The sequence below is a fragment of the Nocardia sp. NPDC102475 genome (assembly GCF_055584605.1).
In genome coordinates, this window is sequence record NZ_JBVJLS010000006.1 from 55,022 (window position 1) to 112,692 (window position 57,671).

Consider the following 57,671-nt stretch of genomic DNA (forward strand, 5'->3'; position numbering starts at 1 on the left):
CATGAGCGTCACGGACAAGAGTGCAGTTTGCCATCGGAATGGGAGTCGTCCCCTTGCAGTTGGGCCTGTCGTAGGTTCGCGCCCCGGGCGGGGCACGCAAAACATGGGCAACAGAAAAACGCCTGGTCATCGTGGGTACGTATCTTGTCTGAGGCATCGCGATGCCCTGCGGGCGTTGGTCAATCGGCCCCAACTTTATGGGCGCACCGGGGCGAGGCATGTCGAACATGAGAACGGGGACGACCTGCGGTTTTCGGGTGGGCGGCTGGTTATCGAAGCGATACCAGCTGTAGTGACGGGTGGCGCCTATTGTGTCGTCGGAATGCCGGAATTGGGGAGATGACCCGGGCGGTGTCCGCGCCTACATGGGAGCCGCCTGCGCGGACCATTGCTGTGCATGCGGGTTCGACTACGAGTCGAACCCAAACCCTCCGCGACGCCGGACCATTCCGTGCGTACGGGCCCGACCTGGAAGGGTCACGCATTGTTGCTTCGAGCACGCCGGTCAGAATTTCGATTCCCTGAACCGAGGCCCCCAGGCGACCCACCCTGTTGAAGTACCGATGTTGTTGGAGGACAAGGGAGTTGAAGCGTGAGCCGGAGGAGGTTGCCGATGTCGAGCATGAGCGGGTGCTCGAGCGGGTCTGTGCTGTCGATGTCGCCAAGGCATCGGGCAAGGTATGCGTGCGCAGCGAGAGCCGCGCGGGCCGGCGGGTCAGCAAGGTGTGGGATGTTGCTGCCAGGACCGGCGATGTCGCCGAGTTGGCTGATTACCTCGTAGCCGAGAGGGTCGAGAAGGTCACTGTGGAGTCGACCTCGGATTACTGGCGGATCTGGTTTTATGTGCTGGAGGCGGCGGGTCTGTCGGTGCAGTTGGTCAATGCCCGGGATGTGAAGAACGTGCCGGGGCGGCCCAAGACCGACAAGCTGGATGCGGTGTGGCTGGCCAAGCTCACCGAGAAGGGTTTGCTGCGGCCCAGTTTCGTGCCACCGGCCCCGATCCGTCAGTTGCGTGATTACACACGGTTGCGGGTCGATCTGACCCGGGAGCGATCCCGTTACTGGCAGCGGCTGGAGAAACTGCTCGAGGACGCCTCGATCAAGGTGTCCTCGGTGGCCTCGACGATGGACACGCGATCGGTTCGTGACATGCTCGAGGCGTTGACCGCCGGTGAGCGCGATCCGCGTCGGCTCGCCGGTTTGGCCCGGGCCAGGATGAAACACAAACACGCCGATCTCACCGAAGCGCTCGACGGCCGGTTCGACGATCATCACGCCGAGTTGACCCGGATGCTGCTCGATCAGATCGACACCCGTCACCACACAGATCGCCACCCTCACCACGCGTATCGAGGAGTTGCTCTCGGCGATGGAGCCCGAACCCAGCAGTGGCGGCGGGGGCGACGGGGGCACCGCGAACCCGTCTCGCGACGCGGCCGGTGGCCTGAGTACGGTCGAACGACTCGACGAGATCCCGGGCATCAGCCCGGGATTCGCCCAAGCCATCATCGCCGAAATCGGCCTCGACATAAGCCGGTTCCCGACCGCCGCTCATCTGGTGTCGTGGGCGAAACTGTGCCCACGCACCATCCAGTCCGGACCCGTAGCGCGTGCGGGCAAAACCGGTAAGGGCAACCCCTATCTCAAAGGAGCGCTCGGCCAAGCCGCGACGGCCGCAGCCAAAACCAGCACCTTCCTCGGTGAACGCTACCGCCGCATCGTCAAACGCCGTGGCAAACTCAAAGCCCTTGTCGCGGTGGCCCGCTCGATCCTGGTCATCATCTGGAACCTGCTCAACAGCCCCGCCGCCCGCTTCCACGACCTCGGTGCCGACTACCACACCACCCGCATCAACACCGAACGCAGAACCCGCAACCACGTCGCACAACTTATGGCGATGGGCTACCGCGTCACCCTCGAACCCGCCGCCTGACCCACCACAATTCCTCCTACGCCGCAAAGACAACCCGGCTGCGCCGGGTGGCTTCGCCGCGCTGGATCACAGCGGTTATTTTCCGGTCAGGGGAGACCGAGCATCGCACGGCGACGATATTGCGCTGAATTTCGGATGCTTCGCCCGCGATCGTCCCGAGTTCAGACCCCTAATCGCTACCTATGAACGTCGCGGCGGATCTGCCTCGTGAGCGTGGCACGACACTAACTCACTGGATCCCGGTGGCTCAAAAGGCGATATCGGGTCGGTCGGCTGGAGTTCGGACCACGGATATTCGAATGGCCCGGGGCAACGTGCCGGGAGGACTTCTCCAGACATCGCGCCCCGGGCCTACTCAGGGGTTCGTCGGCAGGCTACCCGCAGGTCGATCGAATCTTGTTCAGGGAGCTGATGATCTGCGGGGCCGCAGACGGCGAACTAGCCGCCTGGACTGCGCTGATATAGGAGTCGAGTGCAGCCTGCCCCTCTGCGGTGACGAGGCTGGAACGTTGCCCCTGCAACTGACCGACGTACGAGTCCCGGGCATTAGTCGCTTCGTCTACTGGCAGACTCTGCAGCGGGGTCAAGGTCCCGATGGCGTTCGCGGCAATGGGGCCGAGGATGGCGCAGTCCGCTGCGAGATCGCCGGTTGGTTCGGCTTGAGCGGTCGATGACACGGCGCCGGTAAGCGCGATAGCCGTGGCCATTGCCGCGACGAGTCCCACGATGTTTTGATTTTTCATGACAATCTCCATTGATGGCGTCGTTCGCCTGCCACACGCAGGGGAGCGTAAGAAACAGTTTTGTCGACTATCTTGCCAGCACATAGTTCGGGTTGAACCTAATATCGGGTCTAATTAACGGCCGGGTTATCCTTCTCTTCGAACCTCCCTTCTGACGGATTATCCGACCGCCACCCTAGAGCTTATGAATCGTATCGGTCCCGGTTCGGGGTCGTCTACTTATATCGGTTGTCATCACACACAGGTTGCTGCCGATGTTTTGCTATTCTTCTACATCCACCGTCCGGCGCTACGGGCGATCGTTGGAATCGGTTCACCCTGCGGTCAATGGAAGTACATTGCCGATATCGCACCCCGCAGCGCAACGAGCCAGATGTCGGTGAAATATCTAGGCCACTGCGGCGGGGAGCGTACTTCTATGAACTGCCGAACGACGAGACGAGCCTCGACCAGACAAAACGACGGCACACCGATCGTGAGGGCTGACGACTTCTTCGGTGGTTGGTTGGCACACTCACCACAAGCTAACAGGCGCCGAAGATCGGTACCATCCAAAAACTGATTCGCTGCGCATCCATATTCCAAGGGCCTGATATCTGATCCTTCACCGGGTCCACCGCCATCGGCGCCGAATTAGTCGGTGCCCGCCACAGCGGCTCGGCCCGAGCGCGGTCCAGCACAGAGCTGGCCCACTCACGACTGGCCGGCCGATGTCGGGCGGGCCGGTCGACGAACCCGTTCGGCGTGCCTGCAGTAAGTGCGGGCGATGAGCGCCGAATACAAATACCACTGACCATCCGACGATAGTGGGTCCAAACCAGTTAGCGCGGTGATGCGCTCTAGCCGGTTCCCAATGGTGTTGATGTGGACGTTCAGATCGCGGGCTATGCGTCGACGACTGAGGCCGTCGGTGAAACACAGGCGCAGAGTATCCATCAGCTCCGGGAACGGCTCCAGCGGATCCAGCAACGCGACGAGATAATCTGTGCCCGGTCCAGGGCGGGTGAGTTGGAGTTCGAGGGCAAGATCACCGATCCGGTGCATAGCGCCGGTGCGGCCGAGGGCGGTCGCTAGGTCCAGGAGCTCGTGGGTTTGGCGTGCTGCTGCGGGAACTTCCGCCGGTGCCGCTGGCACGGTGGCCGCGGTGAGCGACATACGGGCCGCCGCGGACAGGTTGACAAACAGATCATCGAGAGCATCGTCGGAATCCGGCTCTGGGACCAGGATCGTGCCGCCGAAGGCGGATATGCGTGTCAGTGGGACGCCGTCACCGTGCTGGGTGAGCTCGGCACAGAGACGATTGACCACGAGCCCTGCCGCAGCCGGGTCGGGGCCGATGTCGGCTGGAATCGCCACGGCGATCACCGAATACGATTCCGCGATGTCGATGCCGCACTCACAGGCCAGGGCCGTCGCGTTAGTCGCGCCGCCCAACAGTGCCGCAGCGAGGGCGCGGGCCGCAGTGTCTGGCCGGCTGTTCAGGTGCCCGACATAGGCCGCCGATACCACCGCGGCAGCACCAGCGGCGGCGTCGATCAACGACTCGACCCGGCCTGCAGCCGAATCTCGACAAGAGATGCCTTGCGGTAGTGCGTGTTTGATACTTTCGCGAAGTTCATCGTGCACGGTATCGAGCGGTACACCGGCACGCGCCCAGCGCGTGGCAGCGATCTCCAGACGCCGGGTCGCGTCCGATTGCCGATTGCCATCGAGTGCCGCCGCTAGCAGCTCGCGACAGGGGTCCGCGGCAGTCTGGTCGAGACCGGCGTAGCGGGACGAAACGCTCATCGACATGGGAAACGCCTGTGGTGGAAGGAATTCGAGGTACGGCTGGTTCGTGGTCTATCGAGCTGTGCGCGACCTGGCCGGTCGCGGAGCGAGCCGGCCAGGTCCGCTATCGACGGCTAGTGGCCGACGGTCATTGCTTCGATGCCACCGGTAGCCGGTTTGCGGCCGTGGCGCATGAACACCGCGATCAGCAAGGCGATGAAGCTGAAGCCGCTCATCACCAGGAAGCCCAGCGAGTAGCCGCGATCGGCGAAGACCTGGGGAATAACTTCGGTGAACTTATTGCCCATAACGTTGATCTGTGCCTTGACGGGACTGTTGTTCAACGATGCGGTGACGATCGCCAGGCCGATAGAGGTGCCCATGCTCAACGTGACCCCGAGCATGCTGACGCTGATGCCGTGTTGTTCCGGCGGAACGGCCTCGGTAACGAGTATGGGAACCGACGAATAGAGGAAGCCGAATCCGATTCCGAACACCGCTGCCAGGATGGCGTAGGTGGTCCAACTGTAAGGCAGTACCGCGTATGCGATGCCTGTCCCGGTCATGACCGTGAGAGCCACGATCGCGACAATCCGGCCGCCGACTCGGGTCGCCAGGTATCCGCCGAGGGGACCGAAGATCATGCCGACCAACCCCGAGATGATCCCGATGTGCAGGGCGTACTGCATCAGGCTGAACCCGTCGCCGTAGGTGTAGCCGGGATCGAAGTGAAGTTGGACAGTGGAAAGGGGCAAATTGACACCCGCCATTTCATGCGCCTTATCGATCACGCCCTTGCTGACTATGCCATGCAGCTGGTCCTGGCTGGGAGTTTGCGTCATATACCCCAGCGCGTAGGACTGCACCGCGAGAATTCCGACACCGAGCAGCCCCATCAGCAATACCAGGCTGACCTTGGGCTGACTGAGCAGTTTGACATCCACCAGCGGCCTGCTGATCCGAGCTTCGACAACGTAGAAAGCCACCAGCAGTGCCAGACCGGCGAACAGCCAAGCGACTGTGGTGGGACGACCCCAGCCCCAGTCCTGACCCTTGTCCAGATAGATCAGTGTCAGTGCCACACCGACCGAAAGCAGTACCGCGCCGACAGGATCGATGCGATCCTTCACCCGCAACTTGGACTCCGGAACTACGATCATAACGATCGGCACCATGATCAGCGTGAAGACGCCGAGAACCCAGAACATCATGCGCCAGTCGTAATGGTCGACCAGATAGCCCGCGACGATCGGCGCCAGCACCCCGGAGAATCCCAATCCGGTAGCTGTCACGCCGAGCCCGATGGGAACCCATTTGCGTGGCAGCAGGTCCCGGACCAACGCCCACGAAATGGCCTGCGTGGCGATGGCGAACGCCTGCAACCCACGCCCTATCAGAAACCAAGTCCAGCTATGGGTGAGCGCATCGATCAAACATCCGACGATGAAGAACAAGCCGCAAATAATGAAAATCCGCTTCTTACCCCAGATATCGCCCATTTTCGCCAGCAACGGGGTTGCCGACGCGCCCACCAGGCCCAGGATGATGATGGTCCAATTGATGTTGGCGCCGACATTCGGGAAAGATGATGTCATCTTCTGTAACGCTACGGACACCATGAAGTATTGCAGCGGGACCACTTCGGTAAACAGCACGATCGCAGCTAGCACAGCGATTATCCGTGCCGTTGACGCGCCGGCCAGTTGTCCGGAATCGACGGATTTCTCGGTGTCGTCCGGCGTCGGATCAGTAACGGTGGACATGGATGCTCCTAGAGAACAAGCAACATTGATTGGATAAATCGCTACAGATGTTCGGCCGAAAGCGATCTTGTCTTTCACCAGGCTTTCCAGGGTTGCGTCGAGCCTGGTGCAAACGTGGGCGGGTTGTGGGCGTACCGACGGTGACGGCCGCTGGGGACGAAAGGGTTCGGGCCTGCTCGTGCGGGCTTCGCTCGCTTTGATCGGCGAGTGCGGCCTGGGCGATATCGAGTTGTCGCTGCTCGCGCACATGTTGCGAGCCGGTCCTGCACATACGGCAAAGAGCAGCAGATATCGACCGAAGCTAGCCGATCGGCTATCTCGGTAGAGGCTAGCCCATCGGCTAGCCGAGGCGCAAGGTCCACTAGTCGATCGGCTATTGTCGAGGGGTGAATCCCGCAGATAGCGCCATCACCGCTGCACGCGGTAAATACAGTGCCGCACAGAACCGCACCATCACGACTGCGCACGAACTGTTCGGCATTCACGGCGTCACTGGTACGTCGCTGCAAATGATCGCCAATGCCCTCGGCGTCACGAAAGCGGCTGTGTACCATCAGTTCAAGAGCAAGGACGACATCATTCTCGCGGTGGTCGAGACTGATGTGGCGGGATTGGCGGACGCGATCGTTGCCGCGGAGGCCGAGGACAACAGTCTGCGGGCGCGCGAAGTACTGCTCAGCCGGGTGATCGACCTCGCCGTCGAGCGTCGACGACTGGTTGGTGTACTGCAGAACGATCCGGTCATGATCCGATTCTTGGCTGAACACGAGCCGTTCCAGCTGCTGATCGAACGCCTCTATACCGTGCTGTCCGGCGATGACGCCGAAGCGGATATGCGGGTCCCGGCCGCAATGCTCTCGGCCGCCATCGCGGGGGCCGCTGTCCATCCTCTCGTGGTGGACATCGACGATGAGACACTGCGAAAACATCTCATGCACCTGACACGGCGGATTTTTCAGCTGCCGGAATGAGCCGCACGTGAGCTGTCGACGAACGCGCGCCGAGAATCGCGGCGGCTGCGGCCCAGCCGTCCGGGAGGTAGACGCGTCGGCAGACGTCGGGCGCACCCTCCAGGCCGACGACGAGTTCGTCTCGGACCGTCACTCCCATGAGCGCGCCGTGCGGTTTAGCTCAGGAGGAGGCTGGTGGCTTCGTTTTCGACCAGGACGAAGGTTGAAAAGAGTGTGCACGGAATTATGGCGATGCTGTCGGGTCGGACAGGTATGTGCGTACGGTGAGCGCGGCGTGTAAGTACCATTGGCCGGTACCTGTGGATGGGTCCAGGCCGGTGAGTGTGGCGATTTGTTTGAGTCGGTAGTCGAGGGTGTTCTCGTGGATGCGGAGGGTGCGGGCTATGGTGCGGCGCGTGAGGTCGTCGCGTAGGCGCAGGCGCAGAGCATCTAGCAGATGTGGGTGCGGTTGCAGTGGATCCAGCACTGCGGCTAGGCGTTCACGTCCCGGACCCGGCCGGGTGAGGTGGTATTCCAGTGCGAGGTCGGCGAGGGTGTGCAGATGCCCGGTGCGACCGAAGATGCGTGCGATATCGAGTAATTCGTGGGCATGCTGGGCGGCATCAGGGATGTCTGCGCGTGGTGCGCGCGCACAGGCCGCGGTAAGTGGAATCTGTGCCGCCGCTGCGAGTTGCTGTACGAGTGCTGTTGGGGTGTCGTCGGTGTCGGTGGTCGCGACGAGAATTGTGCCGCCAGTGGCTGATAACCGGGGCAGGACCTGATCGCCGTACCGGGCCGTGAGTTCGGGACCGATGCGATGCAGTGCGGGCTGGTGTTGCGGTGGGTTGTCAGGGGCGCCGGATGACACGGATACGGCCACTACCCAGTATGTGCTGGCGAGGGCGATTCCGTACTCGCGTGGGAGTCCGGCGGGGCTTGTCCCGGCAAGCAGCATGGCAGCGAGTGACTGAATCCGGGCCTGCCGATTGCCGAGTAGTACCTGCTGGTAGGTCTCCGAGACCACGGCGGTGGCGGTGATGAGCGCCTCCGCCATCGAGTCGGTGTTGCTGATGGTCCGACCAGCGGAGGTGCGGGTTTGCAGTGCTTGTTTCAGATTCTTGCGCAATTCAGTGTGGAATGCGTGCAGCGACACTCCGCTAGTGGCGGAGTGCTCGGCGGAGAGTTGGAGGTGGCGGAGGGCGTTGGGCGTGCCGTGGCCGCGCAGCAGTGAATCGACCAGTTCGTGGCATGCGCCCGATAGGGTGGGTTCCGGGCTGCTTCCAGTGGAGACGACAGTAATCGACATGTAATTACCTGCCTGGGGTGCCACGGTCGCGTGAATTGGCCAGTGACATGATTTGGTGACCGGCGGCACGTCGGGGGTTGGGTTATTTCGGCCTGGATGGCCGGCTGTGTCGGCGCGCGGTCTCGGCGCGCGGTGTCGGTGAGGTGGCGGCACGGGGGCGCGGTGATGTCGTCCTGGCACCGTCGTCGGTGGGGATCGAGCTCGATCGGTTATTCTCGCACTCGTGACCTGGGCAGATAATGAAACTGGTGGGGTGCCGAGGCATCGTGGCTACACCGCCGTGCAGCAGCGCACCGTCGACACGGCACTGGCGTTGTTCGCCGAGCGCGGTGTCGGCGGCACCTCGTTGCAGATGATCGGATGCCCTCGGTGTGACGAAAGCCGCTGTCTACTATCAGTTCAAGTCCAAGAACGACATCATCCTCGTAGTGGCCGACACCGAACTGGCGAGGCTGCAGGCGGCGATCGGCGCCGCCGAAACCGAGGAAGGCGATCTGCGAGCTCGGGAGGTCCTGCTTACCCACGTGATCGCTCTCACCGTACAACGTCGGCGACTGGTCGGTGTGCTGCAATCCGATCCGCTCATGGTGCGATTCCTGGCCGACCACGAGCCGTATGCCCAAGTGATGGAGCGATTGTTCACGGTTTTGGGCGGGGCGGACCCGACATCGACATGCGGGTAGAGGCGGCGATGATGTCGGCGGCCATCGGCGGCGCCGCCCTTCACCCGCTGGTGATCGATCTCGATAATGAGACGCTGCGGTTTCATCTGATGCGTTTGGCGCGGCGACTTTTCCGGCTTCCCGAGTAACCCGGTTGTCTGCGTGGTGGTCAGCAGCCGGGAACCGGTCCGCCTTGTAGTTCGACCAGCGCGCAGAACGTCGTCGCCGCGACCTTCCACTGACCGTTTTCCTGCACCGCCTGCCCGGACTGATCCGGCAGCACCGGGTTGCCGCCCATCAGAAGCGTGTACGTGACGGCGGCATGCGTAGCGTCGCTCGCCTGCACCGCGGACACGGTCGCGGTGGTCTGTACGGCCGGGTTGGCGGCCTGGGCCTGCAGTACCGGTGCGAAGGTCGCACCGTTCTCGACCAGAGCGACCCGCTGATCCACCGGCGTTTTGGTGTCGAAGAATGCCACGAAGGCGTGAGTGACGGCGTTGGTCGTCGCCGAATCGGCTTGTGCTGCAGCCGATGATGTCGGCGCTGAGGTGGCGGTCGTTGTCGTTGTGCTGCTCGGCTCTTTGTCGGAGCCGCACGCGGTTGCGGTGGCGACAGTGATCGCGGCGATGCCGCACCAGGTCGCGATGGTGCGAATGGTGGTGTTGTGCATGATGAATCCTTTCGTGGGCGGTGGTTCAGTTGCTGTGAGCGAGGTGGTGAGCGGGACCGGCCTGGCCGGTCCCTACACCAGGGCACGCGCGGTCGCGTTGGTCGTGCCCCGGGCGCGGTGGTCGCCAGGTGGTTCATTACCCGACCGCCAGGCCCGTGTAGTAGCTGCCGAGCAGGGCCACGGCGATGAGCAGGACCCACAGGTCGGTGAGGCGGCGCAGCAGTACCGGGGCGTTGCGCACTTCCATAAATTCGCGAAAGATGATGCGCACCTTGATCACTGCCATCACGATCGCCGCGGAGGCGATCACGGTGCTCGGGCGCAGCGCGCCGCCGTGATCGCCGGAATCCACCCCCAGGTAGACGAGGGTGATTGTTGACAGGACCAGCCAGGCGAGGAGCAGTCTGTTATTGCGGACGATGATCACCGGTCACCTCACTACGTAGAGCAATGCGAAGATGAGCACCCACAGGAAGTCGACGGTGTGCCAGTACGTGGCAGCGGTTTCGACCAGTTGCTGGGAGCGTCGCGCGGGGTTGCGGAGCTGGTAGACGATGACGCCCACGGCGATGAAGCCGATCAGCAGGTGCAGCGCGTGGATGGCGGTCAGGAAGAAGTAGTAGGAGAAGAATTCGTCGTTGGTGAACCCGTACCCCTGCCGGGTCGCCTCGATCCACTCGAGCACTTTCGACCCGAGGAAAACGACCCCCAACAGCGCCGTGAGCAGAGCATCCCGCATCGCGGACGAGTAGGCGCCGGCGCGTGATGCCTGCACACAGCGTGCAACCGACCACGAACTCGCCAGCAGGACAAGGGTATTGAAAATCCCGGCGGGCAGGCTCAGGTGTGCTTGGGACCGCAAGAACGCCTCGGCGTGCTGGGTGCGGTTGAACAGGTAGACGGCCAGGTAGCTGGTGAAAACCAGGGTCTCGAAAAGCACGAACGCCCACATGTCCGGCTGCCCCGGCACGAACCTGGCAGGCGGCGCGCTCTCCGTGGCATCTGCTACCACGGTTATCTCGTCGTTTCCGTGCGGGCCGGAGCCGGCGGTTGCCACACTCGTCACAGTGCCGCCCCTGCCGCAGGCACGGGGTCTTCGTTCGAACGCAGCGCCGGAAGCGGCCCGGTACCGAAGTCCTCACGTTCGATCATTTTCCGCAGCAGCATGATGAACGCGCCGGTGTAGATGCCGAAGACGACCATGTCGATCCACCAGGCGATCAGCCCGTTCCAGGCCAGCACGCCGTTTTTGAAGATCCACGCCGGTGAGACGACGATCTCGGTGAGCGCGTTGCACAGGTTCAGGTAGCCGAACCACTTCGGGAACACTTCGTTGCGGTCGAGCAGGATCGCCAGCATCCACACGAGCGACCCGATCAGGAACACTCCCATGGTTCCCACATACGACAGGTACCCGAAGTCGTAGAGCCAGCTCATCAATGCGGGATCGCGATCCGGGCGCATCGCCGCGACGGTGAACGCGATGCACATCAGCAGCATGCCCGGGACTGCGGCCAGTGAATACAAGACCAGATAGGAGTAGGCGAAGGCCCGGCTGACCGACATGCGCCGCATCGAATACGCGATCAGCGCGTTGTTCACCGCCGTGAAGCCACCGACGAGGAATATCAGCGCGAATCCGATGACCAGGCCGTTGTGGTGGCCGTTGAACCAACCGACGACCCTGGGGACGGGCCAGTCCGGATGCGTCGGCGGCTGGGTGCGCGTGAGCACGAAGAACGACACGGTGAAAACGTTGTAGAAGGCGATCTGTGACCACCATGCGAACCACAGCTCGCGCTTGGGATTGTTGCGGCACTCCCAGACGAACCCGCGCAACCGGCTCCGCGGCGGCTCGAGCGGGCTCAGTGATTGTGTTGCGACGGCGTTCATGCTGCACCCACCACCACACCGGCGCTTTCGGTGGCCTCGGCGGCGCGCTGCCGATAGATCACCCGGCCCAGGACGACTCCCATGACCACGACCCAGGCGCCGATGGCGATGTTCTTGACCCAGAACGGCAGCAATCCGTTCCACGCCATTGGACCGTCCAATGACAGGCCGACGAACGCCGCCGGTGCCAGCGCGGCAGCGACGAGCAGATTGAAATGCCCCACCCACGGCCGGAATACGGGATCGGGCTGGCGGTCAAGATAAACCGCCAGGGCAATGAGGATGCTCTGCGCGATCAGGAAGGGAACTCCACCGCTGAAGGTGACCCACGCAAGGTCGTTGAACATCTGCGTCAGCTCGGGATCTCGCTCGGGACGGAACGCGGCGAGCAGCCAGAACAGGTTGGCGATGAGGAATAAGGTGGGACCGCCGGCCGCGCAGCATAGTACGGCGTAGGAAAAGATCGGCGTGCGATGCGCCATCCGGCGGACCTGTAACACGATCAACGCCAGCAGCGGGATCAAACCCACACAGAACCAGTTGAAAATGACCATGCTGTAGCGGATCCGGTTGAGGTTGCCCGGATCCCGATAGAATGCGGCGACCTGCTCCGAGGACATCGACGGCGACATCGGATGGAGGAAGCCCGGGAACAGGAAGAACGCGGAGAGCCAGATGATTGCCAGCGCGGGCAATGTCCACAACAGGATCAGCTCACCATCGCCGAACGCCCAGCCACGGTCGGTGTGTCGGGGCTGGTGGCAGTTCGCGGGGGTGTCGGCGCTGTTCCCCCCGCTGCTATCTAGTTCCTGATCAGGCATTATCCTCAACCTTGTGTACGTATTCCGGTGCCTCCGGGCAGGAGCGCACGCGGTGGTGGGAACGATGGTGGTGACCACCAGCCGCGTTGCCTAGCCGATCGGCTAGCCGGGTTCAGGGTATCCGATCGGCTAGCTCTAGAACAAGGTTTTCGGGGACTACTCGCAGGTGGCGGTCAGGAGCCGCCGTGGTCCGGTAGCGGATGCGTCTGGAAGAAGTCCCACATGATTTGATTCGCGCTGATCGACTCGGTGGTGGCCCCGACGAAGGCTGCGGGAGTCAGCCCGGCGGTACTGCCGGGCCAGGTGTGCCCGCCACCGTCGATCGAGTAGAACTCGACAGCAGCGCCCGCGGGGCACGGGTAGCTCAGCAGCGTGACATCGGCAGCGATCTGCCGCCGGCCCCATCCAGGTCTACTCGCGCGCCGTTCCGGTCCAGGCGGCCGCGTGGGCGCGCCGCAACGGATGCGGTCCCGAACCGAGACGCCCCGGCAGCAGCCGCCCGCCCGGACCCAGCCCCCCAGTGTAGGCGAGCAGGGGGTCGCCCCTTCCGTGAAATGCCACGGCCGGAACAGATCTCGACGGCTGGCACCACGGATAGTCCTGCAATCCGGCCACCAGTGCCACGGCCGCGACACGGTCGGCGAGTTGGCAGGCGATCGACGAGGTGGTGAACGCTCCCATCGACAGACCGGTCACGTACACGCGCCGCTGATCGACACATAGCGTCGATTCGATATGCGACATCAGGTCGGCCAAGTAGGAGATGTCGATGCTGCCGGGACCGTAGTCCCACCGGGGAAGGCCAGGCTGGTTGAGTTCCGGGGTGATCGTGATGAACCCGCGGTCGCGGCCGAACTGACCCAACCCGCTCTCGGCATGCTCGATCAACGCGAGTTCGAGATAGCCGTGCAGATCGAAGACCACCGGCATGGGCCGCCCGGCCGCGAGGTCGGCCGGGACGTCCTGGATGTAGCCGCCCGACTTCCCCTGCGCCGCGAACGTCGAGACGGACACGGCCGGTGGCGCCGCGGACCCGGCGCAACCGGCCGATGCCTGCGGATCGACGGCGGACGGCGGATTCGCCGATGCCGGGACGCCGACCTGGACTGCGACGGCGTCCAGCGTCGCGGCCCCGAGCGCCGCGAACCGTTTGAACATTGGGCTTCCCCTTTCGAGAATGGCGTTACCATGTGATACGCGACACTAGCCGGACGGCTAGATGTTCGTCCACCCGAGAACTCGGAAAGCTCAAAGCTGGAGTTGCCCATGTCCATGAGTTCCGCCACCCCGCCCGCCACGGGCGATACCGGCCGGCTCGACGGGCCTCGCGGCTGCGTATCTACGCAGTGCTCGCCGTGACCGTGCTCGACACCGAAGTGGCTCCGCCGCGATACATCAGGGTGGCTGTGGCGCTGCAGAAAATGACCAATTCCTTTCCCCGATCTCGGCGCCAACCTCAACCGAACGATCATCATCCTGGGCCTAGTCGGCGCTCCAGCGACTCTGCCACTAGGCAAGATGAGCGGTGTCTGCGGCAAGAAACGCCTGTTCGTGAGCGGCGGGCTTTTTCATCGCCGGCTGTCTCGTCGACGCATTGGCCAGCAACTGGGCCATATCCTGGCGTGGCAGACGGCGTGGTCCCGACGCCGATAGCGCCCGAGTCCAGCACCGCATTGGTGAAAGCTCGACCCCCGCTGTCCTTCAGAAGACGAAACGAGCGGTCCGTCCGGCGATCAGCTGTCTGCTGTCCGGGCAATTCGAACCCACATCACCTTTTGAGCCACCAGCATCCCGCAAGCCGGTCCTCTCGCGTAGGAGAACATCATTTCTACTTTAGTAAGTAGCATTTTCAATTCGTTGCAAGCCAGGTTCTCCGGAGTTCGAGCCAGTATCCTTGCCATCGCCCTCGTGCCGAGTGTGGTGCTGCTCGCGATGGGCATCGTCGGCGGTGGATACCTGGCGGGCCAGGGGCAACACGCCAAGGACTTCTCTCAGATCTTCGAGAAGAACCTCGCGCCGACCCGCGAGCTGGTGCTCGCAGCCGAACAGGAGCGGTTGCTTTCGATGTGGCAGCTCGCCGGACAGGACCTTGACCGAAAACTGCTGACCGACACCCGCGCACGCTTCGACGATGCCGTGCAGGCCATGGCGGCGGCCACGAGCGCCCTAGCTGACACAGGCGGAGCCACCGTCAACAATATAGTGGCCGCCTTCGATCAGCTGAAGACCCAACTGCCACTGGTACGTACCGGAATCGATGGCGGTGTGCTGCCGCTCGCTGATGTCTACACCTTCTACAGCCGCCTGCTGGATGGGATGTTCCAGGCGACAGCTACGATCGCCGACAATCCGAACGTGCCCGACCCCGCATCGGCTCTGGACCTACTGCACAGCATCGCCTTGCTGAACTTGGTCGAGGCGATGTCTCGGGCCAGCGCGCTGACCGTCGTCGCGGCGAGCCCGGTGGGACTGCCAGCTGCGCTGTTCGTCGAGTACCGCAACCTGGTCGGCAACTACCACGCCGCTATACGGCAACTGGCCGGGCAGCTCGACGCGGCGAATGCGCAGCGGGCCATGGACATCAGCTCATCATCGGCTTGGCAGCAGGTGAGTGCAATGGAAGATACGGTTCTGCATCCGGTGACAACCAAACAGGGGACACCGCCGCCCTTGCCGTTCAGCCTCACCGACTGGGGTACGGCCGCCAATCAGGTCAGCGACCAGCTGGCCGGACTGTGGGTGGATCAGAACAGCGCTGCCCAAAAGCGCGTCACCGCCGCAGGTGACCGGAAGGCGCGCAGTTCCTTGCTGGCCGGCGGCGCCATGGCGGCTGTCGCCGTGCTCGCCTTCCTGTTGTCGCTGTGGTTCGCGAACAGGCTTATCCGCCGTCTGAAACGGTTGCGCGCCGAAACCCTGGCTATGGCGGATGTGCAACTGCCGGATATTAGGCGCCGCCTGAGCCGAGGCGAACAGATCGATCCCGAAACCGAAGCCACCGCATTGGACTTCGGTCACGACGAGATCGGCACGGTGGCAATGGCATTCAACAAAGCGCACACTGTCGCGGTCGCGGCCGCGGTCGCCGAGGCCCAGACCCGCGAAGGCGTGCGCGCGGTATTCCTCAACATCGCACATCGCAGCCAGATCGTTGTGCACCGTCAGCTCGAGATTCTCGACGAAGCCGAACGCCGACAAGAAGATCCAGCTGTACTCGATACCTTCTTTCGACTGGATCACCTGGCCACTCGGGAACGCCGCAATGCCGAAAACCTCATCATCCTCGGCGGCGGCAGACTCGGCCGCAGGTGGCGGCGGCCAGTGCCGCTTATGGAGTTGGTTCGCAGCGCCGTAGGCGAGACGGTCGAATACGTGCGGGTACACGTCGGCACGCTGCCGGAGATGTATGTCGTCGGTACTGCGGTCGCTGACCTCGTCCACCTGCTGGCTGAGCTGGTCGATAACGCTACTTCGTTCTCACCGCCGCAATCTCGGGTGTATGTCACCGGCAATGTGGTCGGCAAAGGATTGGTGGTCGAAATCAGCGACCAGGGCATGGGCATGGCTTCCGACGACCTCCGGCGCGCCAAGGAAATGCTCGCGAATCCGCCCGGTTTCGGTGTCGCTCGCTTGACACAGGATTCCAGGCTCGGCCTGTTTGTGGTCGCCCAGTTGGGGGCGCGACACGGAATCTCGGTGCGGCTGACTGAATCCGACTACGGCGGTATCCGCGCCATCACGTTGATCCCGCACCCATTGGTCACCGCCGACCCTGGAACCGTCGACCACCTGCCCCGGGCCCGCACCGCTCGACATATCCAACGGTTCTCGGTCACCGACGACGAAAACGACTCGGCCCCGAGGCTTCCTGCTCCGCCCGAAACAGCCCACGACGACCTTCGCTGACCCGAGATGAGAACAACCCGCCTCACCAGCACGGCGCGAGACCCGCGCTACCCAAGCCGCGAAAAACAAGCCAGTCTCGCAGATCGCCTTTCGTAGCAACGACTCTCACGACCAACCGATTCTCGGGATCACAACCCTCCTCGTTCCAGCGACGCCGTGGCCCGGCCCGGATCCGAGGCCCGCCGTCTCGGTCCAGTTCGCCGAGGACGCCGTATCCGAGCAGTGCGCCCCCTCACGCACCATGCGGAGCGGCACCGGTATCGGTTTGCAGGCCAACGAAACCTCGGTTCCCGTCGCGTTGTTACGCCGTGGCTAGGCGGTCGCGGTGCCGGACCACGAGGGACCGCGGTCGGCGTTCTCGGCGGGCTTTTCCGGCGGTCATATCGTGCTCGACGGCATTCGAGCGGCTGGGCAATTCGACCTCGGAGGTCTCATGCCGCAACTCCTTGGGGACTGACGGGGTACTCCGGAGGTGCGGCAATCTCGGGTTGGGCGGCCCAGTTGCAGCCGTCGTATGCTACCCGAACTCCGCCTCGTGGGGGCGAGCCTGGGCGGCATCCCATCAGATCTCATGCTGATCAGCCGATTCGACGGTGAGGGCCCAGGCCGCGCCGCTGCACGTGGTTCGCGGCCACTTCAAGAAGCTACGGGCCGCAGGCACCGCTGCTGGGCAAATACACCTGGCACCTACTGGTGGACGTTGTCGGTTCGCGGCACCGCCCAGCAGGGCCGGGTCACCACCAGCTACAACATCCGCCCGACGCGGAGCTAGGCGCGACTTTTCTCGTCACTGGACCCCACACGCTGCATCCACCACGACCGAACATCATGCAACACAACCGATTTCAACGTGAGCGAAACGAATTACATTAATGTGAGACACGGTCTTGTTCGCTGTAGTTCTGGCTGGGGGCATGCCGGGGGATCGGTGTGGCGATGAGCGCGGCAGGGGTGAAGAAGCCGATGTGGGCGATCGCCATGATGAGCGTCCAGAGCGCCTTGTCGTCGTAGCGCGCGGATGCCTTGGTATACAACGCATCGGGGACGCGCGGACGCAGATCGGTGAGCGGCGGCACGACTTGCCTGACGAACGGCTAATTGAGCCGGGACGCCATGGCCACACTGTCTGCGAATCGCTGTTCCGTCTTTGACCGTCGTTTGATTGCAAAAGCCACTCCCGTGACCTTGAAGGTTGTGAAAGTGGCTTTCGCGCGCGACATGTCCGCTGGGTGGCCAGGTTCGAAGGGCATCGAGAAACCATGACGGGTCAGCCGACGGTCCGCGTGTTGACCTTGAACTCGCGGACGTCGCTGCTGGTCTCGTCGATACCGAAACTAATGATCCGCTTGGGGTGGACGCGGATGATCGCTCCGTCGAACCCCATCTGTGCGAGGTCAGCCGCCCAGGAGGGTTCAGCGGGCTCGGCGATCGCCTCACCTTCGCCACGAATCTCCATACACCGCGGCTGCCACGGCTGCAACGAGGCGACGTCGTCGATCACTAACGCGACCCGGCCATTTTCGTTGATATTGCGGAACTTCCGGCTGCGAGCCATCGCGTGCCCGGCGATGTCGATAGTGCCAGTCGTTTTGTTGTAGCGGAATCCGACCGGGCTGACCTGCAGCGTGCCGTCCTGCTGCGCGGTGGCGAGCCGTCCCAGCCGTTGTGTGGACAGGTACTCGAGTTCGGCGTCGGTGAACGACATAAGAATTCCCTTCTCGTCAGCGGGACAGCGGCTCGAGGTACCGAGAGGCGGGCGTTGGGCGGCTTCCCCGGTACAAGCCCGTTTCGGCGGAGAGCAGGGCGTCCAGCGCGGCTGCGGCATCTTCCACGCCGGGCAGGCAAACTGTTTCGCCGAGGTGCAGGCCCGCCAGGCTCGCGATGGCGACATCTTCGGCGCTCATGGCGGACGGAACACGCTGCCCAGCACCATGGTTGAATTCCGTGTCCACGATGCCCGGGCAGACCACCTGCGTCCGGACGGCGGTTCCGGCGATTTCGTTGGCCAGCGTGCGGGTGAAGGCCACAGTGGCGGCCTTGGCCGCGGCGTAGATGGTGCGTCGCGGCATACGAGAATCGGCCTCCCCGGCACTGAACGCCAGCAACGACGCCACGGTGATGACACTGCCCTCGCCCGCAGCGAGCATGCCGGGCAGGGCGGCGCGGATGAGTTGGACGGGCGCCACGGTGTTGAGGGTGAGCAACCGGTTCACCTCGACGGGGTCGACCTCGGTGAGCGGCGCGTACCCGCCGGCGCCGGCATTGCTGATGAGCAGCCGGACGTCGCCTGTGGCGAGCCGGTCGGTCACCGTGGCGATGCCCTCCGAGGTGCCCAGGTCGGCAGGCAGGACCTCCACCGCGGCACCGACCGCCCGGAGATCGGCGGCCAGGTCCGAGAGCCGGTCGATACGGCGGGCGACCAAGAGGAGGTCGTGGTCGCCGGCGAGCAGGCGAGCGTAAGCGGCGCCGATACCGGAGGACGCACCAGTGATCAATGCGAGTGTTCGAGTCATGAAACCATCGTGCATCAAGCATTTATATCTTGTCAAACACTTGATACTGATTCACCGCTTTAAACTCGCTGTGGACACCAAGCCGATATCGGGCCGGTTTGCCGAGAACGCCGGTGGCGATGACGAGCGGGCCGTAGCGCCCATACGGCGAGCGCGAAGCAACTCAGGCCGGCGCCACAGCGCAAGCCACCAGCGCGGCGGCAGCGCGGAGCAGCATGACCGGAATGAGCCGCGCCGGTCGCGGACGTCACCGAGCGGGACGACAAGCAGAATTCCTGCGCGTAGCCGATCTGGGTGGCGGTGATCAACCAACCCGCAGTCGCGGCGGAGACGTGCTGGTCGCGTGCGATGAAGTCGAGCAGCGGCTGCGTCCCCAGCTTCTTCAACCGGTCATTGTCGCTGCTCATGACCCTGGTGTGCCCGTCCTTCGCCGACCCCGCAGCAGCGGCGCCGGAGCCTTGTTATGACTTCGGGTCGTGGACGGCGTCGATTACCTCGTCGAGCAGCGCAGTGAGTCGCGCGGTGTCGCGAGGGCCCAGCCGTTCTGTGATCTGGTGCTCGATCGAGGCGATCATGTCGTCCGCTGACTTCAGTGCCTCACGGCCGGTGTCGGTGAGATGCAACTCCTGAACGTGCCGGTGCCGAGGATGCGACCGTCGCTCCAACTGCCCCTTGTCGACCAGCCTCGTGACCAACGACGCCACGGCCTGCGGTGTGACATCAAGGCGGCGGGCCAGCTCCGCGCCGGTGAGACCGGGTTCGGCGTGGACCGACATCAGCAGGGAATAGTGCGCGGGCGCCATGTCCAAGGGCCGCAGCCGCTGCTCCTTGCGGGCTCGCGCCGCCAGTTCGGCCCGGCGCAGCGCCCAGAGCAACCGGCTCGGCGCATCGGCACCGATCGGCTCGTCATCGTCCCGTGTCACGCCGCAACCTTACAACCCTCTCAGTTATGCCAAACAGTTGATACACATTTGACATTTGCCGCTGGCTGCCGAACGCAACGCGCAACAGCCACCGGCATCGATGTGCCGATCAATTGCTGGTGCCGGGCACAGAGCTGTGTGGCGGTCACAGCCGCAAGACGCGTTCTGCGTTGCCGTGGGCAATGCGCTCCAGGTCGGCGGGAGAGTAGGGCGCGGTACGCAGGAACTCGACCGCCTCGGTGCTCGACTCGAACGGGTAGTCGATCGAGAACAGCACCCGGTCGATCCCGACGGCATGGGTGGCTCCCAGCAGCGCGGCGTGCGACATGACACCACTGGTGGTCACATACACGTTGTTCCGTAGGTAGTGCGAGGGCAGCCGCTGCATCCTATGCTCGGGTTCCACTTGCGCGAAGCGGCTGTCGAGGCGGGCCAGCTGGAACGGCAGCAGCTCCCCCATGTGCCCCAACGTCAGCGACGCGCCCGGAAACTCGTCGAACACGCCGCCGTAGACGACCCGGAGCGCGTGGGCGGCCACTGTCGCAGTCCATCCCCACGACGGCCCGACGAGCACGGGATATCCTTCGAAGACCCGCCAGTTGTCGGCCGGAACCGCAGCCGGGTGCAGATACAGCGTCACGTCCAGGCGCTCGAGTTCCGCCCATACCGGCCTGAACCGCGGCTCATCCAGATAGTGGCCTCGCACGTGGTCGTTGTGCAGCACGCCCTTGAATCCGAGCTCCTGCACCGCCCGGCGCAGCTCCACCACCGCGGCCTTCGGGTCCTGCAGCGGAAGGGCCGCGAAGCCCGCGAACCGGGTCGGGTGCTCGGCGACCGCCTTGGCTAGGTAGTCGTTGACGCGCCGCGCGGCGGCGACGGCCTCCACCGGATTGTCGATCACCTCGAGACCGGGCGAGGCCAGCGAAAGGACCTGCACATCAACGCCGTTCGCGTCCATGTCCGCCAGCCGCAACTCGGTGAGATCGGCCAGGCGCCGGAACCACTCCTTTGTCATCGGACCGGGCACCGCAAAACCCTGCCGGATCGCGCCCTCCTGCTGGATCACCCCAGGAACCGAGAAAGCCTCTTCCATAGCGATAACGCGCACAATCTCCTCCTCCAGAGCGGCTATGCGGCCGTCGGGTCAGCCGACCTATTTGCGTGTCTTTGATGCTCGCCATTAATGTACTCAAGTGCCTGTATAGAATCAAGCGTTTGATAGAGGGGAGGCGCTTTAGGATGGGGCGCAGGGCGCCGCTGTCCTCGGCCTCGATCCGAATGGTGCTGCCCGGACACACGAAACGGCCCTATTTGTGGCCGACACCGGCCGGGGTGCCGGTGAGGTTGACGTCACCAGGCTCGAGCGTGGCCCGAGAGACAAATAGGACACGACCTCGGCGGCCGGGTGGATGAGCTCGGACGTACGGGCATCCTGCAGGAGTTCGCCCTCGCCCCACGTGCGCGGCGCGGTCGTCCGGATCGGCGAATTCGTCCAAAGCGGACAGGCCGGGACAGAGCCGGGTGAACGTGTCGAAAGTCTTGGCGGCGCTGATATCGGGCCGGGCGTAATCGACCTTGACGGACGGTGACGGCGGAGATCCGAGCCGAGGCCTGCCGGTGCCGGATTAGCTCTGTTGATCTAAGGGCGTCCGGTGGCCGCACCCCATTCGTGGGCCAGTGCGGCCGCTTCGCCGCGTGAGCTTACGCTCAGTTTCTCCAGGATCTTCGCCACGTGGAACTTCACCGTGGACTCGCTGATGTGCAGTTCCCGGGCGATGTCCCGGTTGCGCCGGCCGCGGGCCAGCTGACCCAGCACTTCCAGTTCCCGCGCGCCCAGCACGGTAAGCGGGTCTTCGCGAGGGATGTCCGGCGGTCCGAGCGGGACCTGGACGGTCACCGTCGTGCCCCAGCCCGGCACTGCATCCACCTCCAGCCGCCCGCCCAGCGCACCCAGCCGTTCCCCGACCCGACGCGCGTCGAGGGCGCTGCGGGACAGCGCGCCGGAGCCGTCATCCCGCACGGTGGCGCGCAGTTCGGCCGCGTCGATCTTCCACCCGACGTGGATTCGCCGCACCTGCCGCTGGTCCTCCAGCATCGCGTGCACGACGGCTCGGACCACCGCGCGGGCCGTGGCGGCGACGTCGGCGGGAAGCACCCAGTCCGCTCCCTCCTCCGCGCCGGGCGTGCCCAGTTCCAGCAGCACGCCGCGGGGACGCAGGACGCGGCTCAGCGACTCGACAAGCCGGTCGAACGCGTCGCCAGCCCGCTCCTCGGCCATCGTGTGGTCCAGTTCGGCCCGTGAACGCAGCTCGACCAGCGCGGTGACGGCGAGGTCGACGGCGCGGGTCCGGGCATCCTCGTCCCTCAGGGAACGGTCGCGCAGGACGCCGAGCAGGGCGGTCAGCGCGGCCCCGTGCGCGTCGCCGAGGTCGGAGATGGCCACGGCGCGTGCCGCCGCGGCCGCCCGGGACACGGCCAGCCATTCGGGCGCGGCCTCATTCCGCAGGCCCTCCCGGTGGGCGGTCACCATGTCCCACACCGCCAGGGCGGGCGCCAGTGTCTCCTCCGGCACCGGGATGTCCTCTGTCCGCACAAGAACAAGCAGCGCGCCCTGCTCGGTGGCGTCGCTGGACAGGGCCAGCACGGGCACCTCGACGCCCGCCATCGTGGCCCGTCCCTGCCAGGTGCCCCGCGCGGGTACCAGCGACCGGATCGCGGCGAGGTCGGCAATCTTCACGGACGACCCCGGCGCGCCGGGCGATTCGCCGTAGGTCTTGAACGGCGCGAACGGGCAGTTGGCGGCCAGTTGGGAGAGCGTCCTATGAGGGATCGCCTCGGCGAGGGCCACCGACAGCCGCATCTGGGTCTCGGTCAGCGGCGCCCGGATCACCTCGACGGCCGAAATGAGGTCCATGGCCCCGAGCCTAGCCCGGCGCGACGCATGTTCCGGCTGGCCTTTCGACCAGGGCGAACTGGCCGAACGGCCGGCCAGAGTGGAGCCAGTCCTTCTTCAACATGGAGTTGTAACCAAAACATAGGAGTGAGAGATGAAGGCGATCGTTTACGCCGAATACGGCGGTCCGGAAGTCCTGCGGCGGGAGGACGTCGAGGAGCCGCACGCCGGACCTGGACAGGTACGGCTGAAAGTCGTGGCCGTCGGCGTCAACCCGGTGGACTACAAGATCCGCAGGGGCTGGATGCAGGACATGGCACCCACGTCCCTGCCCGCGATTCCCGGCCTGGAAGCGGCCGGCGTGGTCGACGAGGTCGGGGCGGGCGTCACCGGTGTCGCGGTGGGCGACGAGGTGATAGCCCCCACTGTGACCGGCTCCTACGCCGAGTACGCCCTGGCCGAGGACTTCGCACTCAAGCCCGCCGGCCTCGGCTGGGAGACCGCCGCTGCGCTGCCGGTGGCCCTGGAGACCGCGGACCGCGTGCTCGACACCCTCGGGGTAAGCACCGGAGAGACGCTGCTGGTGCACGGCGCTGCGGGAGTGGTGGGCGCGTTCGGCGTCCAGCTCGCGGTCGCCCGCGGTGCCACCGTCCTCGGCACCGCGTCGCCGCGCAACCACGACTACCTGCGCTCCCTCGGCGCGTACCCGGTCACATACGGCGACGGCCTCGCCGACCGGGTCCGGGCCCTCGCGCCGCACGGCATCGACGCGGTCTTCGACGTCGCCGGGCAGAACGCCCTGGACGTGTCGATCGACCTGCGCGGCGGCACCGACCGGATCGTGACGATCACCGACCTGCGGGCCTTCGACCTCGGCATCGTGTTCTCCGGCGACAGCCGCCGGTTCGGGACACAGCTCGCCGACTACACCCAGCTCGTCGCGGACGGCACGCTCGGCGTGCGCGTCGCCGCGAGCTTCGCGCTGGCCGACGCCGGCCGGGCACACGACCTGAGTGAAACCGGCCACGCGAGCGGAAAAGTGGTCCTCATCCCGTAACGACGGTGCCGCTGCTATGAAGGTGACTTTCATTGCGGAATTTGCCATGGAAGTCACCTTCATTGCACGCGGTGGACTCTCGAGGGTCCACCGAAACGACCTGGCCGCAAGGGCGATGCAGCTTCGACGGGGGTTCCCAGGACGCTGCAAACGAGCGATCATTGGTGTGCGCAAGAGGACTATGTTGGACCTACCACTGCGCGCTGATGGTGACCCGGCCGCCGCCATCGACACCGAAAACGCATACAGCAGGCGGTGATTCACCAAACCCGGCCCGCCGGGCGGGCATCACAACCACCCCAGGGCGGCATTCCTGCCGCAAACCGTGCGTTCGCCCCTACGCACAAAACACTGTCTCGCCATCATGCCGCCCGCCTTTCTCGACGACACTCTCCGCGAGGTACGTCCATGGCCACCTATCCCGTCCCGGCAGTCCCAGGAGACACCTCACCCGTCCCGCCGGGTGTCTCGTTGACCTCTCGGGGCATCCCCGGCATGACTGCGTCCTGTCAGCGGTCCCGGCGGGCATCCCAGTGCGCGGGACCGAGGTGCGCTCGCGTTCCTGTTAACTGACTGGCTGGTGACTGGTTCAGCGTTTGGTCATGGTGAAGGAGTAACCGCCGCCAGGCCATTGCCAAGCTCCGATTAGGACGGTGTGTCCGGCGTTGAACTCGGCTCTCGAGAACGCCGGCGACCCCTTGGGCCCGCCCCAGACGGTCAGCACGTTGCTGCCGAGTTCGTAGGTGTAATCCAGGGTGTCACCACTGTCAGTGTAGGCGCGCGAGATGATCTGACTGGCGGGCCCCTACTGCACGCTCTGCAACACGAACCCTGGCACGCAAGCGAACCCACCCGCGAGGCCCGCATCCGCCGATCCGGGCACCGCCCCGCCCACATCGACCTCCCGGTCACCCTCGACGACAACAACGGCAACGACACCCGCCACGACGTCCCACTCAGTTTCGATCCCCACAACCGCCGCTTCATCGAACGCCGAGTACGCCACCTGACAGTGCGCGTGCCCACCGGCATCACCAACCCCGACCCCGCACCCAACGCACGCACCTTATCCGACCATGACCCGTTCGCCCTGCTGGACTGGTGAAACCATGACCTACCTGTCACGCATCCGCATCAACCCCCTGCGCCGCGCCAGCCGCGACCTGCTGGCCAACCCCCGCGCCATGCGCAGCGCCGTCCTACACGGAATCCCCGAACAACCACTCGACGAACGCATCCTCTGGCGACTCGACACCGACAACCCGCACCGCCCCCAGCTCTACGTCCTCACCCCCAGCAAACCCGACTGGACCCACCTCACCGAAACCGCCGGCTGGCCCGAAGCCGACGGACCCCACGCCCAAGTCGCCGAGTACACCCCACTACTGACCCGACTCAACACCGGCGACCACTACGCCTTTCGCATCACCGCCAGCCCCGTCCAAAACACCAGAACCCCAGACAAACTCACCCCAAGCCAAACCCAACGCCGCGCCGACGGCGACCAGCGCACAATCCGTACCGGGCACCGTACCGCTGCCGCCCAACTTCAATGGTTCCTCGACCGCACTCAGCGGTGGGGCTTCCGTATCCCCGACGCCGCCACCGACACCCATGCCCTCGGACTCCACCACGACAGCCAAACACCCACCCCCGCAAAAGAAGTACGCATCACCGCCCGACAACGCCACTCCTTCACCAAACCCAAACCTGACAACCCACACCCAGTCGTCATTCACACCGCAACCTTCGAAGGCCAACTCGAAATCACCAACATCCAACTGTTCGCCCGTCACCTCACCCATGGCATCGGGCCCTCCAAGGCATACGGATGTGGCCTACTCACCCTCGCCCCACCAACACAACCCAGATTCACTGCCACCCAGGACCAAACTGAATGAAAAACACCACCCAGACGTGTATAGGACCAGGTCAACAAGTGTCGGCCCCACACGCGTGGGGATGGTCCGCCCTCACGGTCAGGTGATGCCGCGGCTTTGACGTCGGCCCCACACGCGTGGGGATGGTCCGGTGTAGCCCCATTCGATGATGCGGATCTTGCTGTTGGCCCCACACGCGTGGGGATGGTCCTGGCGGGCAGGGCGGCCAATCGGCGAGATTTGTGTCGGCCCCACGCGCGTGGGGATGGTCCGCCCTTGCCGCGCACCACAGAGCGATGTGGAAGGTCGGCCCCGCACCGCCGGGGACGCGAGCAGCGGAAGCCGGAAGCAGCGGCGACTTGCATTTCGTCGGCTTCGGTTCCGGCGCTTTGACTTTCGACCAGCCTCGTCAAATGGGGACCACCGCCACCTACTTCGACTGGAACGCGGACCCCAGCACCAAACCGCCAACGTCTCACCTATATCGCGCCCCTCGACTCCATGTCCTGAGCACCCGATGGGCCCGCATCGCCATGTTGTTACGCTCGATATCGATGCTCTTCGTTCCTTGATGAATAGGTAGGTGGGTTTGCCCGCAGATCACCCTACGATTCTGGCGACCTCGATGGGTTTCAATCGGGCGCGGGATCCGTGGTTGCCGTCACCGATATTCCGGTATGCGTTCGAACTCGCCGGGCGACCGGCCCGTCCTCGACTGTGCTTCATAACTACCGGAACTGGCGACCGGCAAGCCAGCATCGACGCCTTCTACGCCGCATTCTCCGAATCTGATATGGAGACAACTCATCTGAGCTTGTTCGACAAGCCGAACGTCGCCGACATGTCTGCGCATCTGCTCGGCCAGGATGTGATCTGGGTTGATCGCGGCAGTGTCGTGAACCTGCTGGCTGTGTGGCGCGCACATGGTCTGGACCGCGTGCTCCGGAAGTGCTGGGATCACGGGGTTGTCCTCGGCGGGGAGTCGGCGGGGTCCTTGTGCTGGTTCACCGGGGGCACCACCGACTCGTACGGCGACGTGCGCCCGTTCCACGATGGCCTCGGATTTCTTCCTGCCGCCAATGTCGTGCATTACGACACCCGGCGTGAACAGACACATCAGCTGATCGCGTCGGGCACCTTCACCGACTGCTATGCCACCGATGCTGGTGCCGGACTGCACTTTTCGGGTACCGAACTGGTGGCCGCAATCAGCGATCGGAAAGACGCAGGCGCGTACAAGATTTTGCGTGCAGCAAACGGTGAGGTCACCGAACAGGTTCTGGAGGTAGCGCGGCTCAAGCGGTAGCGCCAAGACGCTGAATAACTGCGCCGACATCGCCTAGCCCGTGCCACTGACGCATCACCGGAAGGGCGCGGCGTAGTTCGCTGAGGGCCGACTGTGACCCGATGCGGCCGATGTCATCGAGCGCGGCGTGTGCGATGCGCGCGGCCTCGTGTGGTTGGCCGACATTGGCGTAGGCGCGGGCCAGTTTGGCTCGGGTGATCGTGGCGGATCGGGCTGAGGATTCCGACAACCGTGTCAGGCGTGGTTCGAGGATCGGTACGACCCGTTGTCCGCGACCAAGGTAGATGTCGCAGGTGGTGCTGAAGATGGTGAACAGGTCTTCGCTGACGACGCTGCGTTGCCCGAGGATCGCGTCGCCCTCGCGCATGGGTTTCGCGAGGAGTTGCATGGCTCGATCCAGTGCTCGAGCGCTGGCGTCTTTGTCGCCGGTCAGGGCGTAGCCGAAGGCCATTTGTTTGGCGGCGAGTCCTTGGATGCGCGGTGAGGCACCGTTGGTGTCGAAGACGTCGTTGGCGATGTCGACGGCTCGGTGCCCGTCGCTGGCGAAGCTGATCGCGACCATCGAACGGCGCACGATGGCATAGGCCGACATCTCGGGCCAATTCGCGGTGTATCCCCACTGACTGGCGCGGTCGATCCAGTATGTAGCTGCGGCCAGATCACCGGATTCCTCGCTGAGCCAGCTCAGTGATTCGGCATAGCGGGCTTGCATGCGCCCGTATGCGTGGCGTCGGTGCCCGCTGCTGCGTCGGCGCAGTGCGTCGAGAACGGCGACCTTGCCGGTCATTGCGTCGATCAGACGCTGTGGCGGCATGGTCCGCGCGAAGGACTGGAACGCCGCATATGCATCCTCGAAGCTCGACAGGTTGTCATCGCCGAGTGCAACCTCGCCGAGTGCCTGGTCGAATTGCGACAGCAGATGCCCTCCGCCGATACCCACGCTCAGGGATACCAAAAGGTCGCGCCGCGACAGCGGCATCGCGGCACCTCCTTCTGGCAGATCCACCACCAGGGGTATCGCCGAGCGGCGCCAGGACCGGGGCACTGGGCGGCGCTGGGCTGTGGGTGAGGGCGGCGATGACTCCGCCGGTCTGATAGATGCGGTCGAGGTGGCTGGCCAGCCAGGGGTGGAGCTGGCGGCGGCCCGACTCGACGTATGAGATGAGCGATTCCGCGCACCCGGCTTGTCGAGCTACCGACACGCTCTGCCAGCGCCACCCGGAAATCGCTGCGGCATACCAGGCATGGAAACAAGACACGGCGAGCACGGAAAAGACCGGCGACATCGTGGCCACCGCGATCCGAAGCCTAGGTCCCCGCTACACATACCAGGAAAACGACGAGGTGGTGTGCGGCACCCTCGCCGAATACGCCCTCGCGTGGCAACGCGCGCAAGCGATCACCGGACCGCACGCGACACTGTCGCCCGAGCTGACAACCCACGACGGTCACCGTGTCGCGGTCGAGATCGATGAGCTCGACGGCTACGACAACGGCATCACCAGCGGAGTCGTGTACCGGTTCACCGCAGGCGATGACGTGATCGCCCACCACGTCCCGGACACCCCGACCGCGATCACCGATGCCGTCGGTGCCGTAGAAGCGGGAAGTAACGAGCCTCGAAGTCCGTCACCCAACAGGCCAGTAAATTGGCGCAGCAGCTGCCGCGCCAGAGCGAGGGAAATTGACCGACCCGATGGGGCGCCGGTCAGCGGAGCAGTCGGGCGATTCTGGCCGCCACCTTCGGGTCGGCCAAGTAGCCAGCGATGCCGTGGCGGTTGTGGGTGAAATTGGCTACGCCGGCGTGGTTTTCGATCGGCGGGTTGGTAGGAAAGAAGTTGTTGTCGAGGGGACGCAAGGCCACGATGTCGGCTCTGTCGTAGGCGTTGAACCAGCTCGCGAGGTCGGGTGGGTAGGTAATGGGGCTTCGGAGCCGGTTACGGATCGCGGCGATGCCCAGCGGGGAACCGAGGGTGACGATGCCGCGACACGGCGCATTGCTCTCGGGTGAGCGGAGCACGTTGTAGGAGACCACTGTTCCGAGTGAGTGCGCGACCAAGACGAAAGGGTTCGCGTCGAGTTCGGCGGTCACTACCCGGTCCACCGCGCGCTGCACTGCCGCGTTCGTCACATACAGCGACACGTCCCGAAGCCATGTGTCGATCACTCGGCCGTCCAGCCCCGGAATACGGGACAGGGCACGCACGGCCGCGAGTACCCAACCCCAATTCTGCGGGTCGCGGGTAAGGACATCACCGAGTTCGGCGGTGACCTGTTCCTCGGTGATCCCAGCTCCCGCCACCAGATCGGCGAGGATGGCGCGCTGGGTCAGCGCGTAATTGGGCGGGCCACTGCCGGGTCCGCGGGCGGCGATTTCGCCCGGCAGGTCGCGCTCGACACGGTCGACCAGGTCGGCGAGCAGGTCACCATAGTAAGCGAAGGCAACCTCGGTGATGGGGTTGTCTACCCCGGCACGGTCGAAGCCGACACCAAGCGCGTCGGTCCACTCTCGGTGTAGCACAACGGGATCCTTGCGCTGCTGTGCTCGGCCGTGGACCAAGACGAGCCTCATCGGTCTTCTCCTTCGAACAGCACGTCGAGCGCGATATCGACGCCACCGGCGTCGAGGGTGGTCCAGAGCGCCGGCACGAGATGGCGCGCCAGCAGCGCGTGATACTCGCGCGCTGGAGTCGGGTTGTCCCCGAGGAGCAGCCAGCCTCTGGTCATCAGCGGCGCGAACGGAAGAACGATGTCCTCCGCGAAGGCGGCGTCGACCTCGCGAACGATGCCAGCCGATGTGGTCGATGACCGACTGGCCAACAGTGCAAGGTCGAAGGTCAGCACGCGATCGTAGACGGAGTCGTAGAACAGGTCCGCCACGTCCCGCCCTCGTTCGGCGGCACCGTAGGCTTGTAATGTCACCGGAACCATGTAGGCGGTTTGGAAGGGCTCAGACGTCCCGCGAAACCGAACGTCCACAAATGCATTGAGCGCAGGTGCCAAGTCACCGTTTTGTGCAGCGTCGATAACTCTGGCCAGTTCTGCCAAACGGCGCCTGTCGTCGTCGCGCGGATACCCGAAGTCGGCACGGAAACTGGTTCGGTAGTCCATAGCTGCGACGCGGCCGTCGTTCACTATGACGGTGGCCGTCGATCCGGGGACGATGGCGACGAGGGTTCCGGTTCCGTCGCGAAACTGAAGTACTGCACTGGTGCCTGCGAACGCGTGCGTGCCCGCCGGAATCAACTGGTACCGATGAACGTCGCGCCCGTGCTGTTGTTGATCGGCGATCTCCCATCCGACAGCGGTAACCTCGTGAATCTTCGCGCCCCGCACGACGATCCACGCAGAATCGGGACGCTCCGAATCCGAGCCATCCCAGTCTGCTTGCAGGCTGTCGGCGAGTTGCAGGATTCGGACCTCAGAGTCCGGGATTTTGGACTGGCTGACCGAACGCCGACTCCTGATTCCTGACGCGATGCGGGTGCGCCAGGCTGCGGCTGTGGCGTTGATTCCGCGCGTGGTCGGCGTGCTTTTCGTGCCCTGCACAGATTCGTTCCAGGGTTGGGCGGCCTCGACCGTGGCGAAGAAACGGGGTAGGACCGTTTCGACACGAATCTCGGGACGTTGGTCCAGGAGCGGGTCTATCCGGGCGGCGTGCTCGGCAACCGCCTCGATCAGCGGTGGCTTCAACTTACGTGAGGTCACCACGGGAAAGGCCTCGTCCGACATGGTTTTGATCGCGGAATATGGGCCAGGATCGACGTACTCGATGATGTCGTGGGGTGGCTGTGTCAGGATATCGAGCAGACATCGAGTGAAAACCCCGTAGCCTGGCTGCGATTCGGCCTTTATCTCGTAGGCCGGGTTTCCTGGCGCAGTGCCGAAATAGATGTCGAGGTCCGCGCTGTCATGGCCACCGGCAGGCGATGGGAAGATACTGCCGCCGCTCAGCCCATAGAACGGGGGCCCATTCACATATGTTCGACACGCGTCGGAGATAAGTGCCACATGGGGTATGCCTGCGCGTCGCGCGTGCTCGGCGGTGAGTAGCGCATTGACCGCCTCGGTGCTGTCGGCGGCCGCATCGGAGAGCAGCCAGACCTCCGCACCCGGTGCCATGAGCAGACCGTGCCCGGCGAAGTAGACGATCAGCTGGTCATAGATCCGCCGATCCACCAAGTCGCGGACTGAGTCGAGGATATCCCGGCGGTTGACCACCGACCCGTCCGCGTGGTCGGTGTGGACCATGACATCACAGCCTTGCTTTCGTGCCCAATCCGCGATATTCGCCGCCCCGGAGGCGGCCGCCTTGAGAGGAGGTAGGCCGCCCACGCGATCCACGCCGATACATACCGCCGCGCGCCGGTACCCCTTCGATGTCCTCGCCACCGCAACAGTCTGGTTCAACCGTCACCGTCGTGCCGGCTTTCTGACGAGTGCCGAGGATCTTCTGCGGTCCGGCCCGGGGCAGCCCGTCAGAGCCATATCTCCCTGACCTGTGTGGACTGATCCTGACAGTCCACTGAACTTTCCACTGTCCTGACCAGTGACGGACTGTCCTGTTCAATGACGGTTCACACAACGGCTGGCGTGTCGGTCTATGTAGCTGGCGCAGGGCAATATTCCATTCGTGCACTATTCCCAAGGCTGTTTATCGACTCTGCCATCGACATTCCGGACATGACCGATTGTCGGCTGTCTGGGTCCACCGGCCACCTCGTCGGTGACTGCCTATCGGCCTCAACGTTCGAGGATCGATCTGTTGTGCGCGGGGTCGACGAGGTACCGGATCGTCCACGGCCGACAGGTGGTGCCCACAGGTCTGCGGGAACGGCAGCGGCCAGGACTGGGACCGATGCGGGTCCGCCCATGCATATCGGAATGGTGGGCGCGGCAACGTGAGCGACCCTCGTGAGCATGCGCATGAACCTTCTACCTACTGTCTTATTCCTGAGACTGAGCTGAAATCCATTGGTGTAAAGTCGCTTTCGTTCGCACGGGGAGCGAAGTTCGGCGATAATGCGGTGCATGTCTGGTGGGGAGCTTGCGGCAGCGGCGAAAGTCGCTCCGGCCGCGGTATCGAGTGGGTTGAAGCTGTGGCGGTGGCTGCATCCGGATACCACCAGGACAGCGCTGACGGCGCATGCCGATGATCTAGCGGACCTGGTACGGCGAACCGAGTCGAGGCGACTCGAGCAGTTGGGGGTGGTCCCGGGTGCCGGCATCGAGGTTTCCTTCGATGCGCTGATCCGGGTTCGTGGCGCGGGCGGGCAAGAGTTCGGCGCATTGTCCGAGGTCGGTGAGTATTACCGAGGACTGAGCACCGGGCGGTTCGTCGTGCTCGGCGGCGCAGGCGCGGGTAAGACGGTGACCGCGATGCATTTGCTGCTGGACATTCTCCAACACCGTGATAGCCATGAAGGCAGACCGCCATCAGTTCCGGTGCGGGTAAACGCGTCGAGTTGGGAAACGACGACCAAGAGCTTCACCGACTGCCTGGCGGGGGTGCTCGCAATGGACTATCACTTGGCGCCGAAAGTCGCTCGCGCCCTTGTCGAGTCGGGACGGATCCTGCCGGTTCTGGATGGGCTCGATGAGTTGGATCCGATTGATGAACCACCTGCGCGGGCCAGGGCTGGGCTCGACCAACTGAATGAGTCACCGTGGCGATCACGGCCGGTGATCGTGATGAGCCGTACCGAAACATATGAGCGAGCCCGCGAACTACGTCTCGGAGGTGATGCGGGACTTCATGCCGCTACCGCGGTCACGCTGCGGCCCCTGACAACACCGGAGATCGTCGAGTATTTGAAGCATTGCCGGGAGATCGAAGGCATCGATGGAAACCAATGGTCACCAGTGGCCGATCGCCTGCGGGCCGAGCCCATTGGCGTGCTTGCCGATGCTCTGCGGACCCCATGGATGTTGACGCTGTCGACGGCTTACCTGCGCGAACATCGCCAGGCGGGTGCCGACCAGTTGGCCGGGGCGGGCAACCTCGAGGCGGTCCAGGAGGTGCTGTTCTCGGCGCTGATCCCAGCCGCGGTGGCCGGATTGTCACGTGAAGGCCAGAAACGGCAATACAGCCCGCCGGAGATCCACCGATGGTTGCACAACCTTGCGCGGCACTGCGATCCGCGAGAGCCCCACGACCGCCACGGCAACGACATCGCGTTGGATGAGGTCTGGCGGCTCGCGAGTAATCGGTGCCGCTTAGCGCATGCCCTGCTGGCTGGGCTTGTTTTGGGAACAATATTCACCATATCGGGCGCGGTAGCGCGGGATCTCCCGGTCGGCACGGTTCTCGCGGGTCCGTTGTTGTTTGCAGAAGGGTTTCTCGTCGGAGTTGCCAGTGGACTGCGTACCGGTACTCCGGCCCGGCGGACGGTGTCGCACCTCTTCGGTCCGACCGAGCTCCGCAGCTGGCTCGCGCCACTAGGGATCGGCCTGGTGGCCGGCATCGCATTCGGGGTGTCGATCGGGCTCGTTGTCGGGTACACGATGGGATCGGACAGCGGGTTTGTAGCCGGGTTCACCATCGTGCTCGGAATGTGGCTCGTCATCGGCATCATGGTTCGGCTTGCATTTTGGCCTCCGCGTGAGCGGCTCGCGCTCGACGAACGGCGGGTTATCCGTGACGACGCCCGAGTCGGGATCGTTCTCGCATCGGTGATCGGGGTGTTCCTCACGCTCACGACCGCACTCATGTACATGGTGGTGGTGCACACACCCGCCGCAGGTCTGATACGACTGCTCCCGTACACACTGACGACCGTTCTCCTTGTCGGACTTTTCATTTCACCCGCGAGCGTGCGATACCTGTGCGCGAAGCTGGTATTCGCGGTCGACTCGACCTTTTCGTGGCGACCAGGACCGTTCCTGGCGTGGGCACGCGATGCCGGATTACTCCGAGTGACCGGAGAGGCGTACCAGTTCCGGCACCAGACCTACCAGCAATGGCTGACATCGCGGCCCACACCACCGTCCACAACGAACACGCCGTAAGGGCAACACCCGGCGACGCCGTAGCGGGCCGTGAGCCCGTCACCGATCGGGCGCAGCAGCCCTGCCGATCGGGTCCGCGGTGGGGCCGGTTTCGCCCGTGCCGGGCACCAGCACGGCCTCCCGCACGAACACGCCCATTAGTTCACAAGAAGGCGTCGCTCGATGACGCTGGACATCCGCGCGGCTCTGCGCCTCGATCGTCGACCGACTGACCTTCGGCGGACACAACATCGAAACCGGATGGTCACCGGCGCAGCCTCCTTAGACTGGCGACGTGTTTCGGCTGATCTTGTTGGTGCCGTTGGCTTGCTGGCTGCTCGCGGCGCGAGCGCCCCGCACCCGGTGGCGCGTGGGTGCGGTGTTGGCGGTGCTGACCGTGGCCGAGCTGGGTGTGGCGTTCGGGGGCTGGCGAGTGCGCCACTATCAGCACAGTCTCGAGGTGCTGATGATCGCCGCCGGTGTCGTGGTGCTGCTGGCGGGACTGATCTGGGACTGGGCCGATACCGACGGTGGCGGGGTACGGCAGTGGATCGCCCGGGTGCTCGGCGGGCTGTACGGCGTACTGACCCTGTTCGTGCTGCTGTTCTTCGTGCTGGGCGACCTCGGCGTCTTCGCGAGCGCCCCAGCCTACGGAGGCAAGGCCGTCGCGACCCCCGACGCCGAACTGCTGCTGCCCCTGCCCGCCGGCCTGACGGTCGTCGACGACACGACCAGCTGCGGGGACTCCGACGCGGGCGGCTTCTGCGATCGCACCTTCGCCATCGCCGCGGTCGACGGCACGCCCGATGATCAGGTGGCCGGCCGCTTGCTCGCTCATCTGGGTGATTCCGGCGGCTGGACGTTCGGTTCTGCGGGGGAGGAAAGGCTCGCCGACTGGAGCGGTACGCGGTGGCGCGCCTGCCGCACCTCGGGCTGGTGGCTGGATCGCCAGAACGAGGACGTCTCGGTCTTCGCCTTCACCCCCGGCATACCGCACAACCGATTCGCCCCGGCACAGGCGGCCGTCACCGTTGAATTCGGGTTCTCCCACCAGGTCTGCGAATAGCGCGGGCGGACCAGCCCTGCCGGCGGCGATCGGATGGATCCGCGGCAGCCGATGCCTTCGGGAGCAAAAGACCCGGACGGGGCGCCGGCGAGCCCACTGATACCCCTTCTGACCAGCCGAATCGTGGCGAGCCAGTACTCGTTTAACTGGCACAGGGACGGTATTTGGGCCGTGCGCTCGGTTGATCGGGCTTGCCCTGTTGTTCGGCATCGCGGGCGGCGAGGTAGCCGGTCCAGTCGCGGCGCGCGTTCTTGCTCCAGCGGATCGCGGTGGTCAGGTGGATGTCGAGCAGATCGGCGAGGATGGGAGCCGGGCGGTCGGAGGCGAGGTCGGCGAGCGCGCCGTTGCGTGCGGAGCGGATCGCGACCCCGATGAACGGCTAGCCTGCCCGCACGCTGTCACGTTGTGTGCGGGGCGCTATGTAACCGGTGGAGTGTAGGTATTGGCACCCTGCACTATTCACTCGATGTCGGATCGTGGCCTCGTACAGGATTCGAGTCAGGGCATCGATTGATCGGATGGACACTCGCCCGTTGGGTTGGATCTGGGGCACTGCTGGGTGGGTGTCGGGTTCTTCATCGGTGGTGTCAGTGTGCGGGGTATGTTCGCGGGGTGGGAGGCAGGCTGGCACTTGTGGTGGGCTCGGAGTGTGCGGCGTTGCGTCGGTTGGGGTTTGCGGATCGGTTGGCGAGTGACTTTTCTGACCGTTTGAGTGTGTTGGGGGGTTGGGAATCAGCAACGAGTTCGGGTGGTGCGCTGCTGAGTCCGACTGCTGCGGAGCTGGTTTCGGCGGTCAAGGCCGCGTTCACGGCGGCCTCGGAGCAGCAGGCTGCGTTGCTGATCAGTTTCATCGGTCATGGTGCGGTGACCGGCGACGGGAACTTCTTTCTGCTGGCACACGATTCACCTGCCGTGCCCGAGTCCGATTCGGCATTGCACTTGGTGCAGGTGCTCAGCGAGCAGATGGACCGTCATCCGGTGGATGGGCTGATCGTGATGGTCGACGCCTGCGAAACCCAGGAGGGCCTGAGCGGTGCTTCGCGGCGGCTGACCGACCGAACCGCGTTGGCGGCCAAGCGGATCGAGTTGCTGGTAGCGACGGGCCGCGAGAACGCCTATGACGGCTGTTTCACCCGCACCGCACTGTCAGTGTTCGAACACGGACTACCCGCGCGTGGCGAGAATTTGCTGCCGGTGGATCTGTTGGATCCGTTGGCGTTGGGATGTCCGCGTCAGGTGCCTGGGCACTGGGGTGTGGCCCATGGTGGAGATCCGGGTTTGTGGCTGGTTCCGAACGTCGCCCGCAGCGACGACGCTGTGCGGGGACGTTCGACGGCTGGGTTGGTGGATCAGCTCACCAATGGTGTGGTCCTGACCGATTCGTTGCGGCAGAGGGTCTTTGAGGTCGTCGGTGACACCGGTAGTCGCCTGCGCGGGTTGATCGGCCCCGCAGGTTGCGGCAAATCGACACTCGTCTCGCTGCTGATTCGTCCGGGATTGCTCGGGAAGGCATGGTTCAGCGCCGACTATGTGGCCGCCGCCGCGTTCGTCTCGACTGCTACCTCCCTGGAATCACTCGCGGTCGAGCTATCGGAGCAGCTGTGTCGCCGCGTCGACGGATTCATCGACGCGGTCGCGGCCGCTGCGACACGTAGTGAGGATCATTCGGAGGTCGATGTTTTCGAGTCGATGGTCCTGGAACCATTGGCACGGATCCGAACTCGGTGGCAGCCGATCAATATCGTTGTCGACGGTCTCGATCAGGCCGAATCCGGTACCCGTGACCTGATCCTGGCCGGGCTGGCGAAACTGGTCGAGACCGACGAACTCGAGCATGTGAAGCTGATTGTGGGTATCCGGGAGGGCACAGGTCTCGAGGATCATTCGTTGTTTTCCGGGATGCATCGTGTTCGGATCCCGCCCCCGACTCTGCAGGAGATCGCCGAGGTCGTGGACTCGGCTCACGAGGCCGCGAGTCGAGGACTCCCCGACACTACCGTTTATGACTGGCAGCGGTGGATCACCCGGTTGCAGGTGCAGTCCGATGTGGGTGGGTGGCTGCTGGCCCGGTTGCTGACCGAACTCGACAGCGGCGACGCACTCGAAATCCGTGGCGGCATCAGCGTGGCCAGGCTGGTCGGCAAACGTATCCACCACGCCCTGCACACCACCGACCCCGCAACATCGCGGCCGATCCCAGCCCTGCTGGCCGTGCTCGCCGTAGCTGCATCCGGTCCTGTGTTGCCGGTCGAACTCCTGCACGCCGCGCTGTCCGCACTCGGTCATTCGGTGACCGCTGGTGGCCTGCGTGACAGTGTGGTCGCGCTGGGGATGTTGATCAGCCGAGGAAATCCCGGGACCTCGCGGGAACTGCTCGGGCTTGCCCACGAGGAATTCCTCACCCCGATCGGAACCGAAGCCGACCGACTGGGCACGGTCTCGATCGACGCGCACCGAGCGATCACCACAGCGCTGGAGACCGTCACCGGTGACCGCAGCACCGCCTACGCCCGCGGATCCGGTGTACGCCACTACCTCGCGTGCGGCGAATCCGCCGCCGCCCTAAAACTACTCGCCGACTTCGACACCCCTCGCCCGGCTGATAACCGCGACACCTGGGCGTCCTGGCTGCCTCTGATCGACCAAACACTCGGACCCGACCACCCCGACACCCTCAACGCTCGCAGCACCCTCGCCCACTGGCGCAGTGCGAGCGGCGATATCGGCGGAGCGATCACCGAACTCGAGCGGTTACTAGCCGACAATCTGCGGGTCCTCGGTCCAGACCACCGCGACACCCTCACCACCCGCAGCATCCTCGCCCGCGCGCGCGGTGACAGTGGTGATACCGCCGAAGCGATCACCGAACTCGAGCGGTTACTAGCCGACAATCTGCGGGTCCTCGGTCCAGACCACCGCGACACCCTCACCACCCGCGGCATCCTCGCCCGCGCGCGCGGTGACAGTGGTGATACCGCCGAAGCGATCACCGAATACGAGCGGTTGCTGACCGACGATCTGCGGGTCCTCGGTCCAGACCACCCCGACACCCTGATTACCCGCAACAACCTCGCCAACCGGCGCGGTGAGAGTGGCGATATCGGCGGAGCGATCACCGAACTCGAGCGGTTGCTGACCGACGATCTGCGGGTCCTCGGGCCCGACCACCCCAACACCCTCAACACCCGCAGCAACCTCGCCCGTTTACGCGGCCAGAGCGGTGATACCGCCGGAGTGCTCACCGAATACGAGCGGTTGCTGACCGACCGGTTGCGCGTCCTCGGTCCCGACCACCCCGACACCCTCACCACCCGTAACAACCTCGCCTACTGGCGCGGTGAGACCGGTGAGATCGCCGCAGCGATCACCGAATACGAGCGATTACTCACCGACCAGTTGCGGGTCCTCGGCCCCGACCACCCCGTCACCCTCACCACCCGCAACAACCTCGCCAACAAGCGCGGTGAGACCGGTGAGATCGCCGCAGCGATCACCGAATTCGAGCGGTTGCTGACCGACCGGTTGCGGGTCCTCGGTCCCGACCACCCCGGCACCCTCATTACCCGCAACAACCTCGCCTACTGGCGCGGTGAGAGCGGTGATATCGGCGGAGCGATCACTGAATTCGAGCGGTTGCTGACCGACCGGTTGCGGGTCCTCGGTCCCGACCACCCCGACACCGTCATTACCCGCAACAACCTCGACTACTGGCTAGATCAGAGGCGGGAAGGTTCCTGATCGACTCCGCGCCCTGGAAACATCAGCACCCAACATTTGTCCTAACTCCCACAAGAATCCTTGTGATAACGATTGTCTAGGTCCTGGTTGCTGCGCCCAGTCGGTGCGATCGGCCGGTTCGCCCGCGACGCGGTGCGCAGGAACCTGGAACCCTTCCAGCGATCCCAGCGAGCACATCACCCCGGCTACTATCTGGGGCTCCGAACCAACCGACTCCGTCGACCGTGCCGCACCGTCTCCTATCCTTCGCAAGTCGCCAATGCCGCGCGCGAACGCGCCACACGAGGCCATATCCAAGGCAGGATCGTGCTCACGGTCGCTTGGCGAACACGGCGCCGTCGCCGCACAACTCACTGCGGGAGGGCGGTTTTCGGGTCTTTCCGGCGTCGATGTCGCGGGTTACCCGGTTGGCTCGAAGCGCGCGGACAGGGCCTGCACTCCGGCTGGAGCGTTCCAGATGAGATCGACACCCTCGATCTCGGATCCCGCACCACACGCGGAATCGCCGAACAGGTAGGCCCGGTCGCTGGTGCCGTTCTCGAAACGCACTGTGGCATCCTGCAATTGGATACAAGCGCCGCTGTCCGGCCGTTCGATCGACAAGATCTTTCCCGCCACAGTGACGTAGGAGGCCCGGCCGATGGCCGCCTGTGCGGTACCGGGCAGCAGTGCGAGCAGTGCGAGCACTGTGATGCCCGCACCGGCGGCCTTGCCGAATTCACTTGGCAATCCCATGATTTCCTCTCTCGGCCGCCGCCCGGCCGACTACACAGATCTATTCCGCTTAGCATTTGTCAAATATGTTGGGAGACAAAGGCTGTCAACAGTATGACTGATGCGCGGATCGCTTGAAGTGGGCGAGGAACACCTGCCCGGGCCATAACTGGCCGGGCCAGCTGCGGGTGAACCCGGTGATACGCTCACTCGTCGGCAAAAGTAGTGCTTGTTGGGATGCCATGTGTCCGAGGCCAGGCATAGAACGCTCGGCTAGCGCTGTTCCGGCGCAACGATACTCGGCGCGGCGGGATGTTCGATCTGCTCGCGGAGGATGTCGCCGTGGCCGGCGTGACGTGCGAAGTCCTCGATCGCGAGCAGATAGATGAATCGGAGGCTGACGTCGCCGGCGCGGGGGTGTGTCCTGATGTCGTCGAGGTCGAATTCGGCGGCGATCACGCGGGAACGGTCGCTGGCGCGCTCGAATTCGGCGATCACGTCGGCCAGGGTCTCGTTGTCGTCGACGACGAAACTGGCGTCGCCCGGCGTCGTGCCGCCGTCGCATTCGCTCTTGGGCAGGCCCGCCAGGACGTGCTGGAACCAGATCCGTTCGGCGACTGCGGCGTGCTTGAGTAGTCCGATCGGGGTGGTCATCGACGCGACGAGGCGGCGGCGGGCGTCTTCGTCGGACAGTCCGCGCACCGTGCTGACCAATTCGGCTCGGTTGCGGTCGAGCATGCTCTCGAGCAAACGGCGTTCAGCGCCGGTGGTGATTCGCGGTATCGACCATGCCATTGTCTGCTCGATTCTGTTGGTTCGGATTGGATTCGACTGTCGTACTTGTAGTTTCGTCTTCTTGCCGCCTCCTTCAGCGTGGGCCGATGACCTTCTGCCGGGGAGATGGCAGGCGGGTGACGGTCGGAGTTGAGGATGTGGCGGTGCGGAGTCGCTGGATTCGGGCTGGGCGGCGATTCTGGCAAGGGGCCGGGTCCGGAACGGTTGTCGGCCTCGAGTCGCAAGATCTGCGCGTCGCGGGAGTCCCAGGATGTCGTCGGCCTGTTGCACCGCGCGCAGGCGTTGCTCGAATTCTATCCCGAGCGAGGTTCTAGCAGATCCTCGACCAGGTTGCTGGTGAGAGCACGAGGGATACTCGCTCCGGTCAGAGCGCAATATACGAGCGGACCGAGCAGGGCGTCCAGAGTGGCGTCGAGGCCGAGTTTGGGCGAGATCATTGACTCGACACCTCACCCTGACAACGGCCGCACTGGCAGAGCAAGACGGCTGACACGTCCCACAATCCGTCCGACCGCCTCGCGATAGCGGGCGACGACTGTCAGCTCCGCGCGGCTGACACTCCGAGCTGCACCGCCAGTGCGGCGGCGGTTGCGGGGAACCGGTCGAGCAAACCGGTCACCTCGCGGTTTCCGGCCGGTCCGGCCTCCTGCCAGCCGCCCTCGACGCCGAGCAGTCCGGCGAGCGCGTCGCAGGCGGCGGGGTGTGCGGCCAGTAGTTCGGTGACCGGCCCGCGCGGTGCCGCCGCCATCGGCGTTGCGGCCGTGGTGAATTCGACCGACCAGGGTGGCACGAAGGCGTCCACGGCGGGCAGTGCGCCGGGGAAGGCGCGGCCCGCCTCGCGGACCAGTCCCGGGATCAAGTCGCCCGCCTGATCCTTCAGGGTGGTGATGAGCTTCGGCAGCCACGGCAGCAGTACCGCGTCCGGCAGCGTGCCGAAGGCCTTCGACAGCAGCTCCACCACAAAGGGTTTCAATGCCGGAGCCGGATCGATGGCCTGCACGAAACCGCTCACATACTGCGGAACCGTCGGCAGTACCAGGGGATTGCGCAGCATCCCGTCGCACCGCTCGCGCAGCTCGGCCATGGTCAGCAGGCCGAGCTGGAACCGCGCCGCCCACAGCAGGGCCACCTTGGCTGGCGCCTCCGGGTGCGATTGCAGCACCGCCAATTCCAGCTGGGTGTGATCGCAGCCCAGCGACAGCGCCAGGTTTTCCATCCCGAAAAGGAAGCCCAGCATGGCCGCCACCTGCGCCGGTCCGGCCTCCTCGGCGGCGAAGGCGGTGGGCAGCAGGGTGCAGTAGTGCGCGTACCCGGCCGTCACGAACCGTTCGCACCACGCCGGCAGGCCGGCTTCGGTGGAGCGGAAGTAGTTGAGCAGCACCCGGATACGCCGAAGCACGACGGGCGCGTCGTCGACCGTTCGCTCGGCGGCGAGGAGTTCGACCGCGCGATTGCCCAGCTCGTCGGCGAGCCGGACCGATCCCAGATACACCAGCGCGTCCTCGACCGCGCCCAGCGCCACCGCCGCCGTCACGTCCGGTGCGGCGACCGCACGCCGCAGGCGCAGCTCCAGCACCTGCTCCACCGACACACCCTCGTAGCCGAGCTCCACCAGCGAGCGCTGGTATTTGCCGAGCCCGATATCCCAGCTCTCCTGGATCGAGGTCTCACCAAGTCCGCGTGAGCCCATGATGGGCCGCAGCGCGTCCTGTGGCAGCAACCTGCGCAGCAGCCACAGCAGATCAGAGCACGGCCGCAGGTCCGGATTCGCCTTCAGGTCCAGCAACGCGCGTTGCAGTGTCCGCTTGGACAGATCCAGTCCCAGTGGTTCCAGCCGGTCGAGCACATCGCGGGCCAGCGGTGGCAGCGCCGCGTATCCGACCTGGCCGATGCGGTCGCCGCCGAGCAGGATTTCGCACAGCCGCCGCACATCGCGGCGCCCCGGCACCCGGTCCTTCTCGAGGCAGGTGACGGCCGCGTCCTGGAAGTCGTACGGCGTCGGACGGGCGCGATTGCGCAAGCCCGCCAGCAGGATCGAGGTCTCGAAGATGGCGATGGCGTCGGCAGTGCTGGCCAGGTAGCCGTTGCGCCTGGCGAGCCGGACGATATCCACCGACCATTCCAGCAGTTCGGCCTCATCGAGTGGGTCCAGCACCGGCGGCCGGGACAGAAAACCCGAAAGCTGGTCCATCACTTCGGCTTCCGGTTCCGCTGGCAGCAGCGACGGCTTCTTGGCGCGCTTCTTCGTTCCCTGCTGGCCCGCCAGCTGGAACGACTGCAATCTGCCGCGCCGCAATCCCTTCGCCCAGGTAGCTGCCGCGATCGACACCGCGCCGCCGGCCAGCCCGAACTGCGCCTCGATGGCGGAATGGCTGGACGGGATCAGCCCGTAGTGCCACTTGGTGGCCGAGCGCGACGAGATCTCGAACGTCGCGTCCGACTCCAGCCCGAACTGTTCGACCGGGCTGGCCGCATGGGCCGCGCCGCACACGTACAACACCTGTGCCGGATCGATGTCGTTGGCGGCCAAGTGTTCCCGCATGCGGGTCCACATGTACCGCTCGCGGTCTTCGTCCTCGACGGTGCTGCCGCGCCGGAGCCGCCGGAACAGGCTGCCGATCATCACCATGACCTGGCGGTAGGTGTCGTAATCGGCGTCCACGAGGGGCTGCTCCACGTACTGGTCCCACCATTCCGACCAGTGCCGGACCTTGCCGTGGTGCAGCAGGTGTTCTTCCAGTTCGGCGAAACGCGGTCGCAGATCACCGATTTCGATGCCGACCGCTTCGCCGTGCAGGCCCTCGTCTTCGGGCGGCTCGTCGGCAGGTGTTTCCGACTCCGCCTTTTTGGGAGCCCACTGGAAGACGTGATCGGTGGACCGATCCACCAGCACCAGTTCGACGCCCGGCGTATCGAGCGCGTAGGCGATGGCCTGGTATTCGGCCGACGATTCGGTGATCGGCGCGACCACCGACAGCGGCGCCCATTCCGCCGGGAAACCCTCGATATCGGTGGCGAAGGCCTGCAAGGCGACCGGCAACCGGCAGTTGCGCAGTTCGTCAAGCAGCGGCCGCATGTCTTCGCACAGTTCCAGGTAGATGACGCTGGGCTGCTTCTCGCGCAGCCGCCGCACCATGGCCAGACCGGAGGCGGGTGAGTGGTGACAGACCGGGAAGATCTCCAGCCGCTCCGACAGCGCCCGGTCGACATCGTCGACCATGCCCGTCAGGATGTCGCCCGCCGCCCCCGGCATCCCGGCGAACGCGACGGCCGCATCCGCCAATTGATCCCGCAGCGCGGCAAAGGTATTCGGCGTGGACCGGGTATCGGAGACGATCACGACAGCCTCGCGATCGCCGCCCGGCCGCCCTCCAGGAATTCACCCCAGGCGGCATTGCCCTTCTTGTCCTTGGTGCGCGGCTCGACCACGCCGTGCAGGTACTTGTTGAGAATGGCCAGGTCCTCGGGCGTGCGCCGGGCCAGGGACCCGACCAGCGAACCGGCGAGGGTCTCGGCGCGTAATTCCTTCGCACCGAAGAACTGGCTGTGCAGGATGGCGTCCTCGAGCACACCGATCTGCTCGGCGGTGGACAGCGCCGACTCCAGCTTGTCGTCGTCGCTGGTGGCGGCGGCCGCGGCGGCGCGCAGATCGGCGAAGCTCTCCAGCAGGATGTCCAGCAGCGTGGGTGGCAGTTCCAGTTCGAGGGAATGGCGGCGCAGCAGTTCCGCGGTGCGGAAACGCACGATCTCCGCCTCGCTCTTCTTGTTGGACACCACCGGAATACGCACGAAGTTGAAGCGCCGCTTGAGCGCCGAGGACAGGTCGTTCACACCCCGGTCGCGGCTGTTGGCGGTGGCGATGATGGAGAAGCCCGGCTGCGCGAACACCACATTGTCGTCGTCGAGCTCGGGGATGGAGACGTACTTCTCCGACAGGATGGAGATGAGCGCGTCCTGCACGTCGCTGGTGGAGCGGGTGAGCTCCTCGAAGCGGCCGATTACGCCCTGCTCCATGGCAGTCATGATCGGGGACGGGATCATCGACTCCCTCGACTGCCCCTTGGCGATGACCATGGAGATGTTCCACGAGTACTTGATGTGGTCCTCGGTGGTGCCGGCGGTGCCCTGCACCACCAGTGTGGAATTGCGGCTGATGGCCGCGGCCAGCAGCTCGGCCAGCCAGCTCTTGCCGGTACCCGGATCGCCGATGAGCAGCAGACCCCGGTCCGAGGCCAGGGTGACAATGCTGCGCTCGACGAAGCCGCGGTCGCCGAACCATTTCTGCTCCACCTCGTGCTCCAGTCCGTCGGCGCGTTCGGAGCCGAGAATGAACAGCCGCACCATCTTCGGGCTCAGCCGCCACGCGAACGGCTTGGGGCCGTCGTCGATGGACTCCAGCCAATCCAGTTCATCGGCGTACTTGACCTCGGCGGGGGCGCGCAAAACGTCGTTCATGATGGCTGGTCTCCTAGTCGAGAAAGTTCTTGAGCTCGTGCACGAGCTTCTGGATGCGTCCGGAAATCACCGGGGTGCCAAGGGTTTTGAACCGCTCGCGGAACCACGGGTTGACGCTCTGGTGGCCGGAGCTGTTCACCGAGCCGACCGGGATGAGCTTCACCCCGGAGCGGTGCACCGCCTCCATGGCCTCGAACAGTGGCTGGGAGCGGTCGAACTCGTAGAAGTCTGAAATCCACACCAGCACAGTATTTTTCGGATCGGTTATCTTGGGCTGGGCCATCGCCATGGCGACCGGGCCGTCGTTGCCGCCGCCGAGATTGGTGCGCAACAGCACCTCGAACGGGTCGTGCACCCACGGGGTGAGATCCAGGGCGCGGGTGTCGTAGGCGATGAGATGTACATCCACCTTGGGCAGGCCCGCGAAGATCGACGCCAGAATGGTGCAATTCACCATGGAGTCGACCATGGAACCGGACTGGTCCACCACCACGATCATGCGGGCGGGGACGGTGCGCTTGGCGGTCTGCCGGTAGTAGAGCCGGTCGACGTAGAGGCGCTCGTCCTGAGGATTCCAGTTGGGCAGGTTCTTCCAGATGGTTCGGTCCACATCCAGATTGCGCAGGATGCGTTTGGGCGGGACCGAGCGGTCGACGGTGCCAACGCTGGTCTGCTGCACCTGGGTGCGCAGAACCTCGGCGACCTCGTCGATGTAGCGGCGGATGAGGCGCTTGGCGTTGGCCAGGGCCACGCCGGACAGATTGTGTTTGTCGCGCAACAGTTGTTCGATGAGCGACATGCTCGGGGTGAGCTGGGCGGCCAGGTGCGGATCGGCCAGCACTTCGCGCAGCCGCATGCGGGACACCAGTTCGCCTTCCAGACCGGTGAGCACGCCTTGCACGGCGCCGGCCTGCTCCTCACCCAGGCAGCGGCGCAGCCAAGTGGCATCGGACTGCCAGCCCGCCAGCTGGGTGGCGCTGACCTGACCGGAGCCGGTGGCGAAGACGTTCAGCAGCAGCTTGGAAACCAGTGCGGCGGTGCGGACATCGCCCGCGCCGACGGGCCGGGGCAAAGCGGCTTCGGCCTCGTTCCCGGCGTCCTCGGCTGCGGAGTCCACGGTCTCGGCGGTGGAGTCGACGGTCTCGGAGAAGTCGAGGCTTTCGAACTCCGCCTTCATCTCCGGATAGCGTTGCACCACATTGTCGATGGAAATGCCCGGATCGAGCACGGCCAGCGGCAACCCCAGATCGTCGACGATGCCCGCGCTCGCCTGTTCCAGCGTCGGTTGCTGATCCGCATTGAAGACGCCGGCCAGTAGACGCCAGTACAGGATCTGGCGTCGCGTCTCATGATTCGGCCCACCTGTCACTCGGCCGTCACCCCCCATGGAATCGCTTCGCGATGCTGTGGTCATTTGCGCAGCAACCGGCCCGCGCGTTCACGCAATACCGCCACGGCATCGCCCGACTTGGCCTGTGCCTTGGCGACTTTCGGATCGGTCGGGCCGAGCGCCCAATCACCGTTGTGGAAGGCGGTGAGTGCGCTCTTGACCTTGCGCCGCACGGCCAGCGGTCGCACCGACCAGCCACTGGCATCCCAGCGCAGCAATCCGATCATCGTGCTGGACCCGGTCACCCCGGCCGGAGTGAGCGGACCGGCGGACGGCAGCGCGTCCAGTTCCACCCGAATCCGCTGCTCACCCAACTCCAGCGCACCGTCGCGGAACCGATACCCCTCGAACAGAACTGGTTCGGCGATGTGCACCGGATCGCGATTCAGCGGCGCGACGGCCGGGGCCTGCGCCTGCGGCAGCTGCACGGCGGCGGTGACGAACGGATCGGCGGTCCCCCCGGCCTTGGCCTGATCGTCATCCCACAGCAGGTCACCGGTCGCCGTCAGCGGCATCTCGATGAGCTCCAGCGCGCGCTGCTCGGCCAGCGCGGTGAGCAATCGCCGATGCGCGCCCAGCAACTGCCAAACCGCGGGTCCCACAATGGTGTCCACCTTGGCCGCGGCCACCGACACCAACACCCGGCGGGCCGGTGTGCCCGCGACCTCCAGCACGCCGTGCACCTGTGCCTGCACCGCGGTCCCGTGTTCGTGTAGGTCCACGCCCAGCGGCAGCAGCCGACCCGAAACCGATTCGGTCACAGCGGATTCCGCGCCGCGCCAGGACAGCAGCAGGGCGCGCGTCCAGAGATCGGCCCAGCGTCGCGCGGGCACCCGGTCCATGGTGGCGATCGGCGCGCAAGCGCCCAGTTCGGCGGTGAAGCCGTCCAGCAGCATCGCCAGCCGTCGCAGCGCGGGTTCGGCCAGCAGTGACTCCACGGTTTGATCCGCGGCCGCCACCAGGTCGTGGTCCACGCCGCGCCATCCGGCGATGGCCAGTTCGCCCAGCCAGGCGCGGGAACCCGTCGCGAGCGGGCTCGCGGTGGCGGTTACCGGTGTGGCCGTCCACTCGGATCGATTGCGGCCCATGGCCGTATCGGCTTGGTCGACCAGTGCGTCGTGCACCGCGCCCAGCAGGGCGGCACGGGCCGCGGCCAGCGCCGACAGCTCGTCCGTGCCGATCGCCCCCGTGCTCACCTTCGATACCGCCGCCGCCACCGCCTCGGCCAGTGGCGAACCCGCCACGGCGGCGGCCAGCGCCGCCAGTGCCGCGCTCTGTGGTTCGGAAACCCGGGCGATGCCGTTGACCAGCGCGGTATCGAAGCCGCCCACCGCGTCCATGGCCGCCGTGACACCGTCGGGCGTAACCGCCAGCGCGGCTAGTTGTACAGCCTGCATCAGCGACCCACCCCCGCCGGGAACCAGTGCAGTTCCGGGATCGGCGTGACGCTACCCGGCAGTTCCAGGTAGGTCAGATGCCGCAGGAACCGGCTGAACACCGCGGCGGCCGGAGCTGGGTCGCGAGTTCCATTGAGGCAGTTCGCGAGTCGGGTGTCCTCGGGGACTTCGACACGCAGAAAGCGCGCCACCCGGTCCTGACCGTACTGGAGCACGGCTTCTTCGATGAGTGCGTCCAGATGTTTGCAGACCCACCCCTGGTTCAACCCGCCGCACGGCCGGTTGTTATTGGTGCTACAGCTCAGCCCATGCGTCGCCGCGGTCACCGACGCCACGTACACGCGTGAAATATCGGAGCCACTCGACACCACCCCCTGCAGGCGCCCGTCGGCCAGCTCCACGAACGGCACCTTGTTCAGTTTGCGCGGTGCGACGGCGGGCAAAACCCGCACGACAGAAGCGCTTTCCCAAGCCGGGTCATCCGGCGTGGCACTCGGATTCGAGGCCATCGTTCTCCCTCCCGGTCGATCACGATGCGCTCAAGATATGTGACGGCACCGACAAGTTTGTCCCACCCCCGAATCGGCTGGTGAACAACACTTCCGGCTCTGTGGCGACGGCCATCCGGTGTCACCCATGGTGATTTCGGCGGCGGCTCTTTCCTGTCCGGGGCGATCCGGAACCGGCCGACGATCATGTCCATGGTGCCGCCCGTCCCGCCGACCACCATGGAGCGAAGGTGACCGAGGCCGCCGATCCACCGAGCGCGGGCGCCTATGACGCGGGCCTGGCGCCCCGACATCATTCGCTGCTCGCGGCGGTGCATATGCAGCCATCCATGTCGGTCTCATTCATGGTGGACGGGCCGTCGACAAGGAACCGGGGGCGCGGTATCGCGTCGCGCAGCGGACCGTCCCGTTGTACAACCGCGGTGAAATCGGCGCCGACCAGCAGTGATGTGTCGTCACCCAGGGCGGGAGATGTTGCCCCAGGGGTGAAAACGATCGCCACCTATGGTGGCTATTCGGGACGAGCGCCGACGCCGAAGATTCTTGTCAAGGCTGCTACCAACGAAGCGGCAGACCCCACCCATCGCGCGCCGATACACGAACCAGCTTCCCAGGAGTTCATGAATGCCGTCCACCGTTGTCGCGGATGTTCGCGACCGAGCCGATGCCTACCGCGCTACACCTTTCTCCCCGAGGTGGGCCGCGAACTGGTCGTGGAGGCGGTGAACTACCGTGCACTCGACTCCGACGCACGGGCGGTGGCGGTCCGGCCACCGTGCCGTCCGGAGGCCGATCGGGCGGGGCCGTTGCCGTATCCGCCCGGACGTGAGTTCCTGCGAGCGTGCTTCGCTCGCCCGCACACCGGAGCGATCGCAGTGCCGGCCGCGTGCCGCACGCTCCGTGCCGCATGCAGCGCACCAAATCCTCCAGGAGAGTCCGTGGCACGAGACGGTGCCCCGATCAGGAGTGAGTCCTCAGTATTCGCTGGATGCGTCGGCTGGAGAGCCTGTCGATACCCGAGCAGACGTAGCACGCCGGCAAATACGGTCGGACTACAATGTGAAGGGGCATAGATCGTGTGGCAGTGGGGTCGCACTTTCGCCGAAGGGGCCGAGGCCGCATCGTCCAGCTGGCAAGTCGACAATGTTCAAGCGCCGATTCTCGATTCTGACCAACCCGCGCAGATTACCGGCAACGCAGGCGGGGCAGTCGTGACCAACCTGCGGCCGCCACTGATGCCAGGGTCGACGTTCGGGAAATATCGCCTGCGGCGGCTGATCGGTTCCGGCGGGATGGGCCGGGTATTCGAGGCACTCGACACCACCAAGGGCCGGGTGGTCGCGGTGAAAGTGCTGCCCGAACAGCTGGCCGACGACCCGGTCTACCGGGCCCGGTTCCGGCGCGAATCCCACATCGCCGCGCTGCTGCAGGAGCCCCACGTCATTCCGATTCACGACTACGGCGAGATCGACGGGCTGCTCTACATCGACATGCGACTCGTGCAAGGCGAAAGCCTCCGCACCGTATTGAAAACCCACGGCCCGCTGCCGCCCGAGCAAGCTGTCTCGGTGATCAGCCAGATCGCAGCCGGACTCGACGCCGCACACCACGACGGCCTGATCCATCGTGACATCAAGCCGGACAATATCCTGCTCACTCACGACGGGTTCGCCTACCTGGCCGACTTCGGCCTGGCCAACACGAACACCGACGAACGCCTGACCCAGACCGGATCGGCGATCGGCTCGTTCAACTACATGGCACCCGAACGTTTCCGAGCGGGCCCGGCCACCCCGGCTGTCGACGTGTATGCCTTGGCGTGCGTGTTGCACGAATGCCTGACCGGCACCCGCCCTTACTCGACCGACGGCGGCGACGCCGCCGTCATGCGGGCCCACATGATCGAACTTCCACCCCGAACGAGCAGCTACGCACCGGGAATCCCGGTCGCGATCGACGCTGTCGTCGCGCGCGGCATGGCGAAGTCGGCCGATGAACGCTACGCCAGCGCCGGCGAACTGGCCGCCGCCGCCCACGCCGCATTTGCACCGTCTACCCGCGACGCCGAAGACGATAGTCCCCTCGCCGTATTCGAATACGATCCCACCGTCGCGGCGCATCCCGCACCCCGGGTGACCTCCACACCCGAGGCGAGATCCGTCCCGGCGCTCCGGCGCCGGCCACGCCGCCTCTGGATCGCTGCTGCTGCCGCCGTCGCGGCCCTCGCGGCCGTCGGAGCCTGGCCGCTGCTCCACAAGCCGGCACCACCGACCTCGGAGACAGCGAAATCCGACTTCACCGACGACGACATCACCCTGCTGAAGAACGTGCAAGACCCGTACAACCGCAGCGTCTGTCGTCACCAGCCCCCACAGGCGATTCTGGGGGAGAAAGCCTATCTCACCTGCACCGAGATTCCCGAAATCCGCACGCCCAGAGCGGAGTTCCACCTGTTCCCCAACGCCGAGGCGCTAGACAAGGCCTATCACGTCGTAGCGTTACAGGGAGCGTTACAGACCAGCAACTGTCCGGACGATCCCCCCGGCCGCGACGGCCCCGCGACGAGAGACGGCAGGCAGGTCGGGCGGACGGCTTGCTTCACGGATCCCACGACGACACCACCGACCTCGGGGGTGATCCAAACCGATGACGCGGCCATGAGCATGGCGGTTTTCTCCTTCCCCGAGTCGGTGGGCGGCAGCGCCCAGTTGTACTGGGCACTGCACGACACGGGAGAGGGTAATTCGCTATTCCTGACTACTCCGAGGGACCCGGACGTCCTCACACAGGCCGACAACGATCTGCTCACCAAACTGCCCAAGGCCTACGACCGACGATACTGTCGACACGAGTCACCCGTGAGCGATGCGACCGCCGCCGTTCTATGCTTCGGCAACGAGTCCGGTGCGCCGACAGCAAGGTTTTTCCAATTTCCCAACCATCCGATCGCGACCCAGTTTTTCGATGGTGTCATGAGGAAGTCCGGCGGGCGCGCGTGCGACGGTGCGTCGAATCGAAATGGCACGACCTTCAGCCGGTTCACCTGCATCATCGCTCCCGTGTCGACGCTCGTTGCGTTGGATCAGAGCAGCGACATCGCCATCCGACTCGTATCCGTCGGTCCCGATTCCCCCTCGAACCGTCCCAAGACCGAACAGGCGTTGTTCGATTGGTTCAAAAAGAACCTGCTGTAGACGCCGAAGTCTCCGCCGCGTCGGCAAACCAGCGTAGAACCATCTTCGCCGCCCGGTAGGGAATTGAGTCAGCAGTCGAAGCGAGGGCACCGAAGCATCGGCGGATGCCCGTCGCCATGGCCGTGGCTTTGCGCGGCGACATCGAACGACGACGCGGAAGCCGCCGGTAGCGACAGTGGCATCGACATCCCCAAGACGCTGGGGCCGAACAGCATGAGTCCACCGGTAAGGGTCAGCGACAACAGGATGCGGCGAGAAGACAGAAACTGAACAGCAAGAGGCATCTGCATCACTTCCCTGGGGCGCGGTATCGATCGCGACGTGGACAGGGTCAATTCTCGTCTGTGAACGGATCGCGCGACACCCACCCCAGGGTGAAACCCGCACCTCCCTGACCGGCTGGCCGAGTGGATTTTCGGTCAACAGGGCCACTCCCGCTGTGACCGATTTGATGGTTACGCCGAACGCCGTACGGGGTCCGTGGTCCCCCGGCTGAAGACAAAGCCACCATCTCGGCGACGTCGTCGCGGAGATGGTGGCTGTGCATCAGAACTCGATCAACTTTGTTGGCGCTGGTACCCTCGTGCACCCTCGAGAGGTTTCGCCCACGGAGCGTGTTTCGGGCTAGCCGACAGCTGGTGCGAGGTCACCGCCGATTCGCGCTTCTGATAGGAAATCTGGGAGCGAGACGGACAGGCGGGCACTGATTTCGGTCAACCCGGACATCAACGCTTGTGCTGGTTCGGTGCCGGTCGTTTGGATGATGATCGGGGCGGGCTGTAGGCCCTCGATCCGTAGTCGACAAAAGTAGTCCGCGTCAGGTTTCGAAAAAGGCTGCGGCGCGTCGACCGTCACAAGTATCGATCGGCCGCTTCGCTGAATCCTCCTGATTACCAAAGCCTTTCCAAATCCGACAGTCATAGCGAGATAGTATGGCCTGGGGCGTATTCGGCCGAATACTGCGGGCGTGTCCGAGAACCAGGCGCGTCCTTACCGATGACCGCAGGCCGACATTCGCTAACCCTGGTAGGGGTGGTTGGTGAACTGGACCGCACCGGCCTCCGGGAGGTGGGCCGCGTTGACGGTCACGGTGCCAACGAAGTTGTCGTGGCCGGGGCTGAACAGGGCCGAGTAGCCGCTGTTGCCCCAGAAGCCGGGGCCGTTGGCATGCGCGGTGAAGCTGCCGGTTTCGCCGGTATCCACATTGCGGTAGTTCAGGGTGATGTCGAGTGAACACTGGCCGACGCCGATCATCTGGGCGGTCACGGTGAAGGCGGCCATGCCCGGGTAGGCGTTGCCGTTGACCGACGAGTCGACGATCGCGACGCACGGGCCGTTGGTCAGCGAGTAGATTGTCGCGAACTTGCCGCCGCTCGAGTCCGCGGAAGCTGGTGCGGCCGTGGCGGTTACGGCCGCCGCGGTCATCGCGGCGAGGGACAAAGCAGTCACGGACCGGATCGAACGCATCATTACCCCCAGTGGTTGATGGTGGTCATGCCGACGTTATGCCGTGCGACGGTACCAGTCTTCCCGTCATCCCATGACCGTTCCGCGCGATGAGATCAGCCGAGGCTGAAGGGTTGGCCCCACAGGGTTTCGGAGTCGTCCATGACGTTGTCGTGCACGGTGACCGTGGTGTAGGCGCGTGCTTCGGCGGCGCCTGCACAGCCCTCTAAGGACAGTGTGTGGTCCACGTACTGGGTGATGCCCGATGTGCCGGTGAAGGTGTAGTCCTCGATTTCCTTGGTGGCCACCTTGCCGGGCTTCAACTGAACGCTCAGGGAGGGGTCGGCATAGGGCGAGATCCCTGAGTCGCCTGCGGTGCCACCGGCATATCCGCCCGCGGTGACGCCGCCGTTGCCCCCGCCGCCACCACCGTCGCCGTTGTTGCCGCCGTTGTCGGCACCTGCGGGCGCGTCGGTTTTCGGCTGGGGCGGCGGCGTATCGCCGCTGCCGTCCGCGTGCGTGCCACTGCCGAGATCGACCTGGCAGCCAACGAGGTAACCGGTTTCGATCCGACCGCCGCTGACGGTGATATCGGCGGGCACGGTGATGTGCACGGATGTCACGCCGGAAACCCACGCGTTGCGGGACAGTGGGCTCGCGGCCATCGACCCGGAGATCGTCGCGTGTTCACCGGTGCGGTCGACCGCGACGACAAGGCCATCGCGAGTGGTGAGCTGGTCGTGGCCATCAGGGAGGGGTATCGAGGTATCGGCTTGTGCCGCACCGGATGTCACCAGTACGAGGGGTAGGAAAACGCACGTCATTATCGCCGCGCCCAGTGAACGGCGCATCGCGCTGTTCCTCTCGTTCAATCGCATCACGCCACTCATCCGACGCTGAACGGGTCGCCGTACAAGGTTACTTCGGCCGACCCCTGGTCGTTGGTCACTGTCAGGGCGCTGAACGCGCGCGCCTGCGCGTATCCGCCGCACCCACTCAACTGGATGCCACGATTGCGGTAGGCGATGCCGACGGCACCCGCCGTGGGATCGAGCTTCTTGGCGCCGAATTTCACCACCGCGACGCCACCGGGCACCAGTTTGATACTCGGGGTCAATTCCGGCGACACCGAGCCGGGCGACATGTAGACATCACCGCCGAGTGACAGCCCGCCGGACAGATCTACCTGGCAGCCGATCAGATAACCGGTCTCCAAACTGCCCGCCGTCGCGCCCGGAGCCGTGGCGTACGCGGTCGCCGACAGCTGCGCCGTGCGTGACATGCCGTTGGCGGCGAGGGACTGGGAGATGATCGCGGTCTCACCGGTCCTGGTCAGATCCACCGGAATCCCCGTCGCCGTCGTCAAGGCCTGCTCGCCGTCGGGCAGCGGCACCACCGTATCCGCATGCGCGAACCCAACTCCGAGCATCAGCACCGCCAACCCGACGCTGATACCGGCCGACCACCGGCCGACGCCATCGATCACCCTCATCGAACCCCATCCTCAACTGCTGGCAGCTACCGGAGAACCTCGCACGCAAACCTGAGCGTCGGCTGGGAATCAGCAGTGTGGTTGCTGTCGAATCCCGCCCCTCGGCCGATCGGGGCGTGCGCGCTCATAGCTGGCTCCTAACTTGCTCCCATTTTCGACAGAGGTTGGGCCGCAACGATTCTCGCGTCGGGGCGGCAGGGATCGGCCCGACGGATCCAGAAACCCGGGAGGAAACGTATGGGAGTCAAGTCGAAGCTGGTCACGGCGGCTGCGGCGGGCGTCGTGGTGTTCGGTGCACTGGGTGTCGGGGCCGGTGTCGCGAGCGCTGATCAGTCGCAGGGACCGGTAGCGGGACAGCAGTGTCCGCCGCCGCCCGGCGATCACCAGGGTCCGCCGCCCGGCGACCAGCAGGGTCCGCCGCCCGGGGACCCGCAGGGTCCGCCGCCCGGATGTCCCGCGCCCGGACAGTGATCCGCAGCCCTATGTCCGCCAGGGCATAGGGCATTTTCAGGCGGGCGTGCCCGCGTCATCACAACTATGGTGTGGGCGTGCGGATTCGACGCTGGCGGCGCGTATACCTGGGCGCCGAATACGCGGCACTGTTCTTCGGCGGAACGACCGCGTACAACGCGGTATTACGAGGTAGACCGCCGATTCCCGCGCTGCTCGCATTGGCGGTCGGCGTAACCGGTTACCTGCGACGTTCCTCGGACTTCGACCGCGCGGCGCTCTGGCGCTCCGAGGCGATTCACCAGCAAGCGCGCCCCATGGCGGCGCTGGCAGGTTCGAACGCGCTGGCGCTCACCGCGGCGGTCGCGGTGCTGCGGCGGGACAATCTGTTCGAGCTGCCGCGCCGAAATCCCTGGCTGTGGCTGGCAGTCATGGTGTTGTATCCCGTGCTCAGCGTGTACCCGCAGGAACTGATCTTCCGTTCGTTCCTGTTCCACCGGTACGCTCCGGTCTTCGGCGACGGCGTCGGGCTGGTGGCCGCGAGCGCGATCGCATTCGGCTACGTGCACATCATCTTCGGCAGTTGGCTCTCGGTCGTGCTGAGCGGTGTCGGCGGCTGGATCTTCGCCACGCGGTATTTGCGGACGCGATCGCTGTTCACCGCGTCCGTCGAGCATTCGGTGTACGGAATGCTCATCTTCACAGTCGGTTTGGGGCAGTACTTCTATCACGGTGCCGCTCCGGCGGCGCGCATCCAACGTTCAGGCGCGGCTGTGTAGGGCCTCGATAACGGTGCGCGCCGCATACATCCGGGACAGCGTGCGAAGGTTTCTGACGAGTCGCTAAGTGGTCGCGACCAGGAACTGCTCCGCGCTCGGGGGACGCAGGCCGTCCGTTCTGTCGGCGAAGTAGCGCTGGGTGAGGGTGGATGTCGAAATGTGTTGTGCCGATGCGAAACCCGCTGCCTCGGCCAACTCGATCAGTTCATCGGGACTGAACAGGCTGAGGAATGGAACTCCGCTTGCTCGCGCGGCGTTCTCGACGGCCTGACGTATCGCGCGTTCCTCGGCGTCCAGCAGGTCCAGTGGGAGTTGGAAGGTCATGGCCAAGGTGGAGCCGGGTGCGAGGGTCGAGATCCGCTGCAGTGTCTGGACATTCGCTTCGCGTGTGAGGTACATGGAGACGCCGGTTTCGGCGACCACCGCGGGACGCGACGGGTCGAAGTCCGCGGAAATGAGCCGGTCCCACCAGGATTCGGCCTCGAAATCGACCGGGACCAGCCGCAGCCACTGCGGAATTCCGTAGCCGAGTTCGGCCAAGCGCTGCCGCTTCCATGCCTGCGGGCCGGGCTGGTCTACCTCGAATACGGTTAGGCCGGAGGCGATTTCGGGACGGCGCTGAGCGAAGGTGTCGAGTCCGGCACCCAGGATGACGTACTGATCGACGCCGCGTGCCGCCTGCTCGACCACCAGATCCTCGACGAAACGAGCGCGCGCCACGACGCACGCGCGTGAGAGGCTGGTCGTCTCGGGATTCATATCCCCGCGGGCGCGCCATCCGGCGGCGGGGTCGATCAGTCGCAGCCCGATCTCGTCCTCGAGCACATGCGGCGCCGGATCGATCTCGACGTGCAAGGCGCGCCACAGCGCGACGCGCTCCGCCGTGCTCTCGGGGCCGATGACCTGTTGCATGGTTCAGCCGACCTTTCCGACCTGCAGATTCCAGACCCGGCCGTCCGGATCGCGCACCGTCATTTCCTTTGTCCCGTAATGGGTTTCCTCGAATGGCGTGACCACCTCGACGTCATCGCTCGGCCGGAACGTATCCGGTTCGGTCACCGTAAGCACGAGCTGCGTCTGTGGGGTCTGACTGCGCGGGATCTCGGCGATGAATACATACGGACCATCACCATTGCGGAACAGTCCGGAGTTGTGGTCGGTGGTGAATTCGGGTTCGAAACCGAGCGCCTGAAAGAACCGCGCGGCCTTGCCCCAATTGTGCGTCTCGACGAAAACGCCTTCGATGCCCTGCGTCGTCATATCGTCTCTCCTTCTTGCGCCCGCGGCTGCTGATCGTGGGTGTCGTCGAGGTATCCGCGCAGTGCCTCCGCGACCAGTGCCGACAGCGACATGCCGGACTCGATCGCCCGGAACTTGACCTGCTTGATCAACCCCACCGGCAAATACACGTTGAACTGCTTCACATCCTCGTCGCCCACCTCTCGATGCTAGCATCCTAGGAAGCTAGTGACAAGATCATCATGCGCTGGTGGCGGCAATTGTCGAGAGGCGTGCCCAGCCGAGGCATGGTGATCTTGATCAGACGCCGGAATGTGGGGGCATTCGGCGGGCCGCGGGGCGGCGCGATAACTTGAGCGGGTGATCAAGAGTTCGGTATCCACGACGGCGGGGGCATGGCGGGCAGGTGACGGCGTCCCGGTGACGTTGCGGGAGGCGACGGTGGCATGGGCCGTTGCCGCACATGCGGAGCTGTCCGAGATCGCCACGGGGTACGGGAACTTCATCACTGTCGATGAGCTGGCCGAGCGGGTGCAGGAGGCGTCCGGGGTGCAGACGGGTGCGCCGACGCGGATGTGGATGGAGGCGATCCTGCGCAAGGTCGCGCGCCGTTGTCATAACGCGGGCGAACCGCCGCTGACCTCGCTGTGCGTGCAGGAGAACCACACCGTCGGCGACACCTACAAGTACGTGCTGGAACTCGCCGGACTGCCGGTTCCGAAGGACCTCGAGTTGCACGCCTCTTACGCCAGGTGGCAGTGCTACGAGCACCACGGCGCCGCCATGCCTGCCGAGCTGAGCGCCCCGCCGCTAACTCCCAAGGTGGCGGGCCGCCGCTCGGCGAGCACCACCACCACGCAGGAGGCCAAGTCCGAGCCTGCCCGGGTGGCCGTGTGCGACCAATGCTTCATTCAGCTGCCTGCCAGCGGGACCTGCCAGTACTGCGTATAGGAGGCGTCAGGGCGCAACGGACTTCCGGACGCTCAGTGCGCCATCCATGTTCGCGTGATATCGGCAGTAGAAGGGGTGCGAGC

The 57,671-nt window shown here is 65.0% G+C and carries 53 protein-coding genes and 1 pseudogene (1 of these 54 cut by a window edge); 16 read left to right on the top strand and 38 right to left on the bottom strand.

Annotation, left to right across the window (positions count from 1 at the left end; all coding sequences use genetic code 11):
• The first annotated feature begins 585 nt into the window (after window positions 1-585).
• A pseudogene (locus tag ACZ60G_RS12945) lies at window positions 586-1,933 on the top strand (IS110 family RNA-guided transposase).
• A 374-nt stretch (window positions 1,934-2,307) separates the two neighbouring features.
• Here the strand turns inward: ACZ60G_RS12945 and ACZ60G_RS12950 are convergent.
• The 3 genes from ACZ60G_RS12950 to ACZ60G_RS12960 all read right to left on the bottom strand — a co-directional run bounded on the left by ACZ60G_RS12950 (window position 2,308) and on the right by ACZ60G_RS12960 (window position 6,287).
• Window positions 2,308-2,676, bottom strand: a complete 369-nt coding sequence (locus tag ACZ60G_RS12950; RefSeq protein ID WP_465809997.1) for a hypothetical protein — start codon at window positions 2,674-2,676, stop codon at window positions 2,308-2,310.
• Window positions 2,677-3,369: 693 nt separating this feature from the next.
• Window positions 3,370-4,470 carry a PucR family transcriptional regulator gene (locus ACZ60G_RS12955; protein ID WP_465809999.1) on the bottom strand — a complete coding sequence of 367 codons (1,101 nt, stop codon included), beginning with the start codon at window positions 4,468-4,470 and terminating at the stop codon, window positions 3,370-3,372.
• A 110-nt stretch (window positions 4,471-4,580) separates the two neighbouring features.
• Entirely contained in the window at window positions 4,581-6,287 is a 1,707-nt protein-coding gene (locus ACZ60G_RS12960) for an MFS transporter (protein WP_465810001.1), read from the bottom strand.
• A gap of 308 nt (window positions 6,288-6,595) precedes the next feature.
• On the opposite strand from ACZ60G_RS12960, the gene ACZ60G_RS12965 reads away from it, so the two are divergent.
• On the top strand, window positions 6,596-7,180 hold the full coding sequence (locus ACZ60G_RS12965) for a TetR/AcrR family transcriptional regulator (protein ID WP_465810003.1): 585 nt from the start codon (window positions 6,596-6,598) through the stop codon (window positions 7,178-7,180).
• 223 nt (window positions 7,181-7,403) lie between these two features.
• Here ACZ60G_RS12965 and ACZ60G_RS12970 read toward each other — a convergent pair whose 3' ends face one another.
• Window positions 7,404-8,465, bottom strand: a complete 1,062-nt coding sequence (locus tag ACZ60G_RS12970; RefSeq protein WP_465810005.1) for a PucR family transcriptional regulator — start codon at window positions 8,463-8,465, stop codon at window positions 7,404-7,406.
• Between the two features lie 371 nt (window positions 8,466-8,836).
• On the opposite strand from ACZ60G_RS12970, the gene ACZ60G_RS12975 reads away from it, so the two are divergent.
• Window positions 8,837-9,148, top strand: a complete 312-nt coding sequence (locus ACZ60G_RS12975; RefSeq protein WP_465810007.1) for a hypothetical protein — start codon at window positions 8,837-8,839, stop codon at window positions 9,146-9,148.
• A gap of 148 nt (window positions 9,149-9,296) precedes the next feature.
• On the opposite strand, the gene ACZ60G_RS12980 is transcribed toward ACZ60G_RS12975, so the two are convergent.
• The 6 genes from ACZ60G_RS12980 to ACZ60G_RS13005 form a co-directional block, all read right to left on the bottom strand.
• Window positions 9,297-9,797: an MTB12 C-terminal domain-containing protein gene (locus ACZ60G_RS12980; RefSeq protein ID WP_465810009.1), complete on the bottom strand. Its 501-nt coding sequence runs from the start codon at window positions 9,795-9,797 to the stop codon at window positions 9,297-9,299.
• 136 nt (window positions 9,798-9,933) lie between these two features.
• Window positions 9,934-10,224, bottom strand: a complete 291-nt coding sequence (locus ACZ60G_RS12985; protein ID WP_465810011.1) for a cytochrome C oxidase subunit IV family protein — start codon at window positions 10,222-10,224, stop codon at window positions 9,934-9,936.
• A 3-nt stretch (window positions 10,225-10,227) separates the two neighbouring features.
• On the bottom strand, window positions 10,228-10,749 hold the full coding sequence (locus ACZ60G_RS12990) for a cytochrome c oxidase subunit 3 (RefSeq protein ID WP_465810547.1): 522 nt from the start codon (window positions 10,747-10,749) through the stop codon (window positions 10,228-10,230).
• 110 nt (window positions 10,750-10,859) lie between these two features.
• Window positions 10,860-11,690, bottom strand: a complete 831-nt coding sequence (locus ACZ60G_RS12995) for a hypothetical protein (RefSeq protein ID WP_465810013.1) — start codon at window positions 11,688-11,690, stop codon at window positions 10,860-10,862.
• A complete protein-coding gene (locus tag ACZ60G_RS13000) occupies window positions 11,687-12,511 on the bottom strand; it encodes a hypothetical protein (RefSeq protein ID WP_465810015.1) in 825 nt (274 codons plus the stop codon). The genes ACZ60G_RS12995 and ACZ60G_RS13000 overlap by 4 nt, the downstream gene beginning before the upstream one ends.
• Window positions 12,512-12,922: 411 nt before the next feature.
• Window positions 12,923-13,669, bottom strand: a complete 747-nt coding sequence (locus tag ACZ60G_RS13005) for a CE1 family esterase (protein WP_465810017.1) — start codon at window positions 13,667-13,669, stop codon at window positions 12,923-12,925.
• 750 nt (window positions 13,670-14,419) lie between these two features.
• On the opposite strand from ACZ60G_RS13005, the gene ACZ60G_RS13010 reads away from it, so the two are divergent.
• The 3 genes from ACZ60G_RS13010 (at window position 14,420) to ACZ60G_RS13020 (ending at window position 17,011) form a co-directional block, all read left to right on the top strand.
• Window positions 14,420-16,414 (top strand): sensor histidine kinase, encoded by a 1,995-nt coding sequence (locus tag ACZ60G_RS13010; RefSeq protein WP_465810019.1) that lies wholly within the window; start codon window positions 14,420-14,422, stop codon window positions 16,412-16,414.
• A gap of 325 nt (window positions 16,415-16,739) precedes the next feature.
• On the top strand, window positions 16,740-16,871 hold the full coding sequence (locus ACZ60G_RS13015) for a lipase family protein (RefSeq protein WP_465810021.1): 132 nt from the start codon (window positions 16,740-16,742) through the stop codon (window positions 16,869-16,871).
• On the top strand, window positions 16,829-17,011 hold the full coding sequence (locus ACZ60G_RS13020) for a lipase family protein (protein ID WP_465810548.1): 183 nt from the start codon (window positions 16,829-16,831) through the stop codon (window positions 17,009-17,011). Before ACZ60G_RS13015 ends, ACZ60G_RS13020 begins: the two co-directional genes overlap by 43 nt.
• A gap of 272 nt (window positions 17,012-17,283) precedes the next feature.
• Here the strand turns inward: ACZ60G_RS13020 and ACZ60G_RS13025 are convergent, their stop codons facing one another.
• The 8 genes from ACZ60G_RS13025 to ACZ60G_RS13060 all read right to left on the bottom strand — a co-directional run bounded on the left by ACZ60G_RS13025 (window position 17,284) and on the right by ACZ60G_RS13060 (window position 22,764).
• Window positions 17,284-17,490, bottom strand: coding sequence for a hypothetical protein (locus tag ACZ60G_RS13025; RefSeq protein ID WP_465810023.1), 207 nt, complete (start codon window positions 17,488-17,490; stop codon window positions 17,284-17,286).
• A gap of 191 nt (window positions 17,491-17,681) precedes the next feature.
• The gene (locus ACZ60G_RS13030) at window positions 17,682-18,119 is read right to left on the bottom strand and encodes a PPOX class F420-dependent oxidoreductase (RefSeq protein WP_465810025.1); all 438 of its coding nucleotides are present in this window, start codon (window positions 18,117-18,119) and stop codon (window positions 17,682-17,684) included.
• Between the two features lie 16 nt (window positions 18,120-18,135).
• On the bottom strand, window positions 18,136-18,927 hold the full coding sequence (locus tag ACZ60G_RS13035) for an SDR family NAD(P)-dependent oxidoreductase (RefSeq protein ID WP_465810027.1): 792 nt from the start codon (window positions 18,925-18,927) through the stop codon (window positions 18,136-18,138).
• A 59-nt stretch (window positions 18,928-18,986) separates the two neighbouring features.
• A complete protein-coding gene (locus ACZ60G_RS13040) occupies window positions 18,987-19,334 on the bottom strand; it encodes a hypothetical protein (RefSeq protein WP_465810029.1) in 348 nt (115 codons plus the stop codon).
• Window positions 19,335-19,388: 54 nt separating this feature from the next.
• Window positions 19,389-19,850: a MarR family winged helix-turn-helix transcriptional regulator gene (locus ACZ60G_RS13045; RefSeq protein ID WP_465810031.1), complete on the bottom strand. Its 462-nt coding sequence runs from the start codon at window positions 19,848-19,850 to the stop codon at window positions 19,389-19,391.
• Window positions 19,851-19,995: 145 nt separating this feature from the next.
• Window positions 19,996-20,943 (bottom strand): amidohydrolase family protein, encoded by a 948-nt coding sequence (locus tag ACZ60G_RS13050; protein ID WP_465810033.1) that lies wholly within the window; start codon window positions 20,941-20,943, stop codon window positions 19,996-19,998.
• Window positions 20,944-21,157: 214 nt separating this feature from the next.
• Window positions 21,158-21,403: a fumarylacetoacetate hydrolase family protein gene (locus tag ACZ60G_RS13055; protein WP_465810550.1), complete on the bottom strand. Its 246-nt coding sequence runs from the start codon at window positions 21,401-21,403 to the stop codon at window positions 21,158-21,160.
• A gap of 86 nt (window positions 21,404-21,489) precedes the next feature.
• Entirely contained in the window at window positions 21,490-22,764 is a 1,275-nt protein-coding gene (locus ACZ60G_RS13060; protein ID WP_465810035.1) for a helix-turn-helix transcriptional regulator, read from the bottom strand.
• A gap of 133 nt (window positions 22,765-22,897) precedes the next feature.
• Here ACZ60G_RS13060 and ACZ60G_RS13065 point away from each other — a divergent pair, with 133 nt between their 5' ends.
• Window positions 22,898-23,800 carry an NADP-dependent oxidoreductase gene (locus ACZ60G_RS13065; protein WP_465810037.1) on the top strand — a complete coding sequence of 301 codons (903 nt, stop codon included), beginning with the start codon at window positions 22,898-22,900 and terminating at the stop codon, window positions 23,798-23,800.
• Between the two features lie 805 nt (window positions 23,801-24,605).
• Here ACZ60G_RS13065 and ACZ60G_RS13070 read toward each other — a convergent pair.
• Window positions 24,606-24,773: a hypothetical protein gene (locus ACZ60G_RS13070; protein ID WP_465810039.1), complete on the bottom strand. Its 168-nt coding sequence runs from the start codon at window positions 24,771-24,773 to the stop codon at window positions 24,606-24,608.
• A gap of 136 nt (window positions 24,774-24,909) precedes the next feature.
• Here ACZ60G_RS13070 and cas6e point away from each other — a divergent pair, with 136 nt between their 5' ends.
• Both cas6e and ACZ60G_RS13080 read left to right on the top strand, forming a co-directional pair.
• Window positions 24,910-25,701: a type I-E CRISPR-associated protein Cas6/Cse3/CasE gene (gene cas6e, locus ACZ60G_RS13075; RefSeq protein WP_465810041.1), complete on the top strand. Its 792-nt coding sequence runs from the start codon at window positions 24,910-24,912 to the stop codon at window positions 25,699-25,701.
• A gap of 604 nt (window positions 25,702-26,305) precedes the next feature.
• Complete coding sequence (locus ACZ60G_RS13080; protein ID WP_465810043.1) at window positions 26,306-26,986, top strand: Type 1 glutamine amidotransferase-like domain-containing protein; 681 nt, start codon at window positions 26,306-26,308, stop codon at window positions 26,984-26,986.
• On the opposite strand, the gene ACZ60G_RS13085 is transcribed toward ACZ60G_RS13080, so the two are convergent.
• The 4 genes from ACZ60G_RS13085 to ACZ60G_RS13100 all read right to left on the bottom strand — a co-directional run bounded on the left by ACZ60G_RS13085 (window position 26,976) and on the right by ACZ60G_RS13100 (window position 31,378).
• Complete coding sequence (locus ACZ60G_RS13085; protein WP_465810045.1) at window positions 26,976-27,965, bottom strand: hypothetical protein; 990 nt, start codon at window positions 27,963-27,965, stop codon at window positions 26,976-26,978. The two genes, ACZ60G_RS13080 and ACZ60G_RS13085, sit on opposite strands and share 11 nt — an antisense overlap.
• Before the next feature lie 329 nt (window positions 27,966-28,294).
• Entirely contained in the window at window positions 28,295-28,540 is a 246-nt protein-coding gene (locus ACZ60G_RS13090; RefSeq protein ID WP_465810047.1) for a hypothetical protein, read from the bottom strand.
• 154 nt (window positions 28,541-28,694) lie between these two features.
• On the bottom strand, window positions 28,695-29,558 hold the full coding sequence (locus tag ACZ60G_RS13095; protein ID WP_465810049.1) for a lipase family protein: 864 nt from the start codon (window positions 29,556-29,558) through the stop codon (window positions 28,695-28,697).
• Complete coding sequence (locus ACZ60G_RS13100; protein ID WP_465810051.1) at window positions 29,555-31,378, bottom strand: caspase family protein; 1,824 nt, start codon at window positions 31,376-31,378, stop codon at window positions 29,555-29,557. Before ACZ60G_RS13100 ends, ACZ60G_RS13095 begins: the two co-directional genes overlap by 4 nt.
• Before the next feature lie 639 nt (window positions 31,379-32,017).
• Between ACZ60G_RS13100 and ACZ60G_RS13105 the strand changes: the two genes are divergently transcribed.
• From ACZ60G_RS13105 to ACZ60G_RS13115, 3 genes are all read left to right on the top strand, one after another.
• Window positions 32,018-33,994, top strand: coding sequence for an NACHT domain-containing protein (locus tag ACZ60G_RS13105; protein WP_465810053.1), 1,977 nt, complete (start codon window positions 32,018-32,020; stop codon window positions 33,992-33,994).
• A 274-nt stretch (window positions 33,995-34,268) separates the two neighbouring features.
• Window positions 34,269-35,039 carry a hypothetical protein gene (locus tag ACZ60G_RS13110; RefSeq protein ID WP_465810055.1) on the top strand — a complete coding sequence of 257 codons (771 nt, stop codon included), beginning with the start codon at window positions 34,269-34,271 and terminating at the stop codon, window positions 35,037-35,039.
• 714 nt (window positions 35,040-35,753) lie between these two features.
• Entirely contained in the window at window positions 35,754-38,777 is a 3,024-nt protein-coding gene (locus tag ACZ60G_RS13115; protein ID WP_465810552.1) for a tetratricopeptide repeat protein, read from the top strand.
• Between the two features lie 399 nt (window positions 38,778-39,176).
• On the opposite strand, the gene ACZ60G_RS13120 is transcribed toward ACZ60G_RS13115, so the two are convergent.
• The 8 genes from ACZ60G_RS13120 to ACZ60G_RS13155 form a co-directional block, all read right to left on the bottom strand.
• Complete coding sequence (locus tag ACZ60G_RS13120) at window positions 39,177-39,512, bottom strand: hypothetical protein (RefSeq protein WP_465810057.1); 336 nt, start codon at window positions 39,510-39,512, stop codon at window positions 39,177-39,179.
• A gap of 252 nt (window positions 39,513-39,764) precedes the next feature.
• Window positions 39,765-40,286 carry a DinB family protein gene (locus ACZ60G_RS13125; RefSeq protein WP_465810059.1) on the bottom strand — a complete coding sequence of 174 codons (522 nt, stop codon included), beginning with the start codon at window positions 40,284-40,286 and terminating at the stop codon, window positions 39,765-39,767.
• Between the two features lie 538 nt (window positions 40,287-40,824).
• Window positions 40,825-43,626: a DUF5682 family protein gene (locus tag ACZ60G_RS13130; RefSeq protein WP_465810061.1), complete on the bottom strand. Its 2,802-nt coding sequence runs from the start codon at window positions 43,624-43,626 to the stop codon at window positions 40,825-40,827.
• Window positions 43,623-44,741, bottom strand: a complete 1,119-nt coding sequence (locus ACZ60G_RS13135) for an ATP-binding protein (protein WP_465810063.1) — start codon at window positions 44,739-44,741, stop codon at window positions 43,623-43,625. The genes ACZ60G_RS13130 and ACZ60G_RS13135 overlap by 4 nt, the downstream gene beginning before the upstream one ends.
• Before the next feature lie 13 nt (window positions 44,742-44,754).
• Entirely contained in the window at window positions 44,755-46,110 is a 1,356-nt protein-coding gene (locus ACZ60G_RS13140) for a vWA domain-containing protein (protein ID WP_465810065.1), read from the bottom strand.
• A 41-nt stretch (window positions 46,111-46,151) separates the two neighbouring features.
• Window positions 46,152-47,528, bottom strand: coding sequence for a hypothetical protein (locus ACZ60G_RS13145; protein ID WP_465810067.1), 1,377 nt, complete (start codon window positions 47,526-47,528; stop codon window positions 46,152-46,154).
• Window positions 47,528-48,037: a hypothetical protein gene (locus tag ACZ60G_RS13150; protein WP_465810069.1), complete on the bottom strand. Its 510-nt coding sequence runs from the start codon at window positions 48,035-48,037 to the stop codon at window positions 47,528-47,530. Before ACZ60G_RS13150 ends, ACZ60G_RS13145 begins: the two co-directional genes overlap by 1 nt.
• A gap of 292 nt (window positions 48,038-48,329) precedes the next feature.
• Window positions 48,330-48,539, bottom strand: coding sequence for a hypothetical protein (locus ACZ60G_RS13155; protein ID WP_465810071.1), 210 nt, complete (start codon window positions 48,537-48,539; stop codon window positions 48,330-48,332).
• A 709-nt stretch (window positions 48,540-49,248) separates the two neighbouring features.
• Here ACZ60G_RS13155 and ACZ60G_RS13160 point away from each other — a divergent pair.
• Complete coding sequence (locus ACZ60G_RS13160) at window positions 49,249-51,231, top strand: serine/threonine-protein kinase (protein WP_465810073.1); 1,983 nt, start codon at window positions 49,249-49,251, stop codon at window positions 51,229-51,231.
• A gap of 1,017 nt (window positions 51,232-52,248) precedes the next feature.
• Here ACZ60G_RS13160 and ACZ60G_RS13165 read toward each other — a convergent pair.
• The 3 genes from ACZ60G_RS13165 to ACZ60G_RS13175 form a co-directional block, all read right to left on the bottom strand.
• Window positions 52,249-52,680, bottom strand: a complete 432-nt coding sequence (locus tag ACZ60G_RS13165; RefSeq protein ID WP_465810075.1) for a hypothetical protein — start codon at window positions 52,678-52,680, stop codon at window positions 52,249-52,251.
• 113 nt (window positions 52,681-52,793) lie between these two features.
• A complete protein-coding gene (locus ACZ60G_RS13170; RefSeq protein ID WP_465810077.1) occupies window positions 52,794-53,528 on the bottom strand; it encodes an MspA family porin in 735 nt (244 codons plus the stop codon).
• 35 nt (window positions 53,529-53,563) lie between these two features.
• Complete coding sequence (locus tag ACZ60G_RS13175; protein ID WP_465810079.1) at window positions 53,564-54,169, bottom strand: MspA family porin; 606 nt, start codon at window positions 54,167-54,169, stop codon at window positions 53,564-53,566.
• A gap of 237 nt (window positions 54,170-54,406) precedes the next feature.
• On the opposite strand from ACZ60G_RS13175, the gene ACZ60G_RS13180 reads away from it, so the two are divergent.
• Both ACZ60G_RS13180 and ACZ60G_RS13185 read left to right on the top strand, forming a co-directional pair.
• The gene (locus ACZ60G_RS13180) at window positions 54,407-54,640 is read left to right on the top strand and encodes a hypothetical protein (RefSeq protein WP_465810081.1); all 234 of its coding nucleotides are present in this window, start codon (window positions 54,407-54,409) and stop codon (window positions 54,638-54,640) included.
• A 77-nt stretch (window positions 54,641-54,717) separates the two neighbouring features.
• Window positions 54,718-55,398: a CPBP family intramembrane glutamic endopeptidase gene (locus ACZ60G_RS13185; protein WP_465810083.1), complete on the top strand. Its 681-nt coding sequence runs from the start codon at window positions 54,718-54,720 to the stop codon at window positions 55,396-55,398.
• Window positions 55,399-55,461: 63 nt separating this feature from the next.
• On the opposite strand, the gene ACZ60G_RS13190 is transcribed toward ACZ60G_RS13185, so the two are convergent.
• Genes ACZ60G_RS13190 through ACZ60G_RS13200 form a run of 3 tightly spaced genes read right to left on the bottom strand, consistent with a single transcriptional unit; the run spans window position 55,462 to window position 56,837 of the window.
• Window positions 55,462-56,310: a class I SAM-dependent methyltransferase gene (locus tag ACZ60G_RS13190; protein ID WP_465810085.1), complete on the bottom strand. Its 849-nt coding sequence runs from the start codon at window positions 56,308-56,310 to the stop codon at window positions 55,462-55,464.
• 3 nt (window positions 56,311-56,313) lie between these two features.
• Window positions 56,314-56,658, bottom strand: a complete 345-nt coding sequence (locus ACZ60G_RS13195) for a VOC family protein (RefSeq protein ID WP_465810087.1) — start codon at window positions 56,656-56,658, stop codon at window positions 56,314-56,316.
• Window positions 56,655-56,837, bottom strand: a complete 183-nt coding sequence (locus ACZ60G_RS13200) for a ribbon-helix-helix protein, CopG family (protein ID WP_063046458.1) — start codon at window positions 56,835-56,837, stop codon at window positions 56,655-56,657. The genes ACZ60G_RS13195 and ACZ60G_RS13200 overlap by 4 nt, the downstream gene beginning before the upstream one ends.
• Window positions 56,838-56,997: 160 nt before the next feature.
• Between ACZ60G_RS13200 and ACZ60G_RS13205 the strand changes: the two genes are divergently transcribed.
• Window positions 56,998-57,588 carry a hypothetical protein gene (locus ACZ60G_RS13205; RefSeq protein WP_465810089.1) on the top strand — a complete coding sequence of 197 codons (591 nt, stop codon included), beginning with the start codon at window positions 56,998-57,000 and terminating at the stop codon, window positions 57,586-57,588.
• Window positions 57,589-57,594: 6 nt separating this feature from the next.
• On the opposite strand, the gene ACZ60G_RS13210 is transcribed toward ACZ60G_RS13205, so the two are convergent.
• Window positions 57,595-57,671, bottom strand: the 3' portion of a protein-coding gene (locus tag ACZ60G_RS13210; RefSeq protein ID WP_465810091.1) for a cupredoxin domain-containing protein. Its footprint extends 316 nt past the window's final position; only the last 77 of its 393 coding nucleotides appear in the window; the start codon falls outside the window, past its right edge; it ends in the stop codon at window positions 57,595-57,597.

Coding starts and splice junctions, on each gene's coding strand:
- ACZ60G_RS12950 (WP_465809997.1), bottom strand. CDS start 2,676: ATGAAAAATCAAAACATCGTGGGACTCGTCGCGGCAATGGCCACGGCT.
- ACZ60G_RS12955 (WP_465809999.1), bottom strand. CDS start 4,470: ATGTCGATGAGCGTTTCGTCCCGCTACGCCGGTCTCGACCAGACTGCC.
- ACZ60G_RS12970 (WP_465810005.1), bottom strand. CDS start 8,465: ATGTCGATTACTGTCGTCTCCACTGGAAGCAGCCCGGAACCCACCCTA.
- ACZ60G_RS12980 (WP_465810009.1), bottom strand. CDS start 9,797: ATGCACAACACCACCATTCGCACCATCGCGACCTGGTGCGGCATCGCC.
- ACZ60G_RS12990 (WP_465810547.1), bottom strand. CDS start 10,749: ATGTGGGCGTTCGTGCTTTTCGAGACCCTGGTTTTCACCAGCTACCTG.
- ACZ60G_RS12995 (WP_465810013.1), bottom strand. CDS start 11,690: ATGAACGCCGTCGCAACACAATCACTGAGCCCGCTCGAGCCGCCGCGG.
- ACZ60G_RS13000 (WP_465810015.1), bottom strand. CDS start 12,511: ATGCCTGATCAGGAACTAGATAGCAGCGGGGGGAACAGCGCCGACACC.
- ACZ60G_RS13005 (WP_465810017.1), bottom strand. CDS start 13,669: ATGTTCAAACGGTTCGCGGCGCTCGGGGCCGCGACGCTGGACGCCGTC.
- ACZ60G_RS13030 (WP_465810025.1), bottom strand. CDS start 18,119: ATGTCGTTCACCGACGCCGAACTCGAGTACCTGTCCACACAACGGCTG.
- ACZ60G_RS13035 (WP_465810027.1), bottom strand. CDS start 18,927: ATGACTCGAACACTCGCATTGATCACTGGTGCGTCCTCCGGTATCGGC.
- ACZ60G_RS13040 (WP_465810029.1), bottom strand. CDS start 19,334: ATGAGCAGCGACAATGACCGGTTGAAGAAGCTGGGGACGCAGCCGCTG.
- ACZ60G_RS13050 (WP_465810033.1), bottom strand. CDS start 20,943: ATGGAAGAGGCTTTCTCGGTTCCTGGGGTGATCCAGCAGGAGGGCGCG.
- ACZ60G_RS13060 (WP_465810035.1), bottom strand. CDS start 22,764: ATGGACCTCATTTCGGCCGTCGAGGTGATCCGGGCGCCGCTGACCGAG.
- ACZ60G_RS13065 (WP_465810037.1), top strand. CDS start 22,898: ATGAAGGCGATCGTTTACGCCGAATACGGCGGTCCGGAAGTCCTGCGG.
- cas6e (WP_465810041.1), top strand. CDS start 24,910: ATGACCTACCTGTCACGCATCCGCATCAACCCCCTGCGCCGCGCCAGC.
- ACZ60G_RS13080 (WP_465810043.1), top strand. CDS start 26,306: ATGGGTTTCAATCGGGCGCGGGATCCGTGGTTGCCGTCACCGATATTC.
- ACZ60G_RS13085 (WP_465810045.1), bottom strand. CDS start 27,965: ATGCCGCTGTCGCGGCGCGACCTTTTGGTATCCCTGAGCGTGGGTATC.
- ACZ60G_RS13095 (WP_465810049.1), bottom strand. CDS start 29,558: ATGAGGCTCGTCTTGGTCCACGGCCGAGCACAGCAGCGCAAGGATCCC.
- ACZ60G_RS13105 (WP_465810053.1), top strand. CDS start 32,018: ATGTCTGGTGGGGAGCTTGCGGCAGCGGCGAAAGTCGCTCCGGCCGCG.
- ACZ60G_RS13120 (WP_465810057.1), bottom strand. CDS start 39,512: ATGGGATTGCCAAGTGAATTCGGCAAGGCCGCCGGTGCGGGCATCACA.
- ACZ60G_RS13125 (WP_465810059.1), bottom strand. CDS start 40,286: ATGGCATGGTCGATACCGCGAATCACCACCGGCGCTGAACGCCGTTTG.
- ACZ60G_RS13135 (WP_465810063.1), bottom strand. CDS start 44,741: ATGAACGACGTTTTGCGCGCCCCCGCCGAGGTCAAGTACGCCGATGAA.
- ACZ60G_RS13145 (WP_465810067.1), bottom strand. CDS start 47,528: ATGCAGGCTGTACAACTAGCCGCGCTGGCGGTTACGCCCGACGGTGTC.
- ACZ60G_RS13150 (WP_465810069.1), bottom strand. CDS start 48,037: ATGGCCTCGAATCCGAGTGCCACGCCGGATGACCCGGCTTGGGAAAGC.
- ACZ60G_RS13170 (WP_465810077.1), bottom strand. CDS start 53,528: ATGCGCCGTTCACTGGGCGCGGCGATAATGACGTGCGTTTTCCTACCC.
- ACZ60G_RS13175 (WP_465810079.1), bottom strand. CDS start 54,169: ATGAGGGTGATCGATGGCGTCGGCCGGTGGTCGGCCGGTATCAGCGTC.
- ACZ60G_RS13180 (WP_465810081.1), top strand. CDS start 54,407: ATGGGAGTCAAGTCGAAGCTGGTCACGGCGGCTGCGGCGGGCGTCGTG.
- ACZ60G_RS13190 (WP_465810085.1), bottom strand. CDS start 56,310: ATGCAACAGGTCATCGGCCCCGAGAGCACGGCGGAGCGCGTCGCGCTG.
- ACZ60G_RS13195 (WP_465810087.1), bottom strand. CDS start 56,658: ATGACGACGCAGGGCATCGAAGGCGTTTTCGTCGAGACGCACAATTGG.